The organism is Cryomorphaceae bacterium (assembly GCA_007695365.1).
Classification (GTDB): Bacteria; Bacteroidota; Bacteroidia; order Flavobacteriales_D; family SKUL01; genus SKUL01.
In genome coordinates this window covers 1-43,739 of the sequence record REDV01000107.1, presented here as the reverse complement: position 1 = coordinate 43,739, position 43,739 = coordinate 1, and the positions used below count along the sequence as shown (strand labels likewise).

The 43,739-nt window shown below is 47.7% G+C and carries 36 protein-coding genes; 16 read left to right on the top strand and 20 right to left on the bottom strand.

The features are described 5' to 3' along the window. Positions 1–406: T9SS C-terminal target domain-containing protein (locus EA392_11615; GenBank protein ID TVR37949.1), on the top strand; the 406-nt coding region annotated here is incomplete at its 5' end. A gap of 107 nt (positions 407–513) precedes the next feature. Continuing rightward, a complete protein-coding gene (locus tag EA392_11610; protein ID TVR37948.1) occupies positions 514–2,151 on the top strand; it encodes a hypothetical protein in 1,638 nt (545 codons plus the stop codon). A gap of 10 nt (positions 2,152–2,161) precedes the next feature. Here the strand turns inward: EA392_11610 and EA392_11605 are convergent, their stop codons facing one another. The 9 genes from EA392_11605 to EA392_11565 all read right to left on the bottom strand — a co-directional run bounded on the left by EA392_11605 (position 2,162) and on the right by EA392_11565 (position 13,905). Next, complete coding sequence (locus tag EA392_11605; protein TVR37953.1) at positions 2,162–2,746, bottom strand: hypothetical protein; 585 nt, start codon at positions 2,744–2,746, stop codon at positions 2,162–2,164. 242 nt (positions 2,747–2,988) lie between these two features. After that, a complete protein-coding gene (gene gap, locus EA392_11600; protein TVR37947.1) occupies positions 2,989–3,981 on the bottom strand; it encodes a type I glyceraldehyde-3-phosphate dehydrogenase in 993 nt (330 codons plus the stop codon). A gap of 10 nt (positions 3,982–3,991) precedes the next feature. Beyond that, positions 3,992–4,963, bottom strand: coding sequence for an AAA family ATPase (locus tag EA392_11595; GenBank protein TVR37946.1), 972 nt, complete (start codon positions 4,961–4,963; stop codon positions 3,992–3,994). After that, the gene (locus EA392_11590) at positions 4,963–6,336 is read right to left on the bottom strand and encodes a peptidylprolyl isomerase (protein ID TVR37945.1); all 1,374 of its coding nucleotides are present in this window, start codon (positions 6,334–6,336) and stop codon (positions 4,963–4,965) included. The genes EA392_11595 and EA392_11590 overlap by 1 nt, the downstream gene beginning before the upstream one ends. Beyond that, entirely contained in the window at positions 6,317–7,213 is an 897-nt protein-coding gene (locus tag EA392_11585) for a peptidyl-prolyl cis-trans isomerase (GenBank protein ID TVR37944.1), read from the bottom strand. Before EA392_11585 ends, EA392_11590 begins: the two co-directional genes overlap by 20 nt. Then, positions 7,213–9,183 carry a hypothetical protein gene (locus EA392_11580; protein TVR37943.1) on the bottom strand — a complete coding sequence of 657 codons (1,971 nt, stop codon included), beginning with the start codon at positions 9,181–9,183 and terminating at the stop codon, positions 7,213–7,215. Before EA392_11580 ends, EA392_11585 begins: the two co-directional genes overlap by 1 nt. 37 nt (positions 9,184–9,220) lie before the next feature. After that, positions 9,221–10,693, bottom strand: coding sequence for an IMP dehydrogenase (gene guaB, locus EA392_11575; GenBank protein TVR37942.1), 1,473 nt, complete (start codon positions 10,691–10,693; stop codon positions 9,221–9,223). A gap of 73 nt (positions 10,694–10,766) precedes the next feature. Then, positions 10,767–12,914, bottom strand: a complete 2,148-nt coding sequence (locus EA392_11570) for a gliding motility-associated C-terminal domain-containing protein (protein ID TVR37941.1) — start codon at positions 12,912–12,914, stop codon at positions 10,767–10,769. 31 nt (positions 12,915–12,945) lie between these two features. Beyond that, positions 12,946–13,905 carry a nitronate monooxygenase gene (locus tag EA392_11565; GenBank protein TVR37952.1) on the bottom strand — a complete coding sequence of 320 codons (960 nt, stop codon included), beginning with the start codon at positions 13,903–13,905 and terminating at the stop codon, positions 12,946–12,948. Positions 13,906–14,137: 232 nt separating this feature from the next. Here EA392_11565 and EA392_11560 point away from each other — a divergent pair, with 232 nt between their 5' ends. After that, positions 14,138–15,070, top strand: coding sequence for a hypothetical protein (locus EA392_11560; protein ID TVR37940.1), 933 nt, complete (start codon positions 14,138–14,140; stop codon positions 15,068–15,070). 59 nt (positions 15,071–15,129) lie between these two features. Here EA392_11560 and EA392_11555 read toward each other — a convergent pair whose 3' ends face one another. The 7 genes from EA392_11555 to EA392_11525 all read right to left on the bottom strand — a co-directional run bounded on the left by EA392_11555 (position 15,130) and on the right by EA392_11525 (position 24,307). Further along, a complete protein-coding gene (locus EA392_11555; protein ID TVR37951.1) occupies positions 15,130–15,882 on the bottom strand; it encodes a glycosyltransferase in 753 nt (250 codons plus the stop codon). Positions 15,883–15,898: 16 nt separating this feature from the next. After that, the gene (locus EA392_11550; GenBank protein TVR37939.1) at positions 15,899–17,068 is read right to left on the bottom strand and encodes a glycosyltransferase; all 1,170 of its coding nucleotides are present in this window, start codon (positions 17,066–17,068) and stop codon (positions 15,899–15,901) included. Beyond that, a complete protein-coding gene (gene asnB / locus EA392_11545; protein TVR37938.1) occupies positions 17,052–18,923 on the bottom strand; it encodes an asparagine synthase (glutamine-hydrolyzing) in 1,872 nt (623 codons plus the stop codon). The genes EA392_11550 and asnB overlap by 17 nt, the downstream gene beginning before the upstream one ends. After that, entirely contained in the window at positions 18,923–19,861 is a 939-nt protein-coding gene (locus EA392_11540; GenBank protein ID TVR37937.1) for an NAD-dependent epimerase/dehydratase family protein, read from the bottom strand. The genes asnB and EA392_11540 overlap by 1 nt, the downstream gene beginning before the upstream one ends. A 38-nt stretch (positions 19,862–19,899) precedes the next feature. After that, the gene (locus EA392_11535; protein TVR37936.1) at positions 19,900–20,949 is read right to left on the bottom strand and encodes a glycosyltransferase; all 1,050 of its coding nucleotides are present in this window, start codon (positions 20,947–20,949) and stop codon (positions 19,900–19,902) included. A gap of 87 nt (positions 20,950–21,036) precedes the next feature. Beyond that, positions 21,037–22,425, bottom strand: a complete 1,389-nt coding sequence (locus EA392_11530) for an O-antigen ligase family protein (protein ID TVR37935.1) — start codon at positions 22,423–22,425, stop codon at positions 21,037–21,039. Positions 22,426–22,516: 91 nt separating this feature from the next. Next, positions 22,517–24,307: an ABC transporter ATP-binding protein gene (locus EA392_11525; protein ID TVR37934.1), complete on the bottom strand. Its 1,791-nt coding sequence runs from the start codon at positions 24,305–24,307 to the stop codon at positions 22,517–22,519. Positions 24,308–24,430: 123 nt separating this feature from the next. On the opposite strand from EA392_11525, the gene EA392_11520 reads away from it, so the two are divergent. Continuing rightward, entirely contained in the window at positions 24,431–25,582 is a 1,152-nt protein-coding gene (locus tag EA392_11520; protein ID TVR37933.1) for a glycosyltransferase family 1 protein, read from the top strand. Here EA392_11520 and EA392_11515 read toward each other — a convergent pair. Beyond that, entirely contained in the window at positions 25,566–26,954 is a 1,389-nt protein-coding gene (locus tag EA392_11515; GenBank protein ID TVR37932.1) for an outer membrane porin, OprD family, read from the bottom strand. The two genes, EA392_11520 and EA392_11515, sit on opposite strands and share 17 nt — an antisense overlap. Positions 26,955–27,079: 125 nt before the next feature. Here EA392_11515 and EA392_11510 point away from each other — a divergent pair, with 125 nt between their 5' ends. Then, on the top strand, positions 27,080–28,825 hold the full coding sequence (locus EA392_11510; GenBank protein ID TVR37931.1) for a hypothetical protein: 1,746 nt from the start codon (positions 27,080–27,082) through the stop codon (positions 28,823–28,825). A gap of 3 nt (positions 28,826–28,828) precedes the next feature. On the opposite strand, the gene EA392_11505 is transcribed toward EA392_11510, so the two are convergent. Both EA392_11505 and EA392_11500 read right to left on the bottom strand, forming a co-directional pair. Continuing rightward, positions 28,829–31,072 carry a TonB-dependent receptor gene (locus tag EA392_11505; protein ID TVR37930.1) on the bottom strand — a complete coding sequence of 748 codons (2,244 nt, stop codon included), beginning with the start codon at positions 31,070–31,072 and terminating at the stop codon, positions 28,829–28,831. 61 nt (positions 31,073–31,133) lie between these two features. Beyond that, a complete protein-coding gene (locus EA392_11500; GenBank protein ID TVR37929.1) occupies positions 31,134–31,553 on the bottom strand; it encodes a hypothetical protein in 420 nt (139 codons plus the stop codon). A gap of 27 nt (positions 31,554–31,580) precedes the next feature. Between EA392_11500 and EA392_11495 the strand changes: the two genes are divergently transcribed. From EA392_11495 to EA392_11465, 7 genes are all read left to right on the top strand, one after another. Further along, the gene (locus tag EA392_11495) at positions 31,581–33,470 is read left to right on the top strand and encodes a T9SS C-terminal target domain-containing protein (GenBank protein TVR37928.1); all 1,890 of its coding nucleotides are present in this window, start codon (positions 31,581–31,583) and stop codon (positions 33,468–33,470) included. Between the two features lie 51 nt (positions 33,471–33,521). Beyond that, on the top strand, positions 33,522–34,199 hold the full coding sequence (locus EA392_11490) for a 16S rRNA (uracil(1498)-N(3))-methyltransferase (protein ID TVR37950.1): 678 nt from the start codon (positions 33,522–33,524) through the stop codon (positions 34,197–34,199). Continuing rightward, positions 34,196–34,513 (top strand): hypothetical protein, encoded by a 318-nt coding sequence (locus tag EA392_11485; protein ID TVR37927.1) that lies wholly within the window; start codon positions 34,196–34,198, stop codon positions 34,511–34,513. The genes EA392_11490 and EA392_11485 overlap by 4 nt, the downstream gene beginning before the upstream one ends. Continuing rightward, positions 34,510–35,178 carry a DUF4159 domain-containing protein gene (locus EA392_11480; GenBank protein ID TVR37926.1) on the top strand — a complete coding sequence of 223 codons (669 nt, stop codon included), beginning with the start codon at positions 34,510–34,512 and terminating at the stop codon, positions 35,176–35,178. The genes EA392_11485 and EA392_11480 overlap by 4 nt, the downstream gene beginning before the upstream one ends. A gap of 101 nt (positions 35,179–35,279) precedes the next feature. Further along, the gene (locus EA392_11475) at positions 35,280–37,361 is read left to right on the top strand and encodes a hypothetical protein (GenBank protein ID TVR37925.1); all 2,082 of its coding nucleotides are present in this window, start codon (positions 35,280–35,282) and stop codon (positions 37,359–37,361) included. 39 nt (positions 37,362–37,400) lie between these two features. Beyond that, a complete protein-coding gene (locus EA392_11470) occupies positions 37,401–38,246 on the top strand; it encodes a DUF2490 domain-containing protein (protein TVR37924.1) in 846 nt (281 codons plus the stop codon). Positions 38,247–38,323: 77 nt separating this feature from the next. Continuing rightward, the gene (locus tag EA392_11465; protein TVR37923.1) at positions 38,324–39,241 is read left to right on the top strand and encodes a hypothetical protein; all 918 of its coding nucleotides are present in this window, start codon (positions 38,324–38,326) and stop codon (positions 39,239–39,241) included. Between the two features lie 3 nt (positions 39,242–39,244). Here the strand turns inward: EA392_11465 and EA392_11460 are convergent, their stop codons facing one another. Then, positions 39,245–39,901 (bottom strand): hypothetical protein, encoded by a 657-nt coding sequence (locus tag EA392_11460; GenBank protein ID TVR37922.1) that lies wholly within the window; start codon positions 39,899–39,901, stop codon positions 39,245–39,247. A gap of 104 nt (positions 39,902–40,005) precedes the next feature. On the opposite strand from EA392_11460, the gene EA392_11455 reads away from it, so the two are divergent. The 4 genes from EA392_11455 to EA392_11440 all read left to right on the top strand — a co-directional run bounded on the left by EA392_11455 (position 40,006) and on the right by EA392_11440 (position 43,479). Continuing rightward, the gene (locus tag EA392_11455) at positions 40,006–40,938 is read left to right on the top strand and encodes a DUF1295 domain-containing protein (GenBank protein TVR37921.1); all 933 of its coding nucleotides are present in this window, start codon (positions 40,006–40,008) and stop codon (positions 40,936–40,938) included. Positions 40,939–41,202: 264 nt separating this feature from the next. Beyond that, a complete protein-coding gene (locus EA392_11450; protein TVR37920.1) occupies positions 41,203–41,532 on the top strand; it encodes a hypothetical protein in 330 nt (109 codons plus the stop codon). Between the two features lie 2 nt (positions 41,533–41,534). Then, positions 41,535–41,867: a PadR family transcriptional regulator gene (locus EA392_11445; GenBank protein TVR37919.1), complete on the top strand. Its 333-nt coding sequence runs from the start codon at positions 41,535–41,537 to the stop codon at positions 41,865–41,867. 1 nt (position 41,868) lies between these two features. Then, a complete protein-coding gene (locus EA392_11440) occupies positions 41,869–43,479 on the top strand; it encodes a PspC domain-containing protein (protein TVR37918.1) in 1,611 nt (536 codons plus the stop codon). The last annotated feature ends 260 nt before the right edge of the window (positions 43,480–43,739 follow it).

Below are 43,739 nucleotides of genomic sequence, written 5' to 3'. Positions count from 1 at the left end.
CGAGTGTGACTACACCATTACGCGCATCTGGACTGCTACCGATGATTGTGGAAACACAACCCATGCCGTACAAATCATCACTGTGCAGCCTGGAGATGAAAGTGACATGCCACAGTTTGATCTTGCCAATCAGGTTGAGATTCCAGCGGTATCGCTCACAGCATTCCCCAATCCAACTGCAACCCGCACTCAGTTCACCTTTGAATTGCCCTTTGAATCTCGTGTGAGACTCGAAGTATTCAACATGGACGGAAAGCTGATGCAGGCTATCTATGAAGGTGATGCCTTTGCAAACCAGGAGTACTGGTTCCAGTACGACGTGAGCGGACTTGCAAGCGGTATCTACCTGTACAAACTCACTACCAACGAAGGTGCATACGTTGAGAAATTGATGATTGCACGCTAAGTTGTAAGTGTTAACCAATCCTATAGAAAACCCCCGTTCCTCAATGGAGCGGGGGTTTTCAATTTAATGGCAAGTCAATCTTGCGACCAGAATGGTTATCTTTGGATATGACTGTTTCAAGACTTCTCATCCTGATTGTTCTTCTCTCGTCGGCAATGGAATTGCAAGCTGCAAAATCCCAGCTGGCGCAACGCATAAGGGTGTTTATTGAAAACAAACCCGAAGGTGAGAAATACAAAATTAATGGAACCCCCCTCTACTCTTCTCAGGTGCTGCCGCGGTTTTATGCCCATCGCGCCTTTGAGCCAGCCTGGTTCAATGCTCAAGGCGAATTAAGGAAAGCAGCATATGCCATGCAAGCGTATATCGGCACGGTATGGCGACACGGACTCACTGACAAGGCTTATCACTCAGACAAACTCAACATTTTGTTTGAAAATTATCAACACAACGCGGAACCCGACACAAGTTTACTTACCATAATAGATCTTTTGCTCACAGATGCTTTCATGTTGCTCGGCTCTCACTTGCATCAAGGTAAACTACAAGCACATACCATCGAAGCCACCTGGAAAATCCAAAGAAACGCCCCGGAGCTGATGCTTGACGAAAAACTTGAGAAGGCCATTTCCATGCAGGAGGTGCCTCAGATGCTGGAAATGCTCGCACCGGGAGATTCGGCGTACCTCCTTTTGGTTCAAAAAATTGAATTCTTCAACTCGATTCTTGATGAACCTTGGGAAACCATTCGAAGTGAAAAAAAAATTGAACCAGGTGATTCGTCTGTGACCATCCTAAAAATCCGAAAGCGGCTTTACAGCCTAACGTACCATCCGGGTGACACCACTTCTCAGCAATACAATGATGAGCTGCTCAAAACAATCAAAAGATTTCAACTACACCAGGGGCTTCATCCTGACGGGGTCATCGGGCCGCGCACATTGTCATTCCTCAACAGAACACCAGAGGGTTACATCAATACCTTAAAGGCCAACATAGAACGCTACAGGTGGCTCTCCGAATTTCCGGAGAAGCGCAAAATCATTGTTAATATCGCCAATTTCAGGATTGATTTTATTGATCATGGAGACACCCTATTCAGCAGTAGGGCCATCGTAGGTAAGCACTATCGAAAGACTCCCGTTTTTAATGAAACCATGACTTATATGGTACTCAGCCCTGATTGGGTGGTACCACCAACAATTCTTCGCGTTGATGTACTGCCTCAATTGAAAAAAGGACCCGGCTATCTCAACGAAAAAAACATGCAAATCATCACGACCTCGGGGAGGCCTGTTTCTTATGAGAGTATCAACTGGTCTGAGATAACTGCAAGGAATTTCCCCTACATGGTAAGACAATTGCCCGGTGCCCAAAATGCGTTGGGAAGGGTAAAGTTTATGTTTCCCAACATCTACAATGTGTACATTCACGACACACCTTCGAGAGAACTGTTTGAGCGAGAGTCGCGTGCATTCAGTTCGGGCTGTATTCGTATTGAGCGTCCCTTGGAACTCGCCGAACTTCTCCTTTCAGATCAGCCTTCCTGGACTTCTCAGCGCATCAGAGATGTGGCGCTTTCAGGCAGAGAAACTACGGTACGTCTGAAGCAAGGAGTTGAGGTTTACCTCACCTATTTCACCGCTTGGGCCAGACCGGATGGCGTGTTGGAATTTCGGGAAGACATCTACCAACGCGACGAAGATATTGTTCGCGGACTTGCAGGGGTTCCTTCCTGGTTATAGCAGTAGGAGCTTACAAGTTATTGCCGCAGAGTATCGGAGAACTCGCCAGATACTCCTCATCGGGTGCAAAAATGTACAGGCAGACACCGTTGGCAATTTGCCTCAGTACTTCTTCGTGTCCTTGAGTTGGAATAGAGGGGCAGCCAAAACTGCGACCGAGGCGGCCGTGTTCTTCAACAAATGACGGGTCAGCATAATCCGCGGAGTGCATAACAACTGCTCTCTCGCGGGCCTTATCGTTGAAGTCTGGTTCGAGCCCATCCAGCCGTAAGGAGAGACCATGTTTGCCGTGGTAGTTCTCGGCTGTAGCATAAAAACCCAGACTCGAGGCATATGAGCCGGGGTCATTTGAAAAGCTGCGTGCCCACAAATTTCCAGAGTTACGACCATGGGCAACAAGTGAGGTATGTACAGGCTCCAGTGTAACGGGATTCAGTATCCACATTCTCTCCTTATTGGAAGGAAGGCTGAAATCTATGATGCACAGAAGGTCGTCGCGATGAATGTGCCCCGCACCAAGCAATTTAGCAAAACCCTCCAAGCCTGTATCCAAAGCCACTTCACTCAAACCTGATTCAAGAAGATGAACCCGCATTGAAGCGCGCTCCTCTGAATCAATATGAAGCGAAGTTTCACTAAAATCGCTTCGCTCTGAAAAACTCCAGGGAGTGAAAAAATGAAGAAAGGCTGTGCAAAGAAGCGTGGAGGAGATTAAAAGCAGTGTTTTCATTCTGAGTAGCGGCGGTTACAAAGATAACGACGGGCAATCTCATTTCAATACGTACGGCAGCCTAAAAAAGTTAATCAGACAACCGGGGGAGCAACCCAAACCTTGGGTTAAAGGCTTCCAATGTACTTCACAAGGTCAGCCGTTCGGGCGGCATAGCCCATCTCATTATCGTACCAGCTCACAATTTTCACGAGATTTCCGTTAACTCGTGTGAGGCCAGCATCAAAAATGGATGAATGCGTGTTTCCAATAACATCCGTTGAAACGATGGGATCTTCAGTGTACTGCAACACTCCTTTGAATCGATTTTCTGCACCTGCTTTCATTACAGAGTTTACCTCTTCAGCTGTTGTTTCCGTTTGTAAAATAGCTGTGAGGTCTGTTAAAGACCCTGTAATTGTTGGAACCCTGGTTGCCATGCCGTCCAGTTTTCCGTCAAGTTGAGGTAGCACCAGCCCAACCGCTTTTGCAGCCCCTGTGGTAGTGGGCACAATATTCAGGGCTGCAGCCCGCGCACGACGCAAATCCTTATGGGGGCCATCCTGAAGGTTTTGGCCCCCGGTATATGCGTGAATGGTATTGATATATCCCTTTTCTATTCCGAAATGCTCATCCAGCAACGCGGCAACGGGAGCAAGGCAATTGGTGGTACAGGAGGCATTGGAAATGATTCTGTGCTCATGCGTGAGCTCGTGGTGATTGATTCCGAAAACAACGGTCTTCACTCCCTCCCCTCTACCGGGGGCGCTGATTACCACTTTGCCGGCTCCTGCCTTGAGGTGCTTGCCGGCCTCCTCCTCACTTCGAAAAACGCCTGTACATTCTATCACCACATCAACGTTGAGTGCTTTCCAGGGAAGCGAAGAAGGGTCTTTCTCGCTGTATACAGGAATAGTACGTCCATCAACAACCAAATTGTTATCGTCCGCAATGACACTTCCCGGATAAGCCCCCTGACTGCTGTCATATTTGAGTAGGTGGGCCAGAGTGGCAGGGGTACTCAGGTCATTAACAGCCACCACGTGCATGGCTTCCATCTGAGAGAGTAGCCTGAGGGTCAGCCTTCCGATTCGTCCAAATCCGTTAATGGCAATTTTCATGACTCTTTGATTAAAGGATGCTTTGAATGATTCTTTCCATGCTGTAGCCTTCTGCCTCTGCCTTGTAATTTCTCACCAATCTGTGACGAAGTATGGGCAGGGCAATGTCTTGAACATCTTCAATATCCGGGCTGTATTTTCCACGGATGGCTGCCAAACATTTGGCTCCAACCACAAGGTACTGCGACGCACGTGGCCCGGCACCCCATGAGATGTATTTCTTCACGATATCGTCAGCAGCATCGGTTTCCGGGCGGGTTTTAGACGCGAGGCGAACTGCGTATTCCATCACATTGTCGGAAACGGGAATTTTGCGAATGAGGTTTTGGAAGAATACTATTTCCTGAGCATTGAGCACCGGATTGAGTGAAACTTCACGGTCACTGGTAGTAGATTTCACAACATTAAGTTCTTCCTCAAAACTTGGGTAATCAACCCAAATATTGAACATAAACCTGTCTAGCTGTGCCTCGGGAAGCGGATAGGTACCTTCCTGTTCAATGGGGTTTTGCGTAGCCAACACGAAAAAAGGCTCGGGCAATACATAGTTTTGCCCTCCTGCGGTAACCGCCTTTTCCTGCATCGCTTCGAGCAAAGCCGATTGGGTTTTGGGAGGTGTACGGTTGATCTCGTCGGCCAAAATGATATTGGCAAACAGCGGCCCTTTCACAAAGCGAAACTGTCTGTTCTCATCGAGAATTTCAGAGCCAATAATATCTGAAGGCATCAGGTCGGGTGTGAACTGAACGCGGTTGAAGGAAAGTCCGAGCGATTTGGCGATGGTATTGACCAGCAAAGTTTTGGCAAGGCCAGGCACACCCACCAACAGGCTGTGGCCACGGCTAAAAATAGAAACCACCACCCGTTCTATCACATCGTGCTGTCCAACGATAACCTTTCCGATTTCGAGGTTCAGTTCTTTGTATTTCTCAACGAAGCGATCAACCGCTTCAGCATCCGACAATTTCGTAAGCTCTTCCATTAATTTGTGGTATCTGGGATTTTTGCCCAATCGTATTCAAAAGGGCATGTGTGAAATGATTCGTCAATATCAATATAGGTGACTCGAATTCTGTTGTGGATCCACTCACTGATGGCTTCGCCACTCATCTGGCCCCGTGCCGCCTCCTGAATGATTTGGTAGTCGTCGCGGAGATTCGCCCTGTGGGGTTCTGTGCGCAACCTTAATTGAATGAGGCGATAGGCTTTTCGACCATCACGTCGTTGAAAAAAGGCCGGGTTCGAAACCTGCCCTACTTTCATGGTATCGATGGAGAGGAAAATCTGAGGGTCTAACTCACTCATCTCAAACCTACTTGATCCGGTAGATGGATTGATGATGTTTCCATTTTGATTCTTGGAATCTTCATCGTCTGAGTAACGCACCGCTGCCTGGGCGAAGGTCAATGAATCAGACATGATCAATTTGCGGATATCTTCAAGCTCGGCTTTGGCTTTCATCAGATCAGCCTGGCTTACGCGGGGCTTGAGAAGGATGTGCCGGGCGTTGTACTTTTCACCCAACTTCTCCATAACCTGCATGATGTGGAAGCCATACTGGGTTTCAAACACATCAGAAATTTCTCCTTCTGCAAGTGAAAGGGCCACAGCGTCAAATTCCGGAACGAATGTTCCTCTGCTTTGCATTCCCAACTCACCTCCCCTTACGGCCGATCCGGGGTCTTCAGAATAAAGTACCGCAATGGTTGCAAAATCCTTTTCTCCGCTGAGTATCTCTTCCCTGTATTCCCGAAGCTTGTTTCTAACTCTTCGGTTCTCATCAAAATTCTCAGGCGGATACTTCACGATATGCGCAACCTCCACCTGCGCATTGATAAAAGGCAAACTGTCTTCGGGTAGCTGGTTGAAAAACTCCCTCACCTGCGATGGAGTCACCTTCACATCCTGTGTGATGCGCTGCTGCATTTGTTGCACCACCATTTGCTTGCGGAGCACTTCAGAAAATTCTTCCTTGATTTCACTCAGCGACTTGCCATAGTACTCTTCAAGCTTTTCGCGCGAACCGATTTGCTCAATGAACACGTTCAGTCGTTTATCCATTTCCGACTGAATCTGAGCTTCGGATACTTCCACGCTATCTACCCCTCCTTGATGAAGCAGCAGCTTTTCATAGAGCAAGTCTTCCATCACACCGCAATCTGCGTCTTTGGACATTCTCATTCCTTGAGAACGCATTTGAATTTTTTGATTCTCCAGGTCCGAGCGAAGCACTATCTCATCACCCACGGTAGCAATAATCCCGTCAATCACCTTGACTTTAGATGACTGAGCAGTTCCTGACAGCCACGAAATGGCCAGAATGACAAGTATGATATTACTGCGTACGATACTCAATTTGATTGTTTTTGAGGGCAGTTTCAAAAAGATCTTGCCTCATGTTAATGATGAACTCCCTTTTACGCTTGTTCACGATAATATTCCGAATATCTTGCTTCACAAACTCCAATGGCGAAACGCCGTCTTTAAGCTGATAATCCAATATATTCAGCATGTAAAGGTAATCTCCGTCGGGCAATTTCACGAATTTGTTTCCGCGTAAAAAGTCGAGCTTATCTTCAGGTCTTATCGGAACTTGCCTCAGCAAATCATCGAGGTACAGCCAGCGCTCTTCTTCAAGAAAGCTCTTGCTGGCAAACTGTTGGCTGTAGTCAACCAGTTTAAAGTAGTCGTCGTCGGCCTCTGATTTCATCCAAGCCTCAACATCTGCAAGCTTGGGTGCATCCGAGGCAACCTTGATGTAACGAACACGCACTATGTAGTCTTTCAACTCGAAATTTCGTTGATATTCTTGATAGTATCGTGCGATTTCTGCATCAGTTACCGTGGTATCCAGTTTTTGGCGAATCAACTCTGTCTCGAACGTGTAAACGACCAATGAATTGCGGTAATCGCGAAGTTGCGCCTCAAAATTGATTCGTTGAGGTGAGAGGTTCAGCTCGGCCTGCGAAAGCACTACGTGGTCTTTCAGCCATTGAGATACATAGGCATCAGCCGCCCGTGTACTGTCTTCCGGCGATAGTCGTCTTGGCAATGCATTGACCAATTCCTCACGAGACAAATAATGGTCATCCACGCGAACCACCCAGTCAGATTTGGATTGGTCCTGCCAATCGCAAGCAAAGAGTAAAACGGGCAGCAGCAACACCAGCATCAAGTGTTGAGCCGGCACCCTCAAAAGGGTTAAATCGTAAGGGCTTTTTAAATATGGCATCAGCGAATACTCATCAGCACATCATTCTTTATTTCGATGAAGTACTTTTCCCTGAGTTCTTGAATCCACTGCCGCTCCAGATGATTTTGAAAGGCGGCGGTTACGAGGCCGCGCACCTCAGAAAGGGGCTTGGGTTCAGGCGGATGAATTTGGTGAATGTGCACAAAACCCACCTGGTTCTTGTATTCAAAGGTGTCGCTTACACCTGGTTTCCAATCAACTTTTGAGAGGTAATCATGCCTTTCGCGCTCGGCTTTAAACTCTTCCATACGCACACTGAGATCCGAAATTTTATTCAGTTTCTTGCGGATATCCTCATCACTCTTTCCTTTCCGGGCCATTTTCTGTGCCGTGGCAGCTACCCTTGCATCTGAGCAGATGTAGAAAACGCCTTCGGCACGCTCACCATATTTGTAACTCTCCTTGTTGTCTTCGTAAAATGCTTCCAGTCCGGCGGTATCGCGAACTGCACGCGTCCACACCATTAAATCGGTAAGCTCAAACAACAGGATTCCGTCGTGATATTCGCGCATCAATGCCCTGAATTCAGGATATTTCTCTTCGAGCTTGCTGTCTTCGTAATTGAAAACGGTTTCGTCCACAAACTGAGCATACATATCATTGCCAAAAGCCTCCAGCGAGGTCGCTGAACTTCTTCGCCGCGTTTGCTTCTCAGCAAGGTATTTGATAAAATCCTGTTGGGTGTATTTCTTTCCGTCCAGTTCAAAAAGCACGGCATTAAGCTTGGCTCCTTTCGACGGGTCCCAGCTTCCATAGTAAATATTGGTATCAAGCACGCTGATTACCGGCTTCAATTGACGGGGAAACTCCTTGAAGTTATACTCCTTTTTAAGCTTGTTCACAAAAGCCTTTCGGGTGATTTCCGAACGTGAATCCTTAGAAATTCGGGTTTTAAGGTCATTGCGCATTTCTTCTTTCGACGGAAGCGGCTTGTAATCCAGGCGCTTGATGATGTGCCAACCAAACCGGCTTTTGACCGGCTCACTGATCTCTCCATTCTCAGACAGCGCAAAGGCAGCATTTTCGAATTCTTCTACCATTTTACCAGCACCAAACCACGGCAGTTCGCCTCCTTTACCGGAGGTAGAGCCATCGTCGCTGTACTTCAGCGCCAGATCAGCAAAATCGCCTCCTGCCATAAGCTCTTCGTACACTTCTTTGATTTGTCTTTCGGCGCGTTTTTGTTTTTCAGGAGAATCACTATCTGAGCTCCGCATCATGATGTGGGCAGCGCGTATCTCTCCCCTGCCTGGCCGACGATCATTTACCTGCACCAGGTGGTAGCCAAAACGAGTGCGGATGGGCTGGGAGATACTTCCAACGGGGGTATTATAGGCTGCATTCTCAAAAGGGTAGACCATTTGAAGCGCGGAAAAGTAGCCCAAATTTCCGCCGTTGTCTTTCGCAGACGGGTCTTCGGAGTGTTGACGGGCAAGTTCAGCAAAATCGCTGCCGGCCATTGCTTTTTTGCGAAGGTCGGTGATTTTTTTCCACGCCTTGAGGGTATCCGATGGACTGGCATCCTGGGCCACCTGAATGAGAAGGTGGCTTGCTTTGATCTCCTCTTTTTTGCGCTGGTACGCTTCTTCCAGGAGCGATTCATTCTGGCTCTCGTCCGTCAGGTAGGGTCGCGCAAGCTGCGTGCGGTAACCGTCTAATTCACGCAAAAATTTCTGGACCGTATCCATTCCAAGCTCCTGGGCCTCCATAACTTTCAGCTTGAAGTTAATGAACAACTGCATGTACTCCCGCAATGCGTCTTCGCTTACATCTGCATCCTGATTGTTTTTGCGGAAAATGCTTTCAAACTCAGACTTTGTAACAGTATTTTCTTCAATGATAAGGATTACCGGGTCTTCCATCTGGGCAACGGTGGCTCCCATCATCCCCAGTAAACAAAACAACAGCGCCATTCTTTTCACTCTGTTTATCAAATTTCTGCGTTTCATCAGTTGAACGAATTTGGTTTTCCTTTAAATTTTTGGTTTATCGCAGGCTGTAATTCGGGGCCTCGCGGGTGATGGATACGTTGTGCGGGTGGCTTTCATTTACACCGGCCGCCGTGATACGGATAAAGCGTGATTCTTTGAGTGCCTCAATACTCGCCGCTCCGCAGTACCCCATTCCGGCCCGGAGGCCACCAATTACCTGGTACATCACTTCGTGGAGGTTGCCTTTGTACGGCACGCGACCCGATATACCTTCGGGAACGAGCTTGCTGGCATCGTCTTCTCCTGACTGGAAGTAGCGGTCTTTAGATCCTTTTTGCATGGCTTCAATGGAGCCCATTCCGCGGTAGGCCTTGAATTTTCGACCTTCGTAGATTATGGTTTCTCCGGGTGATTCCTCGACGCCTGCAAACATGGAGCCAAGCATGACGCTGTCAGCTCCGGCAGCAATTGCCTTTACGATATCGCCCGTGTAGCGAACACCTCCATCGGCAATTATAGGCACTCCTGAGCCTGCAATGGCAGCAGAAACATCCATTATGGCTGTTAGCTGCGGCACGCCCACACCAGCAATAATCCGCGTGGTACAAATAGAGCCCGGACCGATTCCCACTTTCACCGCACTTGCTCCGGAATCAACCAGGTGTTTTGCAGCATCACCGGTTGCAATATTCCCAACCACCAAATCTGTTTCAGGGTAGGAATTGTGAATTTCTTTGATCTGAGCGGCTACACTTTTGGTATGACCGTGCGCTGTGTCAATTACCAGGGCATCAACACCGGCCGCAATAAGGGCCTCCGCGCGCTGAAGCGTGTCGGCAGTAACACCTACCGCGGCGGCCACCCGCAAACGGCCGAACTGGTCTTTAGCAGAATTCGGATGTTCTTTAAGTTTGATGATATCGCGATATGTAATGAGGCCTACGAGGCGATAATCATCGTTTACAACGGGTAGTTTTTCAATTTTGTGGGCCTGGAGAATTGCCTCAGCACGCAACATATCAACGCCTTCGCCGGCGGTAATGAGCTGGCCTTTGGTCATGACGTCGGCAACCGGCTTGTTCATTTCTTTTTCGAAACGCAGGTCACGATTGGTAACGATTCCCACAAGTTTCCCGCTACCATCAACAACCGGAATTCCGCCAATGCTATTCTCGGCCATGATTTTCAGTGCGTCAGCCACAACAGCGTCGAGGTTAAGCGTGATGGGATCGAGAATCATTCCGCTCTCAGAGCGTTTTACTTTACGCACCTCCAGTGCCTGGCGCTCGACGCTCATATTTTTGTGAATCACCCCTATTCCACCCTGCTGAGCCATAGCAATGGCAAGCCGCGATTCAGTAACGGTGTCCATGGCCGCTGAAATTACCGGTGTTTTAATCCGGATGTTTCGCGTAAACCGGCTGCTTATATCCACCTCTCGCGGGTGAATTTCGGAGTACGCCGGCACCAGAAGTACATCATCGTATGTGAGGCCTTCTGTAATGATTTTGGGGTTACTAGCAGACATGCAAAATGGTGTTAAAAGAGGGTTCCGGAATGATGGCTGCAAAGGTAATAAAAGGAAGCAATGACTTGAGCTCTCAGTTAAAGGCATTCAAAAGGATTACACTCCCTTTCTTTTCGATGGTTTTTCCGTCTCCGGCCCTGAATGTAATCACGTAAACATAACTACCTTCCGGAGCAATGCCTCCTTCGTGATATCCGTTCCATCCTATATCGATGGAATTTGATTGAAACATGAGTTTTCCCCACCGGCTGAATATCTGCATTTCGTAGCGGTCAAAATCGATGTAGCCGGCTACAGGACGGAAAATATTGTTGTAGCCACCTACCACAAAAGCATTGGGAATCCAAAGCAGTGGCTCCTGCACGGCGCAGGCTATATTGGAGCGCAAGGTATCTGCCCGGTTAAATGAATTCATGTTTTCAACGGCTTCTATGTAATAGCAAAACTCTCCATGATCTTCGATAAAGGCGCTTACATCATCTTCAAAGAAGGTAACATTGCTCTGAACTGAAACAAGTGGCTCAAACGCTCCATCCCGGCCAAAAGACCTGAAGATGCGGTACTGGGATACGTTTCCGTCCCATAATTCATATCCATTCCACTGGATACGGTTTTGCTCTTCCTCACTGTCGTCAAAGGCGTTTAGTAAAATATTGCTGGATACATTACTGTATCCCTGAAAGTTTCCGCAAAAATCGGTTACTGCAACGCGGTACTCATAACGCCTGGTATCGGTGCTTACATCTTCATCCAGATAGCGATAGACTGCTTCATCCAGCGGGGAAGGCGCCATTGGCCCGAGTTCTATAAAATCGGTTTGCCCCAGGTCTCTTCGCTCCAACACATACGACATCATAAATCCGTCGGGGTCGGTAAGGACATTCACTTCTATGGTTGAGCGATTGATAACATCCACCCGATTCAGGTAAGTAAAATCGGGGAGTTCGGGATAGCTCGTGGTCAAGCATCGGCGGTTGGCATAAGCAGGTTTTTCCAATCCTGCAGATACGGCCTTTACCAGAAAACAATAATCAGAGAAAGGGTTCACCTCCACAGAGGCGGCGAGGGTATTGGGAGCCACGCTTTGCATCAGTTCGTAGGGCCCCTCGTTTTCTGAAGCGTAAATTTCATAAACCAACACGCCATTACTCCAGCCAATATAGGGGGTCCAGCTCAGGTTAACCTGTAGGTCGCATTCTTCAAAACTCGCATTCAGAAACATTGACTCGTGCGCTGCTCCGAATGATTCGTTGTTTCCGCATTCATCAAAAGCGATAATCAGGTAACGCTTTGGGCCCATAGGCTGTGTTACGTGTAAAAAGGATGTACTGTCGGCACCTGGCACCTGACCTATGGTGAGAAACTGGGCAGGGTCTGTATTATCCTGAATGATATAACCGTTGGTATCTTCCTCCGGGCTCGGGTACCAGCAAACCATCATGAAACCTGTTTCGAGATCATAGGTAATGGTTTCAATAACCGGTGGTGTTGGACCGATACCATCGGTAAGCAGATCGCCATCAATGGAGGATGTTGAAAAGCAGCCACTATTATCCTGAAGACGAACCCGGTAATTGATGATATCCGGAGGGTCATTGCAAATACCAAGAATGGTATCAATGTGAGATTCTTCGCTAAAAAACGACGAGCCAACATTTACCCACTCGCCGGGTGCATTCTCTCTAAAAACGTCGTAGATACCCACTGATGATGGCAGCATATTTTCATAAGGAGGATTCCAATCCAGAAAAGCGCGCGAATTGGTAGCTCCAGCCTGAACGTTGAGTATCATGGTTTGTATGGGAGCTGAGTCACCGGAAGTTATTTGCCCCACATTTCCGGTGCGGAGACGCAGGAAATAGGTTCGCTGTTGCAACTGAGCATTTGCACCGATGTGCAAAAAGCTGGTATTGTTGTAGTCGAAAATTTCGCCAATTTGCTCAGGGTCACCGGCGGCGTCCAGCGTAAAAACGAGATAGCTGAAAAATAGGTTACCGGGGTCATTGGGGGGCGTCCATGAAACCAATACATCGCCATTACCCTGTACATCAGCGCATCGGGGAACGGGAATTTCCTGTGCCTGAGCTATTCCGCCAAAAAGCAGAAACGTGCAGAACAAAAAATGTTTGATTGTCCGGTTTAATCGAATGCCTTGTAGTTGCATTAATGTCTCTCTCCGCATGTAAACGTCCCAGTTGGATATATATTTTGTTGACGGCATGACCCCCGATGAAGTTGCAAGTAAAACGGAGTTAAAACTTAAATCGAGGATCGATTCCTACCGACCTGGCTGCGTTTACATACTCTTCAATGATCTGATTAACGATTGTATTTGCCGGGAGAATCTCGCGCACCAGGCCGGAAATCTGACCGATTTCGAGCTCACCTTCCTCGAGATTACCTTCAAACATGCCTTTTTTGGCTCTGCCTCTTCCCAGTAATTTTGCAAGTTCTTCTTTGCTTGCACATTGAGCGTATGCAGACTGAATTTGTTGGAAAAACGGGTTTTTGATCATTCTAACAGGCGTTAGCTCTTTAAGGGTAAGCTGAGTTCCACCCTCTTCGAGTTCAGCCACCTGATTCTTAAAAGCCATATGTGCCGACGACTCTTCGCTGGCAACAAATCGAGTACCTATCTGTACGCCATCTGCTCCCAGTATCATGGCAGCCAACATCGCTCTTCCCGTTGCGATTCCACCAGCGGCTATAAGCGGACATGAAATGGCTTCTCTTACCATGGGAATGAGGCAGAGGGTGGTTGTTTCTTCACGGCCATTGTGACCACCGGCTTCAAAACCTTCGGCCACCACGGCATCTACACCACAGGCCTCGGCCTTTAGGGCAAACTTTACGCTCGATACCACGTGCACCACTTTTATGCCCTCAGCTTTAAGGATGGATGTCCAGGTTGAAGGGTTTCCCGCAGAAGAAAACACCACCGGTACCCTTTCCTCAATGATGGTTTGAATATGATCCTCGATGTTAGGATATAGCAACGGAATATTCACAGCGAAGGGCTTATTGGTAGCAGCCTTGCACTTCTTGACATGCGTTTTAAGCACATCCGGGTACATGGAACCCGATCCGATGATTCCCAGGCCTCCCGCATTGCTTACTGCACTGGCCAGTTCCCAACCCGAGCACCAAATCATACCCGCCTGAATGAGCGGATAACGAATACCAAAAAGTGATGTAATACGATTCTTTTCCATTGGCTTAACTATGGTGCGCGAAGTTAAAGAAAATTCAACCCACAAACCTTTGTGATCAGTACACATGAAGCCGTTGAAAACCTCAACCAAAAATTCTTGCAGGTTCCGGAGAAGTCCTATATTTGCTGATTGTAACCCGAAACGGAACCTTTCGTACCATTAACCACAAGAGTTGTATAGCGCTATGTTGAGAAATTTACTTTTTCTATTTACTCTTCTTCTCTTTTCAGACTTGGCACACGGTCAGTATCGCTGGGAGTTTGGAGCAAAAGCAGGAGTAGCAAACTACCTCGGTGATATTGGCGGTTACTCAGGCCCCCGTAGAGACGGTCCTGTGGATATGCGTTTCGAGCAGACCAACTGGGCGCTCGGCGCATACAGTAGATACAAGGTAAGCAGGCTCTTGTCTATTCAGGCTGAGTTCAATGCAGCAAGAATTCGCGGTGAAGATCACCTTTCATTGAATGCCGCACGTGCAGCCCGAAACCTTAGTTTTCGCAATCTTATTCTTGAGCTTTCAGCCCGTGCAGAAATCACTATTTTTCAGGATAATGACGTGGGCGGTCGTGGTTACTACAACCCTGATTTCCGTCTTTACGCTTTTGCAGGTGTTGGTGGTATCTATCACAATCCTCAGGCGCGCGACGCGGAAACAAATACCTGGCACGATTTGCGCCCCCTGAAAACGGAAGATGTGGCCTACAGTCCTTTTGCCTTCGTTATTCCAAAAGGTATTGGTCTTTACTTCACCCACAAGAAAAAGCACCGCTTTGGATGGGAGTTTGGTTGGAGAACTACTTTCACTGATTACCTTGATGACATCTCCGGAACTTACGGCAATTGGCACGAGATGGATGAACTCGCCCAGCAGTTTTCGAACCGAACCACTCCTGAACATATCGATTTTGTAAATGCCCAGGCGCAACAAGCGGGGTTACCCGGTACTGTAAACTACGGAAGCTTTGAACTGAACGGTGCCGGTGAAAACATTCACAATCCTGAAAATCCTCAGAAAAGAGGTGATGCGAGTAACAACGATAGCTACCTTTTTACACAGTTTTCATACGGATACCTGATTAAGGGTAAGAGTAATTTCTCCCGCCGTCAAAGCTCTTTCATCAAAAAGAAACGTGCTGTAGGTCGAAAAACAAGGGCGAAGTTCTAAATCAATCCGAAACGAAATTTTAATGAAGCCTCTGCCTGTGCAGGGGCTTTTTTGATTTTCTAGCTTCGCTTCAGGAACTGCCCTATTTTGGAAAGTGGCTTAAGGATGGTGGTGTAAATTCGGGGAGTCAATCCATTCACTTGCCACGCAAATCTATCCTCTCGATTAGCCTTAAGTCTGTTGGCAAGTGAAAGGTTACTCTGCCCTCCTACCCTCATGCGTACCAGTACCTCAGGAATGTACGCGCAGGTAAGTTCATGTTTGTAGAGCATTCTGAGCATCAACTCATAATCTGCTGAGGTAGTGAATCGCAAATCAAAAAAACCGTGCTCCTGATAGCATGAGCGCTTCAAAAAAAACGCGGGATGCGGCGGCATCCATCCATGCAGAAACTTTTTGCGATGGTATTGTCCTGCCCTCCAGAACCTAACAACCTTGTTGGTATTACTGCGGTCAACGTACTCCAAATCGCCATAGCAGGCAGCCACTTGCTTTTCTGTGAGGTACTGTACCACTCGCGAGAGCACAGAATTATCCCGGTACAGGTCATCGGAGTTGAGAATGGCTATCACGTCTCCTTTACAATGAGTCAACCCCTTATTCATGGCATCATAAATCCCTTGATCGGGCTCTGAAATCAGGGTCGAAATCTGATTCCTGTAGTTGTTCAGTAATTCCAATGTACCATCGGTAGAGGCTCCATCAATCACTACGTACTCCACATCCGAATAATCCTGGCCAAGCACAGACTGAACACAATCCTCGATGGTATCAACGCTGTTAAAGCATACAGTAATAACGGAAATTTTCATGGGCTCACCTCTGGGGTCATTCATGGAACGAAATTACAGCTCTGAACATTTCCCGGTGCCGATCGACGGGACCAGGGTCTTTGCTCACCTCTTGTCCCCGCTGGGCAGCGCCCCGAAGCCAGACTTTGAATCCGTCATTGTCTAAACCCGCAAAATAATCTATCGCTTTACGCCAATTGTCCATTCGCAGAGGAATGTCTTTTCCTGAATGGGATTTCTCCAGCCCTTTCCAGGGCGTTTGGTCAGATACCAACACAGGTCTGCCGGCGAGCATAGATTCGGCAATTACATGACCAAAATTCTCACCCCTTGAAGGCAAAACCAGCATGTGATGTTTTCCCAGGGCTACCGGTATTTGCGATGGTTCAATAACACCATGCACTTCAACCCGAACATTATCCGGAAATGCGTTGATGACCCGAAGGCAGCTCTTCCAGTAATTCTCATCGTAAATTGAGCCATACACTGAAAGTTGAACATTTGCACGCACATTACTCAGCGCCTCCAATAAAAAAAGCAGGTTCTTCTCGGGTGCAATACGGGCTATGCTGATTAATCGGAGCGAACCTTGGCGCTTTTCCGGCGGCTCATCGCTTAGCAGCTCGCGTTGTGCGATATTGGGAGCCACAAAAACTTTGTTGTTCGGTCCTATTTCTTTGTGAATTTCATTCTCCTCTCCTTGATGCGTTGCTTGAAAAAAAACACCCTTGTACAGACCGAAGAGCTTAGCCGTCTTCAAAAAAATGCGCTTTTTGGTTTTCTTGACTCCGATGGCGGAAGCCGCCAACATACCGCGGGCTGCAACTATTACGGGTACGTTAAGCTTTCCCGTCATTTTCCTGATTAACAGTGGATAGACCGAAAAAAATCGTGAATATAGCCCGTTGACATATATGGTGCTCCAATTTTCTGATTCCATGATTTGCCTCACGGTGCGTAAGGAAATACCCCCTTCCGGTAAATACCAAACACGCTCACCGGAAGGAAGGACTATCCATTGATTTTCGGGAATATCAGGATATGGCTCTGACTCGCAATAATCAGTATTGCGTGTTACGATGTAAAAGCTGAACTCACCGCCCAGGGCTGCAACCATGTTGGCACACGACCTGGTTGGTCCTCCAGCCCGAAAACCAGGCAAATACCAATCAATAAAAACCAAAACTTTATCAGTCATTGATTTCATTTTGGGCCAGCCATTGTTGCAGCGTCACGATGTACATAATGCGAGACCAATTGATGCCATATTGCGACTTTTCAAAATCAGACCAGAGGTTTTGAAGCCCAACCGGGTTAAAGTGCGAAGATTTACCCAGGTCGCTGAGTGAATCGCCTGCAAAATCGCGAAGGTCATTGCGCAGCCAATCCTGCCAGGGAAAGGTAAACCCCATTTTGGGTCTGTTCACAATTTCAGGCATCAGCAAGTCGCTGAAACAATCTGTTAGAAATTTTTTGGGCGAATGCGGGTACTTGAGCCTATCAGGTACACCAAGCACAAATTCAACAAGGTCATGATCTAGAAACGGCACCCTTACCTCAAGCGCGTGGGCCATGCTCATTTGATCAGTATCGCGCAGAAGCACGTTTTGCAGGTAGGTTATGGTTTCAGCAATGCTCACCTGACTTAAGAACGGAAGTTTAAACCCCGGAGTGCCGTACCCCACCTCAGCTGCAACTGCTCCGAATACTTTGTTAGCCGGAAGTTCTGGAAAATGAGCAACATCCTTTATCCGTTTGTCGGTCAGCATCAATCTACTCACCCAATAGAGGTATTCCAGGTCAAAGTAATCGGCGCTCAATACCGCTGCCATTTTCCACGATGCCAATCCGCGTTTGCGAATCTGGATCATATTACCACCCAGGTTTCGGAACCACTTTGGAAAGCTAAGCAGCCATCGTCGCTGTCTCAGGGCTTCCATACGCTTAAAGACTTCGTATCCTGCAAAAAGCTCATCACCTCCAGTGCCCGATAAGGCCATGGTTACTCCTGCCTCGCGGGTGGCACGCGATACCACAAAGGTGTTTGGGCCATCGCCGGTTGGGTTATCCATAGCGGCCAAAGCGGCCGGCAGATCTTTGAGAAATGTTGAGGGTTGAAGGATAATTTCGGTATGCTGAGTGCCATACTTTTCGGCAACCATTCTGGCATATGCGGCTTCGCTGAATTCCGATTCATCAAACGAAATGGTAAAGGTTTTAACCGGTTCCTTTTGATGTTGAGACATGAGCGCCACAATCAAACTGGAATCAATACCCCCTGAAAGAAATGCGCCGAACGGCACATCAGCAACCAGCCTGCGGGATACGGCCTGACTCAGCAATGACCGTGTTTGACTTTTATTATCCGCATCACTCAGAGAAGTGCGTTGAACACATTCCGAAATAGACCAATACTTGGTTGTGGTTGTTTCGGTATCAGCGATTTTCAAATAGTGGCCAGGCATTAACATATTTACTCCTTCCACCAATGTATCGGGCGCGTGTACGGTTTGATAGCGCATGTAATCAGCCAGGGCCGTTTTGCACAACTTTTTCTGGACCAAACCGGAGGCCAACAGTGCTCGAAGCTCAGAGGCAAACAATACCGAATGATCTTTTTCAGCATAGTACAGCGGTTTAATTCCCAACCTATCACGCACCAAAAACAGTTCTTTTTGCTCCTCATCCCAGAGCGCAAAGGCGAACATTCCGTTAAAGCGCTGGAGGGCTGCAGGCCCCCACTGGTTCCACGCTGCAATAATCACTTCCGTATCTGATTCTGTTTGAAAAGGATACTGCAGTTCAGATCTGAGCTCCCGGTAATTATAAACTTCTCCGTTGAACACCAACGTATAGCGCCCGTTGTGGGAGGTCATGGGTTGATTTGCACTCTCGTTTAGGTCAATAATGGCCAGCCTGCGATGACCAAGGGCTACCTGATCGCTCACAAAAACACCATCGGCATCAGGTCCGCGGTGTTCCATTCGGTTGTTCATAAGCCGAATAACCCGGGTGGGATCATCGATACGCTCCAGCCCAAAAATACCGCTGATGCCACACATCAGACGAGAATGTATTCTGTATTGGCAATCACCCGTTTGATACCCTCATCCAGGGGCAATAAATCACGGCCCAACAACTCTTTCATTTTGGTAATGTCGGGCATTCGTCGTTGCATATCACCTTCTTTCAAAGGGGGTTCATGTACAATCTGCGAGCCCGAGCCTGTGATGTCAAGCACCAGCTTTGCAAGATCGTAAATTGAAATTTCATTGTCGGAACCAATATTTACCACATCGTTTACAAATTTTTCATTGTAAAATGCTTCGAGACTGGCATCTACATTGTCGTCAATATAACAGAACGTACGGCGTTGGCTACCGTCACCGTAGATGGTAATATCCTCGTTGGAAAGGGCGGCTTTAATGAACTTGGAGATCACAAAGTCCTTGCTTTGCTTGATTCCGTATGTATTGAAAAATCGGAAAATGGTGTAGCTCAACCCGTATTCCTGATGGTATGAGCGCAAAAATGCCTCACCCAGGTTCTTTACGATTGCATAGGGCAATCGGGAGTTGAGAGGTGTGGTCATTTCATTTTGGGGAATTTCTACCGGCTCTCCGTACACTTCGCTTGATGAAGAGTAATATACCCTTTGTACCCCGGTGTTTTTGGAGAGTCGAAGAATGTTTCGTATCCCATCGATGTCATCGAGCACGGCTACGGGGTGATTGAGCGTGCGCTGCACACCAACCAGCGCAGCGTAGTGAAAAACATAATCAAACTTGTAGGCGTAAAAAACTCCGGAAATATCCTGAAACGAATTCACGTCACACTTAATAAAATGGATGTTTCCAAGATCGTTTTCCGGAATCTTGGCTTCGCTTCCGGTCATGAAATTGTCTACCACTACAACGTGGTTGTTTGGGTTTTGAGCCAGTTTTGCTGCCAGTTCGCTGGCGATGAATCCTGCTCCACCGGTTACCAGTATTTTGGTCATGAGGATGATTTATGTTTTGGCGTTAGTCAAAGTTACGTTTAATTGTCAAGAAAGCGGTAAAGGGTCTGCACCCACGTGTCGGGAGTAATCTGTTGCGCGAGTTGGTGGCTTTTGTCGCCCATTAGCACAAGCTGTTCATCACTCAAGGCAGCAATTTTTTCCATGGCTTTTAAAAGGCTCTCTACAGATTGTGTTTTAAACAAAAACCCGTTTTCTCCTTCTCTTAAAAAAGTATCTGCGGCACCAACCGCTTCACTGCAAACAAGCGGAAACCCGGCTGCGGCGAACTCCTGTACCACTACACCCCAGGGTTCTTTTCGGCTCGGCAATACAAAAACACCTGACTGCTCAATCACCTTTCGCAGTTCTTCGGGTTGCAGGAAACCAAAATGCTTGATGCCCTCTGATTGGTCACGTTGTTCAAACTCTGCACCTGTACCGGCGCACCAAAGTTCCCAGGCGTGGTTACCACGTTGGCGGAACTCCTTGAAAGCTTCCCAAAGCTCTTGGGTACCTTTAAAGCTCAGGTAGCGTCCAACGTACAGAAACCTTTTAGGAAAACGATGTGTTTTACCAGACCGGTTTTCTTCATATTGTCTATTGAAGAGTGAAATATCCGCACTGTACGCCCCTGTTTGAATGCGGTTTGCTGCAAATCCAAGTTTTCGGGCGTACTTCACCTGTTTATCTCCCGGAACCCAACAATGGGTAAAGGTGTTCTTGAGGAAAGCACGACTGTACAATGCCGCCATCCATTGCCGCACCCCTCCATGCCATGGGTTATCCAGTCCCAGGATAAACGGTATTTTTTTTGCCAGTACATTTCCGCATTTTAGATATCCCTTATCTCTCCATCCGCTCACCAGCACCAGATCCGGTTTCCACTCAACCAACTCATTTGCAATCTGACTGTCGGACTTCTGATTCCGTTCTACGACCTCAATTTCCGGATTTAGCTTAAGGGCAAACGGTGCTTCTTTGTGTACAGGGTACCTATAAACCCGAATTTCAATGCCACGGTTGGATGCTGCATTCAGACAAGAAACCGTATAAGCGGCCAACTCTGTGTAGAGAATTGCGAATCTCATCTGCTTTTTTGAAACAATGCTTTAATTGGGTCGAAAGATAGTAAGACCGTTTTTGTTCGTTCACTGGCTCATTAAAAAGAAGCTTAGCTATCCCAATTTTTTCGGGGCCTCAGGCATGAGCGTAATACTCGGATTCAGAACTTCATTACGCTCTGGGGCACTGGGCTCTTCTTTCTCTTGCACTTCATCCACTGCACCTTCAGGCTTCAACATAAAACAGAGTGACATCAAAAAAACGGAGGTAAAAGGGTTTAAAGACGCTGCCAGCCAGGACTCATAGTAGCTTGTGAAAATAATCGGGAAAAAATAAGGCAACGCCCAACTGCTGCGACGAGCGGCCACAAAAACAGTTCTGATCATACCTAGCACAAAAAGTGCTAAACCGATGATGCCGGTATCAAGCCACAAAGTGAGGTAAGTGTTGTGAGCATTACCCTGGTGTCCAAGCATGCTGAGCTCATGGTAATCTCTTTTGTATAGAAATTCAGTGTAGCCAAATCCTCCTCCGGTAAAATATACCTTCTCTATCTGAAAAAGTGCATAATCCCATGCTACCTGTCTGCCAGAGCCGGATTCCAGCGTTTCGAGCCGCAGATACTCTTCAAGCCCCAATGCCATGGCAATGATAGGAATTTGTGAAAGCAGCACTTCATATCCAACCACCAGCACAACAAAAACGGCAACAGATGCGATATTGGTAAAATACCTTAACCTGCTAAACAAAATGAACATTAGCATTACAAACAACGAGGTTCGACTTCTGGTAAGTGCAATGCTCATAAGTGCCAAGATCAAAGCAACCAGGAACAAGGTTTTCACTGAAACATTCTTATCCGAGCTTTGGTACAGAATGTAGGCAAGAAGTCCTGTGACCACCACAAACATCCCCAAACCATTGGGATTACCCAACAACCCGCGATACCGCCCCATAAGTTGCACGAAATCGGGGATTAGAACGTAAAGAACAAAACCTATGGACAACACAGCAATCATGTAGAGAAAAAGGTCTGCTGCCAGATCCTTGTTATCCCCCAGTGCCTTCATAAAGTACAATGGCACGGTAAAAAGTATGAGCGCATAAGAAAGCGATTTTTGAAAACCGGTTATCGGATCATTGGCCCACAAGTTGGTTAGCAGAGCATACGCAATAAACGGCAAGAAATACAAGTAAATCTTGGCATACTGGCTCTTGTACGTAGCAAAATTCTTCACAACGTGCAAAAACAAGAATAGCACAACGGCGATTTTGGCCGTGGCAGCGAAGCCGAAAAGCCTTCCTCGGGAATCGCTCATGAGGAGCATGGCCATAAAAGCAATAAGTACCTTGGTGCGGTCTCCTGCTTTTAATAGCGCTAAAAAAGTGATAATCGACCAAACTACCGCAACAATAGAGGGAGTAACAGCAGCAACGAGAGGCCACGAGAAAAGAATCAGATAGAGATCTAAGTTATGAGCGATTTTCTCTCTGATGTTCACAACAAATGCGAGGTTTTACAGCGCCTAAAGCACCTGGTCTGGTCAAAGGTAACGATATTCAATGCGAAATCATTTTGGCGACCAGCATGAATTACAGCTCTTGTAATTGAACCATCTTGCGGAAGCTTTCCGATTGCTGCATGAGTTCATCATAGCTTCCCATTCTTTCAACTCTTCCGTCTTTTAAAAGTACAATCATATCTGCAATCCGCACTGTGGCCAGACGGTGTGCTACCATGATAAATGTAGCCTTGCCTTTGAGCTCCTCCATGCTTTGTTGTACAATCAGTTCATTTTCTGAGTCCAGAGCAGCCGTGGCTTCGTCAAGAATCATCACTTCAACGTCTTTGTAAAACTCGCGGGCTATTGCCAGGCGCTGCTTTTGCCCCCCACTCACCAAGACTCCCCGTGAGCCAAGCGGAGAGTCTTCCTTTTCGCTCAAGCTACCAACAAAATCGTCGATAGCCGCCCTTTTCAAAGCTCGCCAAAACCGCTCAACGTTTGCCGGACTTTTTTCATCCCAAAGGGTAACGTTGTTGAAAATCGAATCGCTAAACATCATTGGCTCCTGGGTGATGTAACCTATCTGTTTTTGATAGGTACGGACATCGCAGTCATGAAGATTCTTCCCGTCTATCAGAATTTCCCCTTTACCGGGTGGTATCAACCCACAAATCAAATTCACCAGCGTGGTTTTTCCACTTCCGCTCTCCCCTACAATGGCAACCGTTTGCCGTATGGCGATTTTCAAATTTATGTTGTGCAGTATGGTGTTTTCATAACCGAAATCCACTGCTTTAACTTCTATGCCTTCCTTAAGGGGCGGCATCGAACCTTTTTCGAAATTCTCCTGGTATTCACCCAACTCGTTGATAAAGGCAGACACATTCTCGAGCGCACCGGTTGAACCAAGGAATGAATTCCATTGTGTTTGAAGCAACATCAGGTAACCCATACCCCGGTATAGAAATAAAAGGCTCAGCATAAACGAAGCCAAACCTCGCCCTAAAAACTTAACTTCGAGAAAGATGACACCTACAATCACCAGCATTACCAGTGGTTCACGACCCGATTCGAGCAATGAGCCAAGCTTGCCAATTTTCTTACTTGTTTCCTCAAGTTCATCAACCCTCCCCTTTACCTTTTCTCCGTAGAAGCTGGCTCTTCCGATTGCCTTAAGGTACTTAAATAGTGCCACTTGCTGAATGAGAAGACTTTGAAACTTATGGCTTATCGCGGTATGTTTACGTGAAAGCTCTTTTGACTTGCGATAAAACGGAAGAAACAGAAAATTGGTAAGCACTCCTCCAATTCCAACCAATAAAGCTAACTCAGCATTGGCCATCAAGGCCAGAAAAAAATAAACGATAAGAATGACCATGTTTTGCAGGCTCAGCAAATAATCTGCAAAGGCACTCACGACCTTACCAATTTCTGCACTCAGGGTATTTTGAATCCGGCCGGCATCTGAACGCACAAAATACTCGTATTTCAACCCTGCAAGTAAATCTATCTGCTGGAATCTGAGCAATTTGGTAAACATGTAGCGCAAGCCAACCCTGTATGTAATCTCAAAATACTTGAGAATTCCTTTGGCACAAAACAACGCAATCATCACAATAAGAACAGATTGAACACTTACATCCAACCCAAACCAGCCAATAAATGAAATGAGAAAACTCAGGTTTCCTAAGTCATCCGGATTAACCGTACCCGATTCAAAACTCTGCAGCAAAGGAAGAAACATAGTCAGACCGAAACCATCCAGAATGGTGGCTACTATGCTGATTAACAAAGCAAATACAATTTTGTATCCCAGGTACTTATGGAAAAATCCGTAGTACCTGAACAGCTTCTTAAAACTGGCGCGGCTCCCGTTCATTGTTTTTACCCGGACAAAGGAACAAAATAACCCACAACGACGCGGGATAATTCGCTTCCTCAATTGATGTCAGCCCAATTACAGGCCGAAAACTTTCATACCTTCGGCGCTCACTCTTGAAGGATGAAGATTGCCCTGCTCACCGATGGAATTTTTCCTGATGTAATGGGAGGTATGCAGAAGCATTCCTACTTCCTGGCCAGGTTTTTATCTCGAAGTGGTGTTGAGGTTGATCTGTACTACACGTCTCCGGATTCATCGCGCGAAACCATTCAAAGCAGGTACACCGAGGATGAAAAATCGCGGATTTACTTCCATCGGGTTGAATTCCCCAAAAGCATCCGGCTTCCAGGGCACTATGTTCGTTCGTCGTGGAAGTATAGCCAGCAACTTTACCGCTTGTTTCTGAAGAATGAGCCACCTGATTTGATTTATGCGCAAGGGCTGACTTGTTGGGCATTTGCAGGTGCAAAGCAACGCGGAAAACTGAACACGCCACTTCTATCCAACCTGCACGGGTTGGAGATGTTTCAGCCGGCCCTCACCACAAGAACAAAACTTGAGCAAAAACTATTACGCGGACCGGCGCGCTTCATTATCCTGCATTCGGATTACTGCTACTCATTGGGCGGCAAGCTCACTGAGATTCTCGGAGCTTTCGTTCCTCAAAACCGAATCATAGTGCAATCTATTGGGCTAGACTCCAAATGGTTGAGCACGGAATCATCCACCGAAAAAAAAGACAACCGCATAACCCGCTTTGTTTTTGTGGGTAGAAATGAGGCCCGAAAAGGGCTTCAATATCTGTTTGAGGCATCAAAGTATCTCGACAATCACTATGCGCATATTGACTTTGTTGGGCCCATTCCGCCCCAGGAGCAGGTATCATCTCCCCTTCACACCTTTCACGGGGCAGTATCTGACGAAGAGCGGCTTAAACAAATTCTTGACGGTTGCGATGTGCTGCTCTGCCCCAGTCTGGCTGAGGGCATGCCCACTGTCATTTTGGAAGCAATGGCCCGCGGACTTGCCGTTATTGCCAGTGATGTAGGCGCCGTAGCCGAATTGGTGAATACAAAAACAGGTTGGCTCATTAAGCCTGGCAGAGTGGATGAATTGGCCGCGGCCATGAAAGACGCTTGCACTGATTTAGCGCTGAGTCAAAAAAAATCTGCTGCTCAACAGCTTATTCGTTCAAGGTTTACCTGGGAAAAGGTTGTGAAGGATACTATATCTGGTTTTGAGGAAATCCTTCGCACTAGAAGTGGTAGTTGATTACCGCGTTTAGGTTCCACATATCTACTCGGTTGATGCGGTATATATCTGCGACGGAGTCGGGGTTGTGAGCTGTTTTGTTCACTGCCAGAAACATCAGCTCCAATCCCTCAAGATAGCCGTGAAAGTGATAGCCCAGGCTGGCTGCAAAATGGTAGTATGAGGGCACGCCATATTTGTTGTGAACAAAATCATCCACGTTGGGCATACGGGTGGTACCCAAAGCAAACATGGTTTTGAGTTGGTCGCGCATTAAACTCTGCTCATAACGCAGATTCAATGCCCACAAATCACCGCTTCCTTCAAAGCGCTCCCGGGGCAAACTGGCATAAAAAACTTCCCGGCCCCATTCCCGCGGAAAAAGAAAACGACCTCTTTCGTCCACGCGCAGCATGTTTACAGTGAGGGTGTGTTTGCGGTTGCTCAGCCCTGCTCTGGCTCCAATCCCAAGACTGGTTTCATCATGACCGATGTATGATTTCATGGGGTCTGAATTCCCGCCATAATGCAAGGGCAGTTGGTAGAAACCCTGCACTCCGGTTACGGCAAACCAGGATCCCTTGCCTATGTTCGCATCCACTTGCCCAAAAACCAGGTTGAAAACATTCTCTGCGGTGTAATTCCAAACCTGCACCGAAGCGTTGGAAACAGGCTTCCACTTTACCCCAAGCATTCCAATTCCCCTGCTGCTGATATTGTCGCGATACTGCGATGGAACACCCAAAGGATTTCGCCCAAACGGATACACCCCAAAAGACGATTCGATGGAATACCAATCAACCGTACCACGCAAGGTAGCGTGCGTGTAAAAGCCGCCCTGAAGCTCCCATTTTTTACCGGTGTAATACAAGGATAGACCACTAAAATGGTTGGGGCGCATGCGGTTGTCCTGGGCATTTAGCAGCGGCGAGTTTACCGTTTGCCTGCCGAACACGGCTCTCAGGTTTTTGTAGCGATAGGCCAGATAAAGATCCTCCAGGCGGTCAAGATCACTGGTATTGTCCAAATCGTTCATATCATAAAGCAAAATCTCGTAACGATTCACGTTTCCGGTCGTTGGGTCAGCCAACCTTATATTTTGCTCATAGAGTTGAAAAGTGAAGAAACCACTGAAGCCTGCCTGAAAACCTTTCCACTCGGGCGTGTGGTAGCCCAGTCCGGCACCAAAAGCGGCGGTACTGTAATCAAGCAGTTCTCCCCGGTTGATGGTGCTCATCCAAAACGACCGGGTATGAATATCGAGTTTTCCACCCATTAAAAACTCCTTCAAAGTCTCCTTGCCACGAGCAGTGGTATCAGGGGAGGACACCTCAGACCTGACATCAAGTACCACAGCGGCCAGCACCAACACAATCAACAGAGGGCGAATCATGGTGCAAAACTACCACGAACACTGCTCAACTATGGTTACCAAGGTTACCAAGCCCACCCTCGTTTACCGCTCCTGAAGTGAATTGCTATTTTTGGCCACCAACGAAGGCCAACTCAAATACTCTCGTGTTTCCGACCTTTCAAAAATTGTTAAACTATCTGTTTGAAGGAAAGCTTCCAGAGCTGTCACCGCCCGGTGTTGCCAAAACCTTCGGCCTGTTGCTGGTTTGTTTAGCTGAATTTCTGCTTATTGTCCTCACTGTTCCCCTCGTTTTTGAAACCAATGATGATGTTGCGATGAATGCTATTGCATCGGGCGCGCGATCGGGTGAACCCCTGGAGTTCTTAATTTTCACACATCTGGTCATAGGAAAGCTGCTTCGATTGTTGTATGAATGGCAGCCTCAAATCAATTGGTACACCTATTATCTGATTGCATCGTTGTGGACCGGATATGCCGCTTTACAATATGCTGTTGCAAGTTTAAAAAGTACAAGGATAGCAGCCATTAACCGCCATCTGCTTCTGTTTCTGTTGGTGGTCTTTACGTTGTTTATTCCCCATTTCACGCGCGTAGCCGCCGTTTGCCTGGCTGGTGGTCTGATGCTCGTATTATTCTCCCGCAAGAACTCGTGGATTCAGTTTACATTGGGTACGGTCCTTATTCTGCTTGGAGCAGCCATCAGACATCAGGTGCTCATCATGTTCGTACTGCTTTCGATACCAATCATTGCACACTTGCTTCACAGGAAATGCTATACCCGGGTACTTTTGTTGGCTATCATCTTCATCGCGGGAGGAATCAGCACGAGGTACCACCTCAATAGCTATGCGCAACACCCGGATTATGGACCATATAAACATTTCAACAACCTGCGCTCCAATATCACAACTACCGATACCCCTCATTTTAACTGGGAGATGCAGGAAGTCTTGATTCGCGAAGTGGGTTGGAGCAAAGACGATTTTGAGGTTGCCGCAAATTTCAACCTCGATCCGGGTCCACCGAGCTTTGAAATGGAGAAAATCGTGTACCTCAACCAACACCTGCGAATAGGGCTTTTGGAGAAAACGTTTTCAAAAACCGCAGTAGCCGAGTTTGTGAATGCCCTCAACAACTTTTTCTCCTCCCTTTCGCAAAAGCGATACTGGATTTTCTTTGCGCTGCTGCTTGCCTGGACCTACTTTAAAGGAAAAACCCTCGTGCGTTGGTTTGCTCTTTATGCGACATACATTTTTGTGATAGGCTATGTATTGGTGATGTACGGAGGTGGCGTGCTTAAACCGTGGGTTCTGTACGGACTCACCCTGCCCCTCTTCATTTTGATTGTGTTGTTGACCGACGTCACTGAGCTGGCCAACAGTTTGGTTGATAAACACAGTACAAAACTTCAGCAAGCAGTTACCGCGCTTGTTACCCTCGGAGTATTGATACCGATATGGGGCCATTTGCGGATTTACCCCACCGCCATTGAAGAGCGTATAGTGCGCGACCAACAGGTGTACGAATTTATTCAAAACCAAAATGAAGCGTTTTTTGTGAATTGGCTTGAACTCAATCACTATCCCTTGTTCTCGTTGCCCTACGCTCTTGAAGGGGCCTACCACCTGGGCTGGACGGCAGGCTCACCCATCAATCAGAACCTGATGGAGCGCTACACGGGCACCGGGCAGCAAAGTGTCTATGCCATCCGCGAACAACCTGTGGTTTGGTATTTTCGTTTGCATCCTGACCAATACTGGAATTTTGGCGAAATAGTAGAAGCTTTTTACCTGCACCATTACCCGGAAGCAAAGGTAACTCGAGAGAACTTCCTCATCAACGAAAAGGACGAAGTGCTGCGTTACACATTTGTTGTACCCGGTACATGACAATCAGGCTTCAGGCGTAGACTTCGTCAATCTAAACCTGAATCCCACATAGAACTCCCTGCCGCGAACCGGCCCCCACACCGAGGATGTGTCAAAATACGGCCCGAAAGGGTCTTGCCACCCCACAATGGGACGCATCTGGCGGAAATCAAAAATATTCTCACAACCCAGGTACCACTCAAACATACCGGTATTTAGCGTAAACTGTGCGTTCACCATCGTAAAGGACTCGGAGAACTCCGGGCGCTGATACAGCTCGGGGTTAGATCCGGTATCGGGCAATCGCTGCTGCCCGTACCAATGGAAGTTCACATCCAGGTGAAATCGCTCCGACCTTGGCTTGTAGCTCCACACTGCCAATAACTTATGTCGCGGATTGAAAGGCAATTCAAAGCGCTCACCTCCAATCATCCGGTACACATCAAGGTAGCCGTAACCCAGCTTCAGTTCCACCACACGATCGTAGCGCACCTGCCACTCTGCCTGATAGGCTCTGGAATAACTCGGACCGGTAAAATTGGAAATAATGGCCATGGTTGGATCTGTGTCGTAGTCCGGAAAAACCTGATTCTGGAATGAGGTGTGGTAAAAATCGGCACTCACAAACCCGTCCCACTTTCCGCTTTCATACTTGTGGGTAAAATTGAGCCCATAATTCAGGGCCTGTTCGGGTTGCAAGTGCTCTTGGAAAATAACATTGCGCGAACTAGCCAGCAAACCAATATTCTCGCTAAACAGGTTGACGGTGCGCCAGCCCATCCCTGCACTTGCGCGTATGCTCGTTCGATCTGAAATGTTGTACTTCAACAATGTGCGAGGCGTTACGCGCGTGCCGAACTCATTGTGCACATCTGCACGAATACCTGCTATCCACGTAAGTTTTTGATTGAGAAAATGTGAGGTATTCTCTGCAAAGACCCCAGGTATGTTTTCGAGCCGGGCGTAGCTACCGGCAAAGGTTCTGCCGGCCAGATCGTTCTCAAGGTCTATGGTCTCCCGCAAATCGAGATGCCTGAAGCTCACACCGTAAATCATGCGTCCGGACAGGCTATAGTCCCATTCGTGCTGTAAATTCAGGTAAGCATTTCGCTGGCTGGCACGATAGCCGAGAAGCCCGAACCAGCTGTCCTGCTCCTGGGCAAATCCAGAAGCGAGCAGTGATAGTCTGCTCCTTTGACTCAAGGTGTAATCCAGTCTCCCAAACAACTCAGGTTGCATCATTTCAACGCGTTGCCCGTAGATTTCCTGCCCTCCTAAACCTTTTTCCGGGTGAAAGTTCATTTGCCCTCCTACGCGCTCTTCATGCAGCAACCTCAGGCCCACCCGGCCACTCCATCCGGGTTTGTCAGCTTCTCCAAACTCAAACCGGTTGTACACCATATAACGTGTGAGTAAAGGCAAATCCATGAACCCATCACCATGCCGATCGGTTCTGTCCGCGGGTTGAACTGTGTGCACCGCCACCAGGTTTCGCCATTTTTTACCCCCAAAAGCTGCGTTGGCATTAAAATGCTTTTCATTGAAACTATTCCAATAGGCGTTTACAAAGAGCTGATCCGTATTAGCCGGACTGCGCGTTTCAACGTTGATTTGACCGCTTATACTCTCAAACCCCTGAACCACGCTGTTGGCCCCTTTGGAGACGTGTATCTGATCGACGATGGTTCCGGGAATTCCGCTGATACCATAGGTATAGCTCAGGCCCTGCACCATAGGCAAGCCGTCTATCAGGATCTGGTTATACACACCCGACAAGCCCAAAATGCGGAGTTCTTTGGAATTGGTAATCACATTGGTGGTTTGGGGCTGCACCGTGGTTTGGGTTTCAAAACATCCGGCAAGGTCGCAACAAGCGGCTTTACCCAATTCGGTTTGGGTAATGGTTTCGGTCTTGATGGGGTTCATTTCTGAGATGTAAACCCCCGGTTTTTCATCCTGAATGATGACTTCACTGAGTTCTGTTGAGGCAACAAGCCGAAAAAGCATATCCGTTTGCCCGGACCAAAAAATGGTGTCCGTTCTAAAGCCGATCATCTGTATGACGATGAACGCACTGTCAGCATCGGACATATCCAGCGTGAAGTCACCTTCGGAATCAGTACTCGTGTGTTTTTGTGTCGCCGGAATAAAAACCACCGCCCCGGGAAGGGGCTCCTCTTTCTCATCCACTACTCGTCCGGCCAGCGTCTGGGCGTTGGATGACAGGTACAGCAAACTACAAAGCAGGGCAAATAAAATAGGTTTCATGGGGAAGAGAGTTAAAATGAACAGTACTCATCGCATCAGTGCGCAACTGAGCGGGGTTCATTTATGCTCTCGGTGGCTGCCAGAAATCTAAAGCTAAGTCCATTGGAACAGACGCCCGGTAAACGAATGAACGCTCCAGTAGGTAGTCTTCCATTAAAAAGCTGGCTTCGGTTGTGTTTCCTGGCATGCAATAACAACAGGTAGCACAAATCTGAAAGGGGTTGCACCCACCTTTGCAATCATTTTCGTCCTGCTCATTTTGACAGGGGTTTTCGCAATTCGTGGCCACCTCAGCAGCACAGGTGCCTGCATTGCACAACATACCTGTAGTGCAAGACCCTTGCGGTTGAAAAACCAGCAGAAGTACAAAACCCAACAGTATGGCAGCCAGGGTACGCATCTTGCACAAATTTAGATTAAAATCACCAACCGTCCAACCGAACTGCGCAGATGGCAACTGCCCTAACAAAATCCAATACATATTGCTACTTTCGCTCTGCAAAACAAAATGCAAATGAAAGCAAGTCTCCCCATCACTTTGTTCGCCCTGTTTGTACTACCTGCTATGTCGCAATCGTTCAGTTACAAGCAGGAAAAGTTCGCGATTACCAAGCATCAAACCGTTAATCTCAGTGAGCAAAGTGCTGAGCCAGACTGGAACGTTTCTGTGCTCAATCTTGAGATGCCTGCGCCCGGAGGAAGTGATTACCGTTCTTTTCTCCGACAACAAAAAGCTGTTCAACGCGAGCTGTACCCGCTTCGGAACAGTAGTTCACAAGGAAGCCAGCGCAGCTCTGTGAGCTCGCCTGATGTTGGTAGAATGTTTGAAGGAAATGCACCCACCTTGAGTGTTCCTTGCGATAATAACATGGCCATTTCCAATGACGGAAAGCTGATTTCTGTGATCAATTCAACCATTTACATCTACGACCTTGTAGAAGACTCGCTTCTGTACGATGCGAACTTCAATACCTTTACCTCCTTTCAATTTGGCACACCGGCAAAGTACGACCCCAAAATCATTTACGACCCGCAGGCAGACCGTTTCTTTTTTACCTTTCTACGAGCCTCAACCCCCAATTTGTCGCTTATCATTTTTGCCGTTTCAGAACCCGGCAACCCCACCGGTGAATGGAGTTTTTATTCCCTGCCAGGAAATCCATTCGATAACAATCGATGGACCGATTACCCTGCCCTTTCACAAAACGCCTCAGACTTTTTTATCACCGCCAACTTTATCATCCCCGGGGAGCCGTGGCAAACCGGCTTTGACGGCTCCATGATCTGGCAAATAGACAAAGAATCGGTGTACAGCGCTGAGGACGATATGGAAGCCGAACTTCTTACCGATTTCACCTGGGGAAATACACTGATACGCAACCTGAATCCTGTAGATGGTGAAGCTTTTTTTGACCGCAACAACATGTACCTTCTTTCGAACCGAAATTTTGCGCTGGAAAACGACACCATTTTTCTGCTGGAAGTAACCAACACACTTGCCAGTGGAGCGGCAGAAGTGACCATCCAGGCGCTCACCTCCTCGCAGCCTTACTACCTGGCACCCGAAGCCCGTCAGGCAAATGACCACATTTTTGACACCAACGACTCCCGCGTACTGGGTGCTGTGCTTTTTGACGACGACAACATCCAGTTTGTGCAAAATTGCCTTGATCCTGAGAGCGGCGTAACGGCCGTGTACCACGGATTTATCGAAAACCTGAGCAGCAGCCCTACCGTTTCAGGCAATATTGTTTCCTTTCCGCAAGATGACCTGGACATTGGCTACCCCAACATTTCCTTGATGGGTACCCACGGTGTAGATCAAAACACACTCCTGTCGTTTGTACATACCGGCCCCACCCATTTTGCAGGCACATCGTGTGTGTATTACGATCATACCCAACAGGATTACAGTGAGCGCATCGTACTGAAGGAAGGAGACAATTACGTGAATGTTCTCAGCGGAACCTACGACCGATGGGGCGATTACTCCGGCTCACAACCGGTGTACGGAACACCCGGAAATGTCTGGATTGCCGGCTCCTTCGGTCTGCCCAACCAAAGACACGGAACATGGTTGGCCGAACTGAGTATCTCCGGACAGTTTGTGAGTGTGCAGGAGCAAAAACCTGCAGAACCTGCCATGCAATTAACCGCCTTCCCCAATCCAATGCGCGACATGTTTTCGCTTGAAATCACGCATGACAGAGCTTTTGTGGCCGATGTTTCGCTTTTTGACATACAGGGTCGCGTGGTTGCACAACTGTACAATGACCGCATCAAAGAAGGACGCAACCTCCTGAGCTTTGACATGGGACATCTTGCAGGTGGCACCTATATCCTAAGGGTGATGAGCGAAAACGGCGAAACGGTTACCGAAAAAGTCATCAAGCGATAGATTTACCGCAAATCACCCAACCAGGCTTTGCACGTTTTCTACACCGAAACCATCACTCCTCAGGGGCTGCTTCTTTCCGAAGAAGAAAGCAGGCACGCCATTAAGGTTTTGCGACTCGAAACCGGCGCACAGGCGCGCATTCTGGACGGAAAAGGAAACATCTACCTGGGTAGCCTGGCGGCTGTACTCAAGAAGCAGTGCGTTTTTAATGTGATTGAAAAACAGAGCCTTCCCAAACGCACAGTGCAACTCACAATGGCCGTTTCACCAACCAAGCAATTAGATCGCTTTGAGTGGTTTTTGGAGAAAGCCACCGAATTGGGTGTGGAGCGAATTGTTCCGCTCATAACCCACCACAGTGAGCGCAAGGTGGTAAAAATTGAGCGCTGCCGTAAAATACTGGTGGCTGCCATGAAACAATCCATGCAGGCCTATCTTCCGGAAATTACCGAAGCCATGTCTTTTAAAAACTTCCTCAAAGAGCAAGGTGGCGTGGACGAAGCGCGCTTTATTGCGCATTGCAGAGCGGATGAGCTCCCACATCTTATGCAGCAGGATCTGGCTGAAACGGTTACCGTTTTGATTGGTCCCGAAGGAGATTTTGACGAAACCGAAGTACAAGCTGCTCTGGCCGCCGGTTTTAAAGCCGTATCTTTGGGCAACGCAAGGTTACGCACCGAAACGGCGGCCATTGCTGCTGTTCACTGCGTGGCGCTCAAGGCCCTATGAAAGCACACAAACTTCTGTTTCTATCGATGTTACCGATTTTTGCAGCGTGTAACCAGGCGCAGATCAACAAGATTTGCGAGCCCGTGCTGGAGCGCAGATTCAACATCGTTTACAACGCTCACTTTTCGGGTGAGTTAGTATTGGACAATGCCTGCGCTGATACTGCGTTGGTGTACGTGGGAGTGCCCGAAGCCCAAAAAGTACTGCCCGGAAGTTTCCGAACCTTTCAGGTTGTGCAGGAGCAGCAGTATCTTGTGGTGGTTCAATGCAATGACAGCTTACTCACCTATCAATTTGTGAATCAATGTCCATGATTATTAGAAATGCTCTTTTTCTTTTGTGCCTGATTGCCATGTCGGCCCATGCCCAAAAGGGCTCTTACCAGTTTGCCGTGCTCAAATACAAGGGCGGTGGCGATTGGTATTCCGACCCGACAGCCGTTCCCAACCTGGTGAAATTCTGCAATGAAGAACTCGGAATGCACATCAACGAAGACGTGGCGGTGGTGGAAGTAGGAAGTCCTGATCTGTTCAACTACCCTTTTGTGCACATGACCGGTCACGGAAACGTGGTGTTCAGTGCCTCCGAAGCCGAAAACCTGCGCACCTACCTGGAAAGCGGAGGGTTTTTACACATTGACGACAACTACGGAATGGATCCATTTATCCGGCCGCAACTGGAACGCGTGTTTCCCGATCAGAAGCTTGTAGAACTTCCGTTTAATCATCCTATTTACAGCCAGCGTTTTCATTTTCCCGACGGTTTGCCTAAAATTCACGAGCACGACGGCAAGCCACCACAGGGCTTCGGCCTTTTTCACGACGGACGCCTGGTGCTGTACTACACTTACGAAACCGACCTCAGCGACGGTTGGGAAGACGCCGAAGTACATGGAAATACGGAAGAAACCCGTTTGAAGTCTTTGAAAATGGGCGCCAATATTGTGCAGTATGTGTTCAATAAGGCGAGTTTGAATTAAACGCAGCGTGCCTGACGTTGTCAAAATTCAAACTTTGTTAATTGTCCATGCACCCACCTTTAATATAGCCCCTGTTTTTTAGTTTTGCGACTTCCTTAAAAATGAATCGAATCTGCACCCGTTTGTACTTCACTGATGCCATCCGAAGTTTGATTACTGGTTTTATCCGGGTGAAATCGATTTCAAAAGCCTGTATTTCAATCACTCTCCTATTCTTGTCCCACGCTGTGCCGTCCAGTGCACAGTCTGGAAAGTCAGAAAAACTCTATGAAGGTTATTATGCATTGAAAACAGGCTGGGAGGGGCATGCCCAGTTCGCCTACAAAGTGGAAAGAAACGATACAATCTACCACGGCCCATTTCGTTTCGATGCCACTAAAAGAGCTCCTGAAAATGAGAACAACCTTCTCGGAGTATCCTATGCCGGCAGTTACCTTGATGGGAACAAATCGGGTAATTGGGAGTTCAGTTTTAAAAACTTCACAGTAAGTCCTGGTTTTGCCATAAGGGGCTATCAGTTGGTGAAAGAAGCCGACGGCGAAGACTTTGTTGTTTCGGCCAAATTTGAAAAAGGAAAAGCCCAGGGGAAGTGGAACATCGCACTCAATCGCATTAAAGCAAGCCAGATTTCCGACACTATTTTTCAATCCGAAGCTTTCTTCCACAAAGGGCGCTTTGCAAAAGAATTCAAAGGAAAAAAAGGCGAGCTCAGAATTACAGGAGGTTTCAACGATTTGGGGCAATTAGATGGGCTTTGGCGCTTTAAAAGAGGACAAAGAGGCGAACTAGCTCTAGACGAAGTACGGGTATACCAAAATGGGCTTTTGGTGGAACACTATTTCGAGAAAAACAATGAGCGCTTTAATGTCGAACACAGAGGAATTCATCTGAGTGCAGATCTTTCTGAAAATCATGTATCAGAAGTCGCTGTGGGTAAATTGTATTTCAAAATCCTTGAATTTTCCGCTATTGGTTTTCAGCCGTCTGCAAACGAAGAAAAGATTACAGGAGAAACCAGCTCTGAACTGATTTCCTACTTCAATCTGGGATTCAGCAAATTTCTGACCTCATTCAGTGACTTTGATAGTATTCCGGTTTGGAGTGCACTGAGCGGTAGTGACGAGCCTGTAATGCCTGTCGTAAAAGTCACCATATACCCTATGAATGCTGAAGAAGAAGGTAAAAGGAACGAACTTAAAAAACTGTTGAGTGATTCTGAAAATCTCATCCACCGCTTTCAACAAAACAGTCTTTTAGAGGTTGGGCGACACGCTCACAAAGAAATCGCACTGTACGCCCGTGTCATTGAAATTTTTGAAGAAACCCTGTCCGTGTTAAGACCCTGCGTAAAGATTGTTACAGATGACGCCTTTCTCTATCTGGACCGCAACAACCTTATGCCACACATCACTCCGGAAATTGAATACCAGGCGGCTGTTAACTTTGAAGTGAAAGGAAAGCCGGAAAGCGAGACTTTTGATTTTCCCAAAGCGTTGTTAAACAACGATGCGAACCTTCATAATTTGCACCATCATCTTGAGCGCACTCGGGATATTCTCATTAACCTCAACAACAGTACCGAAGAAATACTCGAACGCTACAAACTGGAAGGAGAACTAACCGAGCGCGAAGAGCGTCTTGTTGAAAAACGTGACTCTGTGTTGGCTTTTTTCAAAAATCAGGCAGGAAGGGATGATTTTAACCGGTTTCACGAACGCATTGCAGAAGCCATGACAAGCATGGCGACTGAAGAGTTTAAGCGGTATGCACGACTCGATATTGACCAAAAGATAGACGAAATCAAAGCTGTACAGAAATGTTACCGCGAGGCTATTGAAGCGTATGAGATGATAGAGCGTATTCCTCTGAGAATTGAAAGACTCGAAGAGATTTATACCCGCAGCGTGTGGAATGCCTACACCTTTACCTATATGGACGAAAGAATCAAAGAACGTTTGTATCGCGTGTATGAAAATACGCTGCTTCCCTTGGTGCTTGACGATATGATGACCAACGCAGAATGCGGCAGACTACAAGAAAAGCAACAAAACATGGTGAATCTCTACCAGCGTATGGTTGAGTTACGCGATCAGGACACGCGTGAAATGGAGAGACAACTCCGCAGAGTTTCTGACCCTGAAGAAATCATGCAAATCATCTCATTGAACCTTAACCTGAATTAATTCGTGGATTCCAGAGGAGTACTTCCGCAAACCCGTTTGATGTGTTTCTTGCAAAGAGGCCTGCTCTTTGTCGCATTTGCGATACTGATGTTCACCAATCACTCTTATGCGCAGGACCCCGAGTTCAACATACCCGATGGAGCACGTTTTGAAGACCCCGGAACCCTGGTGTGGTTAGGAACCTACACCACCATCAGACTGGGAGACAAACTGTACTACGAGGCACAGCACCACTACCGGCGGTCCAACTACGATGGAACTCCATGGGTGGGCCGAATGGCACAAATTTATAACCGCCACGCAATCACCTATAAGTTTTCAGACCGCTTTATCTTTACCGTTGGGCCCGTATTGAGATTAAACTTCACTCCAGAACCCGGCAACGAAGATTTTGAAGAATTAACGCTCGAGCCCCGTATATGGCACGAGTACAGTTTTCCCATGAAAGGAAAGCTCGGCCGAAAGGACTTTGTACTTCAACACCGAATCCGAATAGAACATCGATGGAACCGAAACAATCGCATAGGCGCTGATTGGGTGTATCGCGACCGGTGGAGATACCGCTTGCTTTTTAAAATCCCAATCAACGGGCCCACCTTTAAGCCTGGAGTGTTTTACGCAGATGTTATCAATGCAGAAATTATTATGCAAAGCGGAAAAGTTGTTACAGATGCACCTCTTGAGGATTTGCGTATTTACCCTTCAATTGGATATATTCTCAGCACCAAAGTGGCCATCTCTGCAGGCCTCATGTACACCTTGGGGCAACGTGTGGGGCGTGGATATGACTACCGCCAGCGCTACGTGGCACGTATCAATCTATGGTGGACACCCGACTTGCGGAAATTTGAGAACAGAATTCCCGAATCGCGAGTTTTCGATTAAGGTCATAGCGTGTCAGGCGCAGACCCGCTATTCTTAGTACCTTTGCGGAAGCATAAAACATCATACTTATTTCCCACATGTCACATCCTCATCAGTCTTCCCAAAACCTATGGCAAAACAAGAAATTTGTTGGTTGGTTTATCATCCTGTCTCTAATTGCACTGGTCATGTTCGGAATGTTTATGTGGGCATTGGGGCAAAACAAAACCATTGCCGAGCGCATTAAAACGCAACAGGAAGAAACAGCCAGAATAGAGGGTAGCCTGCAGCGTCTGGATCATCTTAATCGTGCTGATGAAACCTTGATTTTGGAGGGTAACTATGAGAAAGCGCTTGAGCAGTATCAGAACATTTTGTCTGTGGGAGACAACGCGCTCGTTGCCCGTGTTGATGCACGTATCGAGCATATTGAAAACATGCTCGAAATGCAGAAAAGCACCAACGAAACCAAAGTAGATCCCAGAGACTTTTTGTTGTCGAAGCAACGTGAAAATATAACACAGCTTGAAGCCGCCGTAGATAGTCTCACAGGGCGGTTAAAAGAGGTGGGAACACACATGAATTCCGAAAAAGAAGAACTGGTAGCACAACTGGCAAAGAAAGAGAAAGAGTTACAAAAAGTATCTAAAGTACAGGTAATCACCTTTAACAGCCCAAGAGGTCACAAAATCCACTACCTGGGCGAAGTAGAAAACGGCAAAGCCAATGGTGGTGGCGTAGGTATCTGGACCACAGGCAGTATTTACCGCGGAAACTGGAAAAACAACCTGAGACACGGTGAAGGAACCTTTGAATGGGTGGACGGTGAAAAATACGTGGGGAGCTACGTAAATGGTGTGCGCGAAGGTCAGGGAACCTACTACTGGCCCAATGGCGACCGCTACGAAGGTGAGTGGAAAAACGACCGCCGTAACGGCTTTGGCACGCTATACGATATGGACAGCGCGGTGCGGTACAAAGGTCAGTGGAAAGACGACAAACCGACCGAAAAGTAGCGTTTAGTCCCGCACACAGCGAATCGAAAACCCGCTCATTTTATCGTCATTCTCCCGAAAAATGCCCGTGCGCGAAGCGTGTAGAACATAATAGAAAGCGAAACTCGGGCTTTTGGATGTGGTGCTCCAAAACACAGCCACCCTTCCCTGACCGGTAAAACCGCTCTGCCCTCCTCTGCCGCCGGCAGCCAATGCATTAAAACCACTTTCATTGTTCCCATTTCCTTGCTGCTCCCAGCCAGAGGACGATTTTAACCGAATACCTGATTGGGTAAGCCCACCCTGACTTTCAGACAAAGCCTGCCACTCTTCATCAGACGGAACGTGCCATCCTTCCGGGGCAAGGCCACGCGGATCGGTTGCTGCATACCAATTGTACAAACGCCCAAAACGGTCGGCCATCTTCGGGTCATTGTTGAAATAGCACCATGCAGGCTGACCTGACTCACCAGCTTTGCGCCACTCATCGGCTGATTTAACCTCCGGGATGGGGTCGCCATTGCTGAAGGTAGCCACGTTGAGGTTAGAGGCCGTCCATAGCTGGTTGCCGATTTCAACCACCTCCAGCACATTGCCATCCTGGTCGGTCATTTCCTGCGGCCCACAAGCGGCCAAAACAAGTGAAAAAGCGCATAACGGAATCAATCTGGTGATTTTCATAGTGTACAAAATTTGCGATGCCTCAATGATACAAAATCCGCCAAAACCAATGAAACAAGCCCAACGAAAGCTATCTTTCGCCCATCATCCAACACCAAAGATCTATGCGTATTGTTCAAACTGCCGTATTGCTCATCATCGCGATCATCATTGTGCCCATCTTTACCTATTACTTCGGGACACCACTGGGCTGGCACGAACAACAGGCTTTACAAACGTTGCTGATCATTGCAGGAATTTCGGCTGCGCTCTGTTTCATTCTGGGCGAAGTAACCGGAAACAACAGCCAGGTAGATAAACTCTGGAGTGTTCTACCTCCCATCTACGTGTGGGTAGTGGCTGCTCATGGTGATTTTTCGCCGAGGCTGGTACTTATGGCGGTGCTTGTTGCGCTTTGGGGTGCACGCCTCACCTACAACTTCTCCCGCCACGGAGCCTACAAATGGAAGTTCTGGACGGGTAAGGAAGACCACCGCTGGGAAGTACTCCGAAAAAAGCCCGAATTTCAGCCGCGCTGGAAGTGGAGCCTTTTCAACCTCTTTTTTATCTCGGCTTATCAAAACGCGCTCATCCTTCTCTTTACCCTGCCTTCGTTGGTGGTGCTGCAATTCAATCCGGATGAAATCGGCTTGATAGACGCCCTATTGGCCATTGTATTTCTGGGATTTCTGGTATTTGAAACCGTGGCCGACAACCAACATTGGGCCTTTCAAAGTGCCAAGTGGGGCAAAATCAATCGCGGAGAAAAACTCACCGGTGATTACGCCAAAGGTTTTCTCGATAAAGGTCTGTGGTCGCTGAGCAGACATCCCAACTATTTCGCTGAACAAGCTATTTGGGTCACATTCTACTTTTTCAGCGTGGTGGCCACAGGCGAATGGTTCAACTGGAGCATCGCAGGAGCTTTGTTGCTCATCATTCTCTTTCAGGGAAGCGCCCAGTTTGGTGAAGAAATCAGCGCCGGCAAGTACCCCCAATACAGCGATTACCAGAAACGGGTGAATCGCTTTCTCCCTTTTCCCGGGAAGAAGAGCTAAATACTCGTCGTTTTTGTGATTTTTCGGGTATAGCTCACAGGTGTTTTTACACCCTTTTTCGCCTTCGCTCATTTCTACAGCGAAAATTTTCTGATTTTTTTTCAGGTCTTTATTATTGATTTCATGCGACTTAAGCTGCGCATGACATCATGGTCAAAAAAAAATATGGTACTTTGTATTGCATAGTACATTTTTTAGTCCATATCTTTGCCTCAGCAACTACTATAAGAAATCACTTTTCAAACAACCCAAAAAAAGAACACAATGAAAAAACTGATGATTTTGCTCGTAATGGCAGGAAGCCTGATGAGCGCCAAGGCCGAAACCACTGTTCAAGATCCGGTGGAAAATGTTTCAAAAGCCATTACCGAAAAGGTTAAGGTGCCTGAGCATCTCAAGCGCCGCGACTTTTCTGAAAAGGTTGAAGCCACAATCAAGCTTCACCCTGAAGGCCAGATTGAAGTGCTTGAGTTGAACACGAATGATCGCACACTTTCGCGATACATACGCGAGCAGCTTGAGGAAATCAACCTGCCGGGTCTCGCGGTTCGCGCCCTCACCTTCACCACCCGATTCACCCTGAAAGTACTGTAAGCATGAACATCGAAAATACAAAAGCCCAGATGCGCAAAGGTGTGCTGGAGTATTGTATTCTTTCGATACTGGCCCGCGAAGAAGCGTATCCTTCAGAAATCATTGACACCCTCAAGGAAGGGAAACTCATGGTGGTTGAAGGAACGCTTTACCCCCTGCTTACCCGGCTCAAAAACATGGGTGTTCTCACCTATCGCTGGGAAGAATCGCGCAGCGGTCCACCCCGAAAGTATTACAAGCTCACCGAACTGGGGCACACCTTTTTGAAAGAGCTCGACGACACCTGGAAAGAACTGGAGCAAGCCGTACAACTAACCACACGGAAAACCAAGTAACATGAAGAAGACCATATCAATCAATATCAGTGGGTTTGCCTTTATCATTGAAGAGGAAGCCTACGCACAACTCAAAAAGTACCTGGATACCATTCGGAGCTACTTTACCACTGCCGATGGCGTGGATGAAATCATGACGGACATCGAAATCCGCATTGCCGAAATTTTTCGTGAGCGCCTCGACAGCAAACGAGAGGTGGTTGACAGTACCGACGTAGATCACGTAATCAGCATATTGGGTAAGCCCGAAGCCTTTGTGGACGGTGAGGAATCTACCCATGATACGTTCACCTCGCAGCAAAGCAGCTCAACCCGAAAAAAGAACAGGAGGCTCTTTCGCGATGGAGACCGAAAAACCATTGGTGGTGTAGCTTCTGGGATTGCCGCCTATTTTGGAGTCGATCCGGTATGGGTGCGCCTGCTCTTCGTAGTGCTCGCCATTGGTGGATTGTCGGGAGTTCCGATTTACATCATCCTGTGGATTATCATGCCCGAAGCACGCACCGCCGCCGAAAAGCTCGAAATGCACGGTGAGCCGGTAACGGCCGAAAACATCGGGAAAAAAGTCAACGAGACCTTTGAGAGCGTAAAAAAAAACGTCGGTGACCTCGCCGATTCCGAAAAAGCCGCACGCGTAAGCAGAGATGCCCGCAACGGAATTGAATCGTTCTTTGTTTTTCTGGGTAAGCTGATTTTGCTGCTGTTACGCGCCATTGTGAAAATTGTTGGGGTACTGCTGATTTTCATCACGGTGATTGTGCTGGTATCACTCCTGGCTGCATTTATGGGATTGGGTTCCTTTCAATTGATAACGGTAGGCAGCAGCCAATTTCCCATCCATATGTTGCACCAGATAGGCGCACTGGCCATATCACCTCCCGGGGCCTGGCCATTCCTGTTTATTGCATCCATTGTGGTTGTGGGGCTGCCTCTGCTGGGCCTGATGTACACCGGAATCCACATTCTTTTTGGGCTCAAATGGAAGGTTCGCGGCGTGGGAGCCGGGCTGTTTATCATTTGGCTTTTGGGACTCGGCCTATTGATTTTTACAGGTATCTCAACCGGGCGCGACTTTCAGAAGAGCCAGAAGATTACAGAATCAGTTCCACTGAGAGAAGTTCCGGGAGATACGCTTCACATACGCGCCTTGCCCGACATTTTCTTTGAACGCTACGATGATGACGATGATTTTGCCGATTTGATTCGCATCGAATCCGACAAGATTGTGCTCGGAACCATGCGCCTCAATATTGTGGAGCACGCGCGCGACACGGTGTTTGAGGTGGTCGTAACCCGCACAGCCAACGCGTCGGACAAGCAGTTGGCTCACCGCCGGGCGGAGCAGATTTCGTACTCCTACCAAATCAGTGGCAATGAATTGAGCCTTCAGCCTTACATTGAGTTTCCGCGCGAGAGCCTGATTCGCAACCAGCGTGTAAAAGTTGAAGTGCGTGTACCTCCCGGGAAATCGGTGTACCTCGACCCCTCGTTGAGCAATCTGCTGTACGACGTTAAAAACGTGAGTAACACCTATGATCGCGACATGGCGGGCCACACCTGGACCATGCTCTCGGACGGACTTACCTGCCTGCAGTGCGATTCGCTGCGATGATGATTACACTGCCCAAACGCCGGTGATTTTGATGATTCGCAACAAGTTTTGAAATCCGCGTTGGGTCTGCAGCCCGCCTTTGCCCCCTGTGGTGAAGGCGGGTTTTTTTTGGTTCATTCTTTTTGTCATTTCGACCGGAGTGCTCAGGAACGAAGCACGGAGTAGCCTGCCCCGAAGAATTTCGGGGGAGAAATCTCATTCAGTTCACACTTTTATCTCATAATAGATTTCTCCGCTACGCAACTCCTGCCGTCGTTGCT

What these genes read in the sequence shown, in the direction of transcription:
- EA392_11535 (TVR37936.1), bottom strand. Translation starts at nt 20,949, where the DNA reads ATGAGATTCGCAATTCTCTACACAGAGTTGGCCGCTTATACGGTTTCT.
- EA392_11595 (TVR37946.1), bottom strand. Translation starts at nt 4,963, where the DNA reads ATGGAAGAGCTTACGAAATTGTCGGATGCTGAAGCGGTTGATCGCTTC.
- EA392_11555 (TVR37951.1), bottom strand. Translation starts at nt 15,882, where the DNA reads ATGAAAATTTCCGTTATTACTGTATGCTTTAACAGCGTTGATACCATC.
- EA392_11585 (TVR37944.1), bottom strand. Translation starts at nt 7,213, where the DNA reads ATGCCATATTTAAAAAGCCCTTACGATTTAACCCTTTTGAGGGTGCCG.
- EA392_11475 (TVR37925.1), top strand. Translation starts at nt 35,280, where the DNA reads ATGAATCGAATCTGCACCCGTTTGTACTTCACTGATGCCATCCGAAGT.
- asnB (TVR37938.1), bottom strand. Translation starts at nt 18,923, where the DNA reads ATGTGTGGCATCAGCGGTATTTTTGGGCTGGAGCGTATCGATGATCCC.
- EA392_11465 (TVR37923.1), top strand. Translation starts at nt 38,324, where the DNA reads ATGTCACATCCTCATCAGTCTTCCCAAAACCTATGGCAAAACAAGAAA.
- EA392_11565 (TVR37952.1), bottom strand. Translation starts at nt 13,905, where the DNA reads ATGGAAAAGAATCGTATTACATCACTTTTTGGTATTCGTTATCCGCTC.
- gap (TVR37947.1), bottom strand. Translation starts at nt 3,981, where the DNA reads ATGAAAATTGCCATTAACGGATTTGGACGAATCGGAAGGCTGACCCTC.
- EA392_11445 (TVR37919.1), top strand. Translation starts at nt 41,535, where the DNA reads ATGAACATCGAAAATACAAAAGCCCAGATGCGCAAAGGTGTGCTGGAG.
- EA392_11455 (TVR37921.1), top strand. Translation starts at nt 40,006, where the DNA reads ATGCGTATTGTTCAAACTGCCGTATTGCTCATCATCGCGATCATCATT.
- EA392_11485 (TVR37927.1), top strand. Translation starts at nt 34,196, where the DNA reads ATGAAAGCACACAAACTTCTGTTTCTATCGATGTTACCGATTTTTGCA.
- EA392_11495 (TVR37928.1), top strand. Translation starts at nt 31,581, where the DNA reads ATGCAAATGAAAGCAAGTCTCCCCATCACTTTGTTCGCCCTGTTTGTA.
- EA392_11515 (TVR37932.1), bottom strand. Translation starts at nt 26,954, where the DNA reads ATGATTCGCCCTCTGTTGATTGTGTTGGTGCTGGCCGCTGTGGTACTT.
- EA392_11605 (TVR37953.1), bottom strand. Translation starts at nt 2,746, where the DNA reads ATGCGGGTTCATCTTCTTGAATCAGGTTTGAGTGAAGTGGCTTTGGAT.
- EA392_11580 (TVR37943.1), bottom strand. Translation starts at nt 9,183, where the DNA reads ATGAAACGCAGAAATTTGATAAACAGAGTGAAAAGAATGGCGCTGTTG.
- EA392_11460 (TVR37922.1), bottom strand. Translation starts at nt 39,901, where the DNA reads ATGAAAATCACCAGATTGATTCCGTTATGCGCTTTTTCACTTGTTTTG.
- guaB (TVR37942.1), bottom strand. Translation starts at nt 10,693, where the DNA reads ATGTCTGCTAGTAACCCCAAAATCATTACAGAAGGCCTCACATACGAT.
- EA392_11480 (TVR37926.1), top strand. Translation starts at nt 34,510, where the DNA reads ATGATTATTAGAAATGCTCTTTTTCTTTTGTGCCTGATTGCCATGTCG.
- EA392_11470 (TVR37924.1), top strand. Translation starts at nt 37,401, where the DNA reads ATGTGTTTCTTGCAAAGAGGCCTGCTCTTTGTCGCATTTGCGATACTG.
- EA392_11450 (TVR37920.1), top strand. Translation starts at nt 41,203, where the DNA reads ATGAAAAAACTGATGATTTTGCTCGTAATGGCAGGAAGCCTGATGAGC.
- EA392_11440 (TVR37918.1), top strand. Translation starts at nt 41,869, where the DNA reads ATGAAGAAGACCATATCAATCAATATCAGTGGGTTTGCCTTTATCATT.
- EA392_11540 (TVR37937.1), bottom strand. Translation starts at nt 19,861, where the DNA reads ATGACCAAAATACTGGTAACCGGTGGAGCAGGATTCATCGCCAGCGAA.
- EA392_11610 (TVR37948.1), top strand. Translation starts at nt 514, where the DNA reads ATGACTGTTTCAAGACTTCTCATCCTGATTGTTCTTCTCTCGTCGGCA.
- EA392_11520 (TVR37933.1), top strand. Translation starts at nt 24,431, where the DNA reads ATGAAGATTGCCCTGCTCACCGATGGAATTTTTCCTGATGTAATGGGA.
- EA392_11550 (TVR37939.1), bottom strand. Translation starts at nt 17,068, where the DNA reads ATGAAATCAATGACTGATAAAGTTTTGGTTTTTATTGATTGGTATTTG.
- EA392_11505 (TVR37930.1), bottom strand. Translation starts at nt 31,072, where the DNA reads ATGAAACCTATTTTATTTGCCCTGCTTTGTAGTTTGCTGTACCTGTCA.
- EA392_11500 (TVR37929.1), bottom strand. Translation starts at nt 31,553, where the DNA reads ATGTATTGGATTTTGTTAGGGCAGTTGCCATCTGCGCAGTTCGGTTGG.
- EA392_11570 (TVR37941.1), bottom strand. Translation starts at nt 12,914, where the DNA reads ATGCCGTCAACAAAATATATATCCAACTGGGACGTTTACATGCGGAGA.
- EA392_11525 (TVR37934.1), bottom strand. Translation starts at nt 24,307, where the DNA reads ATGAACGGGAGCCGCGCCAGTTTTAAGAAGCTGTTCAGGTACTACGGA.